General features: G+C 64.7%; 47 protein-coding genes, 1 other RNA gene and 2 pseudogenes (2 of these 50 running past the window's edge). 42 read left to right on the forward strand and 8 right to left on the reverse strand.

The features are described from left to right. The 9 genes and pseudogenes from OSH05_RS20435 to OSH05_RS20475 all read left to right on the forward strand — a co-directional run. Nucleotides 1-413: the 3' portion of a catalase gene (locus tag OSH05_RS20435; RefSeq protein WP_104217825.1), read on the forward strand. The gene continues 1,051 nt to the left of window position 1, outside the view; the window shows 413 of its 1,464 coding nt (coding positions 1,052-1,464); its start codon lies off the left edge, out of view; it ends in the stop codon at nt 411-413. A gap of 59 nt (nt 414-472) precedes the next feature. Continuing rightward, nucleotides 473-1,195 (forward strand): B3/B4 domain-containing protein, encoded by a 723-nt coding sequence (locus OSH05_RS20440; protein WP_104217824.1) that lies wholly within the window; start codon nt 473-475, stop codon nt 1,193-1,195. Nucleotides 1,196-1,281: 86 nt separating this feature from the next. Then, nucleotides 1,282-2,292 carry an ArsR/SmtB family transcription factor gene (locus tag OSH05_RS20445; RefSeq protein WP_104217823.1) on the forward strand — a complete coding sequence of 337 codons (1,011 nt, stop codon included), beginning with the start codon at nt 1,282-1,284 and terminating at the stop codon, nt 2,290-2,292. Then, entirely contained in the window at nt 2,292-3,242 is a 951-nt protein-coding gene (metF, locus tag OSH05_RS20450; protein ID WP_104217822.1) for a methylenetetrahydrofolate reductase [NAD(P)H], read from the forward strand. Before OSH05_RS20445 ends, metF begins: the two co-directional genes overlap by 1 nt. Beyond that, nucleotides 3,239-3,658, forward strand: a complete 420-nt coding sequence (locus OSH05_RS20455) for an endonuclease domain-containing protein (protein ID WP_104217821.1) — start codon at nt 3,239-3,241, stop codon at nt 3,656-3,658. Before metF ends, OSH05_RS20455 begins: the two co-directional genes overlap by 4 nt. Next, nucleotides 3,655-7,444 (forward strand): annotated as a pseudogene (gene metH, locus OSH05_RS20460) (methionine synthase). Before OSH05_RS20455 ends, metH begins: the two are co-directional and overlap by 4 nt. 10 nt (nt 7,445-7,454) lie before the next feature. Further along, nucleotides 7,455-8,150 (forward strand): AzlC family ABC transporter permease, encoded by a 696-nt coding sequence (locus OSH05_RS20465; protein WP_165801488.1) that lies wholly within the window; start codon nt 7,455-7,457, stop codon nt 8,148-8,150. Further along, complete coding sequence (locus OSH05_RS20470; RefSeq protein WP_207778707.1) at nt 8,147-8,467, forward strand: AzlD family protein; 321 nt, start codon at nt 8,147-8,149, stop codon at nt 8,465-8,467. Before OSH05_RS20465 ends, OSH05_RS20470 begins: the two co-directional genes overlap by 4 nt. Nucleotides 8,468-8,864: 397 nt before the next feature. Further along, complete coding sequence (locus OSH05_RS20475) at nt 8,865-9,872, forward strand: DUF2336 domain-containing protein (RefSeq protein WP_104217819.1); 1,008 nt, start codon at nt 8,865-8,867, stop codon at nt 9,870-9,872. 98 nt (nt 9,873-9,970) lie between these two features. On the opposite strand, the gene OSH05_RS20480 is transcribed toward OSH05_RS20475, so the two are convergent. From OSH05_RS20480 to OSH05_RS20490, 3 genes are all read right to left on the reverse strand, one after another. Next, complete coding sequence (locus tag OSH05_RS20480; protein ID WP_104218202.1) at nt 9,971-11,080, reverse strand: BMP family ABC transporter substrate-binding protein; 1,110 nt, start codon at nt 11,078-11,080, stop codon at nt 9,971-9,973. Between the two features lie 109 nt (nt 11,081-11,189). Then, complete coding sequence (locus OSH05_RS20485) at nt 11,190-11,846, reverse strand: flavin reductase family protein (RefSeq protein ID WP_104217818.1); 657 nt, start codon at nt 11,844-11,846, stop codon at nt 11,190-11,192. Further along, entirely contained in the window at nt 11,843-12,589 is a 747-nt protein-coding gene (locus OSH05_RS20490) for a GntR family transcriptional regulator (protein WP_104217817.1), read from the reverse strand. The genes OSH05_RS20485 and OSH05_RS20490 overlap by 4 nt, the downstream gene beginning before the upstream one ends. Before the next feature lie 223 nt (nt 12,590-12,812). On the opposite strand from OSH05_RS20490, the gene OSH05_RS20495 reads away from it, so the two are divergent. From OSH05_RS20495 to OSH05_RS20515, 5 genes are all read left to right on the forward strand, one after another. Beyond that, on the forward strand, nt 12,813-12,962 hold the full coding sequence (locus OSH05_RS20495) for a ribbon-helix-helix protein, CopG family (protein WP_165801487.1): 150 nt from the start codon (nt 12,813-12,815) through the stop codon (nt 12,960-12,962). A 3-nt stretch (nt 12,963-12,965) separates the two neighbouring features. Next, nucleotides 12,966-13,865, forward strand: coding sequence for a DUF1989 domain-containing protein (locus OSH05_RS20500; protein WP_104217816.1), 900 nt, complete (start codon nt 12,966-12,968; stop codon nt 13,863-13,865). A gap of 65 nt (nt 13,866-13,930) precedes the next feature. Further along, nucleotides 13,931-14,884, forward strand: a complete 954-nt coding sequence (locus OSH05_RS20505) for an extensin-like domain-containing protein (protein ID WP_104217815.1) — start codon at nt 13,931-13,933, stop codon at nt 14,882-14,884. 98 nt (nt 14,885-14,982) lie between these two features. Further along, nucleotides 14,983-15,654 (forward strand): site-2 protease family protein, encoded by a 672-nt coding sequence (locus tag OSH05_RS20510; protein ID WP_104217814.1) that lies wholly within the window; start codon nt 14,983-14,985, stop codon nt 15,652-15,654. Nucleotides 15,655-15,759: 105 nt separating this feature from the next. After that, entirely contained in the window at nt 15,760-16,461 is a 702-nt protein-coding gene (locus OSH05_RS20515) for a hemerythrin domain-containing protein (protein WP_104217813.1), read from the forward strand. A gap of 16 nt (nt 16,462-16,477) precedes the next feature. Here the strand turns inward: OSH05_RS20515 and OSH05_RS20520 are convergent, their stop codons facing one another. After that, the gene (locus tag OSH05_RS20520) at nt 16,478-20,116 is read right to left on the reverse strand and encodes a hydantoinase B/oxoprolinase family protein (RefSeq protein WP_104217812.1); all 3,639 of its coding nucleotides are present in this window, start codon (nt 20,114-20,116) and stop codon (nt 16,478-16,480) included. A gap of 173 nt (nt 20,117-20,289) precedes the next feature. On the opposite strand from OSH05_RS20520, the gene OSH05_RS20525 reads away from it, so the two are divergent. The 5 genes from OSH05_RS20525 to rnpB all read left to right on the forward strand — a co-directional run bounded on the left by OSH05_RS20525 (nt 20,290) and on the right by rnpB (nt 24,422). Further along, on the forward strand, nt 20,290-21,690 hold the full coding sequence (locus tag OSH05_RS20525) for a hypothetical protein (protein WP_266352874.1): 1,401 nt from the start codon (nt 20,290-20,292) through the stop codon (nt 21,688-21,690). Nucleotides 21,691-21,784: 94 nt separating this feature from the next. After that, nucleotides 21,785-22,489 (forward strand): J domain-containing protein, encoded by a 705-nt coding sequence (locus OSH05_RS20530; protein WP_104217810.1) that lies wholly within the window; start codon nt 21,785-21,787, stop codon nt 22,487-22,489. Further along, the gene (locus OSH05_RS20535; RefSeq protein ID WP_104217809.1) at nt 22,486-23,271 is read left to right on the forward strand and encodes an N-acetylmuramoyl-L-alanine amidase; all 786 of its coding nucleotides are present in this window, start codon (nt 22,486-22,488) and stop codon (nt 23,269-23,271) included. The genes OSH05_RS20530 and OSH05_RS20535 overlap by 4 nt, the downstream gene beginning before the upstream one ends. A 120-nt stretch (nt 23,272-23,391) precedes the next feature. Continuing rightward, on the forward strand, nt 23,392-23,907 hold the full coding sequence (locus OSH05_RS20540; RefSeq protein WP_104217808.1) for a lytic transglycosylase domain-containing protein: 516 nt from the start codon (nt 23,392-23,394) through the stop codon (nt 23,905-23,907). Between the two features lie 124 nt (nt 23,908-24,031). Beyond that, nucleotides 24,032-24,422, forward strand: an RNA gene (gene rnpB / locus OSH05_RS20545) — RNase P RNA component class A. 19 nt (nt 24,423-24,441) lie between these two features. On the opposite strand, the gene OSH05_RS20550 is transcribed toward rnpB, so the two are convergent. Beyond that, nucleotides 24,442-24,912 carry an MAPEG family protein gene (locus OSH05_RS20550; protein WP_104217807.1) on the reverse strand — a complete coding sequence of 157 codons (471 nt, stop codon included), beginning with the start codon at nt 24,910-24,912 and terminating at the stop codon, nt 24,442-24,444. Nucleotides 24,913-25,046: 134 nt separating this feature from the next. Here OSH05_RS20550 and OSH05_RS20555 point away from each other — a divergent pair, with 134 nt between their 5' ends. The 3 genes from OSH05_RS20555 (at nt 25,047) to OSH05_RS20565 (ending at nt 28,015) form a co-directional block, all read left to right on the forward strand. Further along, nucleotides 25,047-25,742, forward strand: coding sequence for a TetR/AcrR family transcriptional regulator (locus OSH05_RS20555; RefSeq protein ID WP_266352876.1), 696 nt, complete (start codon nt 25,047-25,049; stop codon nt 25,740-25,742). Nucleotides 25,743-25,799: 57 nt separating this feature from the next. Beyond that, nucleotides 25,800-26,282 (forward strand): cupin domain-containing protein, encoded by a 483-nt coding sequence (locus tag OSH05_RS20560; RefSeq protein ID WP_207778706.1) that lies wholly within the window; start codon nt 25,800-25,802, stop codon nt 26,280-26,282. Nucleotides 26,283-26,416: 134 nt separating this feature from the next. Next, nucleotides 26,417-28,015: an FAD-dependent monooxygenase gene (locus OSH05_RS20565; protein WP_104217804.1), complete on the forward strand. Its 1,599-nt coding sequence runs from the start codon at nt 26,417-26,419 to the stop codon at nt 28,013-28,015. Here OSH05_RS20565 and OSH05_RS20570 read toward each other — a convergent pair. Beyond that, nucleotides 28,012-28,509 (reverse strand): annotated as a pseudogene (locus OSH05_RS20570) (IS5 family transposase); the annotation flags it as partial. The gene OSH05_RS20565 and the pseudogene OSH05_RS20570 sit on opposite strands and share 4 nt — an antisense overlap. A 363-nt stretch (nt 28,510-28,872) precedes the next feature. Further along, nucleotides 28,873-29,043: a hypothetical protein gene (locus OSH05_RS20575; protein ID WP_165801485.1), complete on the reverse strand. Its 171-nt coding sequence runs from the start codon at nt 29,041-29,043 to the stop codon at nt 28,873-28,875. A 743-nt stretch (nt 29,044-29,786) separates the two neighbouring features. Here OSH05_RS20575 and mraZ point away from each other — a divergent pair. The 20 genes from mraZ to recN all read left to right on the forward strand — a co-directional run bounded on the left by mraZ (nt 29,787) and on the right by recN (nt 57,367). Then, nucleotides 29,787-30,272, forward strand: coding sequence for a division/cell wall cluster transcriptional repressor MraZ (mraZ, locus tag OSH05_RS20580; RefSeq protein WP_104217800.1), 486 nt, complete (start codon nt 29,787-29,789; stop codon nt 30,270-30,272). Beyond that, the gene (gene rsmH, locus OSH05_RS20585) at nt 30,269-31,306 is read left to right on the forward strand and encodes a 16S rRNA (cytosine(1402)-N(4))-methyltransferase RsmH (protein WP_104217799.1); all 1,038 of its coding nucleotides are present in this window, start codon (nt 30,269-30,271) and stop codon (nt 31,304-31,306) included. The genes mraZ and rsmH overlap by 4 nt, the downstream gene beginning before the upstream one ends. Then, nucleotides 31,303-31,731, forward strand: a complete 429-nt coding sequence (ftsL, locus tag OSH05_RS20590) for a cell division protein FtsL (protein ID WP_104217798.1) — start codon at nt 31,303-31,305, stop codon at nt 31,729-31,731. The genes rsmH and ftsL overlap by 4 nt, the downstream gene beginning before the upstream one ends. Then, entirely contained in the window at nt 31,728-33,452 is a 1,725-nt protein-coding gene (locus tag OSH05_RS20595) for a peptidoglycan D,D-transpeptidase FtsI family protein (protein WP_104217797.1), read from the forward strand. The genes ftsL and OSH05_RS20595 overlap by 4 nt, the downstream gene beginning before the upstream one ends. A gap of 54 nt (nt 33,453-33,506) precedes the next feature. Beyond that, nucleotides 33,507-34,955 (forward strand): UDP-N-acetylmuramoyl-L-alanyl-D-glutamate--2,6-diaminopimelate ligase, encoded by a 1,449-nt coding sequence (locus OSH05_RS20600; RefSeq protein WP_104217796.1) that lies wholly within the window; start codon nt 33,507-33,509, stop codon nt 34,953-34,955. Further along, nucleotides 34,952-36,403, forward strand: a complete 1,452-nt coding sequence (locus OSH05_RS20605) for a UDP-N-acetylmuramoylalanyl-D-glutamyl-2,6-diaminopimelate--D-alanyl-D-alanine ligase (RefSeq protein ID WP_104217795.1) — start codon at nt 34,952-34,954, stop codon at nt 36,401-36,403. Before OSH05_RS20600 ends, OSH05_RS20605 begins: the two co-directional genes overlap by 4 nt. Beyond that, on the forward strand, nt 36,403-37,485 hold the full coding sequence (gene mraY / locus OSH05_RS20610) for a phospho-N-acetylmuramoyl-pentapeptide-transferase (RefSeq protein ID WP_104217794.1): 1,083 nt from the start codon (nt 36,403-36,405) through the stop codon (nt 37,483-37,485). Before OSH05_RS20605 ends, mraY begins: the two co-directional genes overlap by 1 nt. Before the next feature lie 171 nt (nt 37,486-37,656). Next, nucleotides 37,657-39,057, forward strand: coding sequence for a UDP-N-acetylmuramoyl-L-alanine--D-glutamate ligase (gene murD / locus OSH05_RS20615; RefSeq protein ID WP_104217793.1), 1,401 nt, complete (start codon nt 37,657-37,659; stop codon nt 39,055-39,057). Next, nucleotides 39,057-40,232, forward strand: a complete 1,176-nt coding sequence (gene ftsW, locus OSH05_RS20620) for a putative lipid II flippase FtsW (RefSeq protein ID WP_104217792.1) — start codon at nt 39,057-39,059, stop codon at nt 40,230-40,232. Before murD ends, ftsW begins: the two co-directional genes overlap by 1 nt. Nucleotide 40,233: 1 nt before the next feature. Then, a complete protein-coding gene (gene murG, locus OSH05_RS20625) occupies nt 40,234-41,355 on the forward strand; it encodes an undecaprenyldiphospho-muramoylpentapeptide beta-N-acetylglucosaminyltransferase (protein WP_104217791.1) in 1,122 nt (373 codons plus the stop codon). Continuing rightward, a complete protein-coding gene (gene murC / locus OSH05_RS20630) occupies nt 41,352-42,764 on the forward strand; it encodes a UDP-N-acetylmuramate--L-alanine ligase (protein WP_104217790.1) in 1,413 nt (470 codons plus the stop codon). Before murG ends, murC begins: the two co-directional genes overlap by 4 nt. Then, entirely contained in the window at nt 42,761-43,705 is a 945-nt protein-coding gene (gene murB / locus OSH05_RS20635) for a UDP-N-acetylmuramate dehydrogenase (RefSeq protein WP_104217789.1), read from the forward strand. Before murC ends, murB begins: the two co-directional genes overlap by 4 nt. A 228-nt stretch (nt 43,706-43,933) precedes the next feature. Next, the gene (locus tag OSH05_RS20640; protein ID WP_104217788.1) at nt 43,934-48,103 is read left to right on the forward strand and encodes an autotransporter outer membrane beta-barrel domain-containing protein; all 4,170 of its coding nucleotides are present in this window, start codon (nt 43,934-43,936) and stop codon (nt 48,101-48,103) included. Nucleotides 48,104-48,373: 270 nt separating this feature from the next. Then, nucleotides 48,374-49,300 carry a D-alanine--D-alanine ligase gene (locus tag OSH05_RS20645; protein WP_104217787.1) on the forward strand — a complete coding sequence of 309 codons (927 nt, stop codon included), beginning with the start codon at nt 48,374-48,376 and terminating at the stop codon, nt 49,298-49,300. Next, nucleotides 49,288-50,202 (forward strand): cell division protein FtsQ/DivIB, encoded by a 915-nt coding sequence (locus OSH05_RS20650; protein ID WP_104217786.1) that lies wholly within the window; start codon nt 49,288-49,290, stop codon nt 50,200-50,202. The genes OSH05_RS20645 and OSH05_RS20650 overlap by 13 nt, the downstream gene beginning before the upstream one ends. Next, complete coding sequence (gene ftsA / locus OSH05_RS20655) at nt 50,202-51,524, forward strand: cell division protein FtsA (protein WP_104217785.1); 1,323 nt, start codon at nt 50,202-50,204, stop codon at nt 51,522-51,524. The genes OSH05_RS20650 and ftsA overlap by 1 nt, the downstream gene beginning before the upstream one ends. Nucleotides 51,525-51,625: 101 nt before the next feature. Continuing rightward, on the forward strand, nt 51,626-53,359 hold the full coding sequence (gene ftsZ, locus OSH05_RS20660; protein ID WP_104217784.1) for a cell division protein FtsZ: 1,734 nt from the start codon (nt 51,626-51,628) through the stop codon (nt 53,357-53,359). A gap of 269 nt (nt 53,360-53,628) precedes the next feature. Next, entirely contained in the window at nt 53,629-54,585 is a 957-nt protein-coding gene (gene lpxC, locus OSH05_RS20665; RefSeq protein ID WP_104217783.1) for a UDP-3-O-acyl-N-acetylglucosamine deacetylase, read from the forward strand. 227 nt (nt 54,586-54,812) lie between these two features. Beyond that, on the forward strand, nt 54,813-55,685 hold the full coding sequence (locus OSH05_RS20670; protein ID WP_104217782.1) for an outer membrane protein assembly factor BamD: 873 nt from the start codon (nt 54,813-54,815) through the stop codon (nt 55,683-55,685). A 14-nt stretch (nt 55,686-55,699) separates the two neighbouring features. After that, on the forward strand, nt 55,700-57,367 hold the full coding sequence (recN, locus tag OSH05_RS20675) for a DNA repair protein RecN (RefSeq protein WP_104217781.1): 1,668 nt from the start codon (nt 55,700-55,702) through the stop codon (nt 57,365-57,367). An 11-nt stretch (nt 57,368-57,378) separates the two neighbouring features. On the opposite strand, the gene OSH05_RS20680 is transcribed toward recN, so the two are convergent. Continuing rightward, nucleotides 57,379-57,671, reverse strand: partial view of a class I SAM-dependent methyltransferase gene (locus tag OSH05_RS20680; protein WP_104217780.1) — the end only. Its footprint extends 460 nt past the window's final position; the window shows 293 of its 753 coding nt (coding positions 461-753); its start codon lies off the right edge, out of view — the gene reads right to left on this strand; its stop codon occupies nt 57,379-57,381.

The following is a 57,671-nucleotide window of genomic DNA, read 5'->3' on the forward strand; positions in this document are numbered from 1 at the left end:
TGCCCGTCAATGCGCCGAAGGTGCCGGTTCACAATTACCACAAGGACGGGTCGATGCGCTTCTTCCCGCCCGCAACCCCCAATGACGCCTATTACGAGCCGAACTCCTTCTCTGGCCCGAAGGAAGATCCGCGCTTCAGCGAGCCGCCGCTGAAGATCTCGGGCGATGCCGACCGCTACAATCATCGCGTCGGCAATGACGACTATAGCCAAGTCGGCAATCTCTTCCGCCTGATGTCGGCCGACCAGAAGAAGCAGCTCTTCGGCAATATCGCCGCGGCGATGCAGGGCGTTCCGGTTGAAATCATCAACCGGCAGATCGTTCATTTCTACCGCGCCGATCCCGAATATGGCATTGGCGTCGCAGCGACGCTCGGCCTGCCGACGGAAGGCCTCGCCGCGGCGGCGGAGTAGGCTTCCCACAGAACTCGACACTTGCTAGGACGCGGTCTTCCGAGAGGGAGGCCGCGTCTTTGCACATAGACATTTCCGAACTCGCCGAGACTTTCCCCGATTTCCGTGTCGCAGTGGTCCTTTTCGAGGATCTAGACATCCGGGACGTGCGGTCAGATGCCCTCGCAGCCGAGATGGCGACGCGCGAAGCGGAGGTTCGGGCACGCTTCGGCGGTATCGAGCTCTCCGAGATCCCCGGCATCGCCGCGTGGCGGCGGGCCTACCGTGCCTTTGGCATCAAGAAGACCAGCTATCGCTCCTCGGTGGAGCGGCTGGTGAAAAATGTGCTCGCCGATCGGCCGCTCCCGGCGATCAACGGCTTCGTCGACGCCTATAATGCCGTGTCGCTCGCTCATGTGTTGCCGATCGGCGCTGACGACCTGGACAAGCTCGTCGGCGATATCGCTTTTCGATATTCGCGCCCCGGCGACAGCTTCCTCGACATGGCGGGCGGCGAGGAAGGCGAGGGCGGCGCGCCGGCCGACGATCCGCCGAAGCAAGGCGAAATCGTCTATGCCGATGGCGAGAAGGTGCTCTGCCGGCGCTGGAACTGGCGTCAGGATGCTCGCTCGCTGGTCGGTCCGGCGACGCGGCAGGCGGTCGTGACCATCCAATCCAACGGGGTGGGCGATGTCGAGGCTGCGGCCCGCGATCTGGTCGCCTGGATCACGCGCGAATGCGGGGGAAGCGGCCGTATCGTCCTTGCCGAACGGGGCCGGCCGATCGCCGATCTCGATCCATAGGCCAGTTGGTCCTTTACACATATAAAGATATCTTTATATCTATTCCGTGACGCATCGGCATTGGGTCGACGTCCCGCGGAAGCACCATGCCGATCAGCCGGTCCCAGCCCTCCCTCGCAACCGAAGCGGTCATCGCCGCGCTCAAGGCGGCGGGTGAGACGACGCGCTATCGTATCCTCGTGCTGCTCGCCCAGAGCGAACTCACGGTGAAAGACCTGACCGCGATTCTGGGCCAGTCGCAGCCGCGCATCTCGCGTCATCTGAAATTGCTGGCCGACGCCAATCTGATCGCCCGCTATCCCGAAGGCGCCTGGGTCTATTATCGGATCGCCGAGGCGGGGGCCGAGCGGCGGCTGGTGCTGGACCTCGCCGCGCTTGCCGATCCCGCCGATCCGACGCTGATCCGCGATCGCGAGTGGCTGGCGGCGGTGAAGCGCGAGCATGCCGCGCAGGCCTCGCGTTATTTCGCCGAGAACGCGGCTGACTGGGACACCATCCGCTCGTTGCATGTTCCGGACGCGGCGGTCGAGGCGGCGATGATGAGCATTCTTGGCGTTCGCCCGGTCGATTCGCTGCTCGATATCGGCACGGGCACCGGCCGGCTGCTGGAACTATTCGCGCCCATCTACCGCAAGGCCGTCGGCATCGATGCCTCGACCGCGATGCTGGCCGTCGCGCGCGCCAATCTCGACGAGGCTGGCATTCATAACGCGCAAATACGCCACGGCGACATCATGAAGCTGCCGATGCCGCGCGATTCGTTCGATGTGGTGACGATCCATCAGGTGCTGCATTTTCTTGATGATCCGGCCGAGGCCCTATCCGAAGCGGCACGTGTACTGCGGCCGGGCGGGCGACTGCTCGTCGTCGACTTCGCGCCTCATGCGCTTGAATTTCTGCGCGAGCGCCACGCGCATCGACGCCTCGGTTTCGCGCGCGAGGCGATGGCCGGCTGGATCGAGAAAGCCGGGCTCTCGCTGGCCGAGACGGTCGATCTCGGCGGCAGCAACAAAGAACAATTGACGGTGACGATCTGGCTGGCGCGCGACCCGCGCATCCTCGTCGCCGACAGGATCTCGGGGATGGAGACGGCTTGATGAGCGGATCGGCGATACGGGCGAGCCGGAACGGTGGCGGCGCGGAGGGCCTTCGCGTTTCCTTCGAGTTCTTCCCGCCCAAGACCGAGGCGATGGAGGCGACGCTGTGGCATTCGATCGAAAGGCTGGCGCCGTTGTCGCCTTCTTTCGTTTCGGTGACGTATGGCGCCGGCGGTTCGACGCGTGAGCGGACGCACGCGACGCTGTCGCGCATTCTCGCCGAGACGCCGCTGAAGCCGGCGGCGCATCTGACCTGCGTCGGGGCGACATGCGCCGAGGTCGATGCCGTCGTCGATTCCTATGCCGAGGCCGGTGTGCGCCACATCGTGGCCCTGCGCGGCGATCCGGTCGAGGGCATCGGCGCGACCTATCGGCCGCATCCCGGCGGGTACGCCTATTCCGCCGATCTCGTCGCCGCGATCCGCAAGCAGCATCCCGAAATCGAGGTCTCGGTTTCGGCCTATGTCGAGCGCCATCCGGAGAGTCCCGACTGGCAGACCGAACTCGACAATCTGAAGCGTAAGGTCGATGCCGGCGCCAGCCGCGCGATCACGCAGTTCTTCTTCGACAATGACCTCTATTCCGCCTTCCTCGACCGTGTCGCGGCAGCAGGCATTTCGATCCCGATTGTGCCGGGGATCGTACCGGTGCTGAACTTCACCCAGACGTCGAAATTCGCGCAGAAGGCCGGCGCGACCGTGCCGCCCTGGTTCGCCGCGCGCTTCGAGGGGCTCGAGGAAGACCCGTCGACGCGCCAGCTGGTCGCGGCGGCCGTCTGCGCCGAGCAGGTGCTCGATCTCGTCGATCGCGGCGTGACGGATTTTCATTTCTACACGATGAACCGCGCCGATCTGGTCTATGCGGTGTGCCATCTGTTGGGAATGCGGGCGGCAAAGCCAGCGGGGGATGAGCCGCTCGAAGCCCTCTCCCTCAGGGAGAGGGTGGGGTGAGGGCCTTCCGGCTCAAGACCAGCTTGGCAAAGACACTTCGCCGCAATCAGACGGATGTTGAACGACGATTGTGGTCTCACCTTCGCGACAGGCGTTTGGAGGGACTGAAATTCCGGCGACAGGTGCCGATCGGGCCGTATGTCGTGGATTTCGCGTGCGTGGAGGCGCTACTGGTCATTGAGTTGGACGGTAGCCAGCACGTGGAAGAGCAGGCGGCTTACGACGGGCGAAGGACAACCTATCTGAAGGGTCTTGGCTATCAGGTTCTGCGTTTCTGGAATTCGGACATACTGACGAATATAGAAGGCGTGGCGATCGAGATCGTTCGGATGGCAAGGCAAGGCCCTCACCCCGTCCCTCTCCCAGAGGGAGAGGGGGCGCTAATCCCATCGGCCGGTTTGGAGTTTGGATCATGAGCAATTCGACGCGAGCTACCGAACTCTCCCAACTCGCATCCTCGCGCATTCTCGTGCTCGACGGCGCCATGGGCACGATGATCCAGCGGCTGAAGCTCACCGAGGCGGATTTCCGCGGCGAGCGGTTCAAGGATTGGCCTCGGGATCTGAAGGGCAACAACGATCTGCTGATCCTGACGATGCCGGATGCCGTCGAGGCGATCCATCGGCAATATTTCGAGGCCGGCGCCGACATCGTCGAGACCAACACCTTTTCCTCGACCACGATCGCCCAGGCCGACTACGGCATGGAGGCGCTCGCCTATGAGCTGAATTTCGAAGGCGCGCGGATCGCCCGGCGTGCAGCCGATGCTGTCGCGAAGGAGTCCGGCCGACCGCGTTTCGTCGCCGGCGCCATCGGCCCCACCAACCGCACCGCCTCGATCTCACCGGACGTCAACAATCCGGGCTTTCGCGCTGTGACTTTCGAGGAGCTTCGCACCGCCTATGCCGAGGCCGCACGCGGTCTCGTCGATGGTGGCGCCGATCTGATCCTGATCGAGACAATCTTCGACACGCTGAACGCCAAGGCCGCGGTCGCCGCCGTCGAGGACGTGTTCGAGGAGAAGGGCGTCGAACTGCCGATCATGATCTCGGGCACCATCACCGATCTTTCGGGCCGCACCCTCTCCGGCCAGACGCCGACGGCGTTCTGGTATTCGCTGCGCCATGCGAAGCCGTTCTCGATCGGGCTCAACTGCGCGCTCGGCGCGAAGGAGATGCGTGGCCATATCGACGAGATCGGCCGCGTCGCCGACACATTGGTTTGCGCCTATCCCAATGCCGGCCTGCCGAACGAGTTTGGCGAATATGACGAGAGCCCGGCGGCGATGGCGAGCCTCGTTGGAGAATTTGCCCGCTCCCATCTCGTCAACATCGTCGGCGGCTGCTGTGGTACGACGCCGGATCATATCCATGCCATTGCCGAAGCCGTAAAGGGCATCGAGCCGAGGCCCATTCCGGAAGTCGAGCCACGGCTGCGGCTGTCCGGGCTGGAACCCTTTGTGGGTGCGGCGTAGAAACCAAGCCTGCCATGATGCTCCTGCACCACCAGTCCCGATCGGATCGTTGATGACGACCCCCACCGCCTCCTTCGTCAATATCGGCGAGCGCACCAACGTCACCGGCTCGGCGAAGTTCCGCAAGCTGATCACGGCGGGCGATTATTCGGCCGCGCTGGATGTGGCGCGCGAGCAGGTTGCGAACGGGGCGCAGATCCTTGACGTCAACATGGACGAGGGCCTGCTCGATTCCGAAGCCGCGATGGTCACCTTCCTGAACCTCGTCGCTGCCGAGCCGGACATCGCCCGCGTCCCGATCATGATCGACTCGTCGAAATGGTCGGTGATCGAGGCGGGGCTGCAATGCGTGCAGGGTAAGCCGATCGTCAATTCGATTTCGATGAAGGAAGGCGAGGGGCCGTTCCGCGAGCAGGCGAAAAAGCTGCGCCGCTACGGTGCCGCTGTGGTCGTTATGGCCTTCGATGAGCAGGGCCAGGCTGATACGTTCCAGCGCAAGACCGAGATCTGCGCCCGGGCCTATCGCATTCTCGTCGACGAGATCGGCTATCCGCCGGAAGACATCATCTTCGATCCGAACGTCTTCGCGATTGCGACCGGCATCGAGGAGCACAATAATTACGGCGTCGATTTCATCGAGGCGACGCGCTGGATCCGCTCGCACCTGCCGCATGCGCATGTCTCGGGCGGCGTTTCCAACCTTTCCTTCTCGTTCCGCGGCAATGAGAGCGTCCGCGCGGCGATGCACTCTGTCTTTCTCTATCACGCCATCGCCGCCGGCATGGACATGGGCATCGTCAATGCCGGCGCGCTGCCGGTCTATGACGAGATAGACCCGGAGCTGCGCGAGCTTTGCGAAGACGTCGTCCTCAACCGCCGGGCCGATGGCACGGAGCGGCTGCTGGAGATCGCCGACCGCTTCAAGGGGGGCGCGAGCAGCAAGAAGGAGGCCGACCTTACCTGGCGCGAATGGCCTGTGGAGAAGCGGCTGGAACATGCGCTCGTCGCTGGCATCACCGATTTCATCGAGACCGATACGGAAGAGGCACGGCAGCGCTCGACACGTCCGCTCGACGTGATCGAGGGGCCGCTGATGGCCGGCATGAACGTCGTCGGCGACCTCTTCGGCGCTGGCAAGATGTTCCTGCCGCAGGTGGTGAAATCAGCCCGCGTCATGAAGCAGGCCGTCGCCTATCTGATGCCGTTCATGGAGGAGGAGAAAGCCCGGCTCGGCACGACGGGTTCGTCGTCGGCCGGCAAGATCCTGCTCGCCACGGTCAAGGGCGATGTCCACGACATCGGCAAGAACATCGTCGGCGTTGTCCTCCAGTGCAATAATTTCGAGGTGATCGACCTCGGCGTCATGGTGCCGGCGACGAAGATCCTTGCCGTGGCCCGCGAACAGAACGTCGACGCCATCGGCCTGTCGGGGCTGATCACGCCTTCGCTCGACGAGATGTGCTACGTCGCGGCCGAGATGGAGCGCGAGGGCTTCGACGTGCCGCTTTTGATCGGCGGCGCGACGACCTCGAAAGTGCATACCGCCGTCAAGATCCATCCGAATTATGCGCGTGGACAGGCCGTCTACGTGCTCGACGCCAGCCGCGCGGTCGGCGTCGCTTCCAGCCTGCTCGGCCGCGACAAGGCGAGCTATGCTGCCGATGTGCAGGCCGACTATGTGCGGATCGCCGATGCCCATGCCCGCGGTCAGGAGGCGAAGCGGCGGCTGTCGCTGGCGGATGCCCGCGCCGACGCCTTGAAGCTTGACTGGAGCGGCTTCCGGCCAACCCGCCCGAGCTTCCTCGGCACCCGCGTCTTCACTGACTATCCGATCGCCGAGCTTGTTCCCTATATCGACTGGACGCCGTTCTTCGCGACCTGGGAGATCAAGGGCACCTATCCCGTCCTGTTCGAGGACGAGAAGGTCGGCGCCGCCGCTCGCTCGCTTTTCGACGATGCTCAGGCGATGCTGGCGAAAATGGTCGAGGAGAAGTGGATTTCGGCCAATGCCGTGATCGGCTTCTGGCCGGCCAATGCCGTTGGCGATGACATCTCGCTCTATGATGATGATGAACGGAAGGGCGAGGTGGGGCGCCTTCATACACTGCGCCAGCAGATCGCCCGCTCGACCGAGAAGCGCCGCCATGTCGCGCTGTCGGATTTCATCGCCCCGGCGGGGACCGGCGTTGCCGACTATGTCGGCGGGTTTGCCGTCACGGCCGGCATCGGCGAAGCGGCCGTCGCCGAGCGCTTCGCCCGCGCCAATGACGATTATTCCAAGATCCTCTCCCAGGCGCTCGCGGACCGTCTTGCCGAGGCACTGGCCGAGCGGATGCATGAGCGGGTAAGGCGTGAGTTCTGGGGCTATGAGACCGGCCCGGCCGCCGCGCCGCATGAACTGATCCGCGAGACCTATGCCGGCATCCGTCCGGCGCCCGGCTATCCGGCACAGCCCGACCATACCGAGAAGCGGACCTTGTTCGACTTGCTCGACGCGGAGAAGCAGGCCGGCATCGAACTGACCGAGAGCTACGCCATGCTGCCGGGCTCCTCGGTGTCGGGGCTCTATCTCGCGCATCCGGAGAGCTTTTATTTCGGTGTCGGCAAGGTCGAGGCCGATCAGGTGGAGGATTATGCGGCGCGCAAGGGCTGGACGATCCGCGAGGCGGAGCGCTGGCTGGCGCCGGTGCTCAATTATGATCCGGTTCGCGCCGTGGCGGCGGAATAGTCCAGAGATCATGTCGAGACGCTTCACGCGAGATGGCTTCAGCCGCGGTTTCATGGAGGGCATGGCGCTGCTGCCGGGCATGGTCGGCTTTGGCGTCGTGTTCGGCGTACTCGCCGGCAGCGTCGGTCTGACCGTCGCCGGGGCGAGCGCGATGAGCGTCTTCGTCTTTGCCGGGACGGCTCAATTGCTGGCGCTGCATTCCTGGGGCGGCAGTGACACTCTGATCGCCGCGGTCGTTGCCGTCGTCGCGATGAACTCGCGCTATGTGCTCTTCGGCGCCGCCATGCAGCCCTGGATGCGCGGCGCGCCGCCGTTGCTCTCCTATGCCTCGCTCTTTCTGCTGGTCGATCCCAATTGGGCGACGGCGATGCGCGAGCGCGACATGGGCCGGCACGATATCGCCGTCTTCGCCGGCATGGGGCTCGCCTGCATGCTGGGCTGGGTAGCCGGAACCATTGCCGGCTCCGCCTTCGGCCAGTTGCTCGGCGATACGCGCCGGCTCGGGCTCGATTTCTTCCTGCCGGCGTTCTTCCTGTCGCTTGCCTGCGGCTTCTGGAAGGGCAGGGGGGACCTGTTGCCCTTTGTCGTCGGCGGAGCGGTGGCGATCTTCTTTGATCGCTTCGTCGGTGGGTCCTGGCATGTGCTTGGCGGCGGACTCGCCGGCAGCCTTACGGCGGCCTTCTGGCCGAAGGGGAGGGCGGCATGAGCGTCGATCCCGGCACGACGGCGGGATTTGCGGTCATCGTCGCGGCGATGGCGCTTGCCGCTTATCTGACGCGGATCGCCGGCTTCTTCCTGATGAGCTTCGTTGCGGTGACGCCGCGCGTCGAGGCCTGGCTGAAGGCGCTGCCGCTCGCCATCATGGGGTCGATCCTGGCGCCCATCGCGCTCCATGGTGGGCCGGCAGAATATGCTGGATTTGCGGCGACGATCGCCGTCTTCCTGTGGCGGCGGAACGACATCCTGGCGGCCGTCGCCGGCATGGCAGCAGTCGCGTTGATGCGCGCGCTGCTCGGCAGCTGACGCCTCTATAGAAGCCCGACAACGATCGCGGCGACGAAGAGGAAGGCGGCGCCGACGACGAGCATCTGGAACGGTCTGGCGAGGCTCATGGACATCTCCCGGGTCTCTCTTTCCGCGTCGCGATTCTGACACAATCATGAACGCGATCGCCTCTTCCGGCAAGGATGTAAATCGAGGCGGATCGGCATTCGGTAGTTATTTGTTCCTCAGATCGACGGTGACCAGGAACGGCATCCTCCGGGGGTCACGTTGCGGTGCACCCTGACGCCCGATTCGTTCCACCGCCATGGTGTCGCAATTCCTAATGCGCATGCGTGTAAGTCGAGCATCGCTCAATCGTTTTTTATCGGTTGGCTGCCATTCTCCCCCTCGTCGCAACGGCGTGTAACGAGGTGCCATGTTTGATCAACTGACCCGGCTGGCCCAGGACCGTTCGCCGCTTGGACGCGCGGAACTCCTGTCGACGATCACCGACCTCTTCGTGAGCGCCGGCTGCCGCGTGGATGAAGGTATCTGCCGGCTCTACAGCGATATCGTCGGGCATTTGCTGCCGACGATCCCCTATCACGAGCAATCGGAATTCGCCGCCCGCATCGCCGATCTGCCGACTGCGCCGCATGACGTCGTCATGGGCCTGGCGCGGAACGAAATAGCCTTGGCGGAGCCGGTGCTGCGCTATTCGCCGGTTCTTTCGGAGGCGGATCTTTCCGAGCTCGCCTCCGAACTGGCGCGCGAGCATCTTTTCTGCCTCGCCTCACGCCAGCCGCTCGGCGAGGCAGTCACCGATATCCTCGTCGCGCGCGGAGATTCGCTGCTGTCCCGCGTCGTCACCAGCAATACCATGGCCCGCCTTTCGACCGCCGGGCTCGCCCGTCTGGTTCGAGATGCGTCCGGCGATGCTGCGCTTGGCGAGACGCTGGCCCGGCGTTGCCGCGATGGCGGCGGCTCAGACAATGTTGTGCCGTTCCAGTTGCGTCCCGAAGGCGAGACGCGGCGTGAGCCGGCGCCCGATGGCGGCGCGGTGGTTTTGTCTTTCGCCGAGCGCTGGCCGTCCACGCCGGCGCCGGTGCCCGCGGTCGCGAGCGTCATCGATGCGGTCGTCTCGGACGAGCGCATGCTGGAAGTCGCGATGCTGCTCGCCGATCATGCGAGCTTGCCGGTTGACCTCGTCTCCCGCCTTATCGCCCGCGCCGATCCGACCTTGCTCGCGGTTCTGTGCAAGTCGGCCGGCGTCTCGCGGGAGACATTCGCCCGCCTTGTGACGATCCGAACTGAACGGTGCGGCCGACCTCCGGCACAGAATGCGGAACTGGCGCGGCTCTATGAGCGCCTGTCGGCCGCCGAGGCGCTGCGGGCGCTCGACCTTGTGCGCGACCGCCATGTCCAGGGCGCGAGGCCGGCCTGACCGGCTGAAGCCATCCCATCGCGGAATGAAATGTCTCCGCGCTGTACAGCGCGGAGACAGGTCTCTGTGTTTGAGCGCCTGATTTCGGAGCGCCGCGTTCAGGTGATGGAGCCGACGATGCCTTCCACCAGGTAATCGGTGCTCCAGATGCTGGGATCATAGAGCGAAACCGTCGTCTCGCTGATCACCCGGCCATCATTGGTCTTCACCGGCCCAATCAGATACGGCTTGCCGGCTTTCAGATCTTCGATCGCTGCCAAAGCCGCCACCTTGGCCTGATCGCTGGCGCCGGCGCCGAAGGGCGTGCTCTGCACCATTCCCTTGTCATAGCCGCCATAATTCTCGTTGGGCAGCTTTTCGCCCTTGGTCAGCAGGTCGGCATAGGCGGTATAGACCGTGCCCCAGTTCAACTCGGCGCCCGTGATGAAACCGTTGGGCGCCAGGTTCGCCTGGTTGGCGTTGTGGCCGCAGGACTTGATGCCGCGCTTTTCCGCCGTCTCGATGATCACCTTCGGGCTGTCGACATTGCAGGCGATGACGTCGCAACCTGCATCGGCCAGCGCATTCGCCGCCTCCGCTTCGCGCACGGGCAGCGACCATTCGCCGGTAACGATCAGGCGCACTTCCGCCTTGGGATTGACCTTGCGAACGCCGGTCGCGAAGGCGTTCAGATTGCGCAGAACGACCGCGATCGGCTTGGCGGCGATGAAGCCGATCTTGTTCGTCTGGGTTGAAAGGCCCGCAGCGATGCCGTTCACATAATGGGCCTGGTCGAGATAGCCATAATAGCCGCCAAGATTGGCCGGGTGCTTGTCGGCGCTCCAGAGCGATGTGGGATGGCGGAACTGGACATCGGGGTGCTGCTTCGCCGCTTCGATCATGAAGGGATCGAAATAGCCGAAGGAGGTGCCGAAGATCAGCTTGGCGTTGTCGAGCTCGATCATGGAATCGATCGTCTTAGAGACGGCTGCGGTCTCGGGGACGTTTTCTTCCTCGACCAGCGTGACGCCCGGTATCGTCTTGAGCGCCTGCGCGCCGACCGCGTGCGCCTGGTTCCAGCCGAAATCGTCGCGCGAGCCAACATAGATGAGGCCGATGGTTAGTCCTTCGGCTGCCCTCGCCGCAAGCGGCAATCCGGTTGCGGCGGCGACGGCACCGAAGGCGGCGCCTTTCATCAGCGTTCGTCTTGAAATTCCATTCATGCTCATTCCCCTCTGGTTCTTGTCGAAAATGCGCAAACCGCTCCGCCGGGCGACGAGCGGGGAGGCGCTCATCGCCGATGGGGATCGCGCGCGAACGGACGGTCCGTTGTGGCCGTCAGGTCGTCTGGAGGTCGTCTTGCCGTGCCCGCCATTCGGCGTGGGTCATCGTCGGCAAGTCGAAAAGGTCGCGTGTAAACGCATAGCCATGGCCGCCCATGCGGCCGATGGCGTCGATGCGGTCGGGGTCGACATGGTTACGCTCGTCCACGGCGTCGGCTCGCACATGGATGCCGACGATGCGGCCCAGGATGATCTGCCGGGCGCGGCCGATCTCGAGCGTCGTGTGGCGCTCGCATTCGAAGGCGGCCGGCGCCTCCGCGATGCGCGGAACGGGGATGTGAACGCCGGGCAGCGGCGTCAACCCGGCCTCAGCGAGTTCATCGATTTCCGGCGAAAACGGTACGGCGCAGACATTCATCGCGGCGATAATCTCGGCCGAGACGATGTTCACCGTGAACACTTCCGTCATACGGATATTGTGCGCGGTGTCCTTGAGCGACATGTCGGCGTGATTCTCGACGCCCAGCGCCAGGATGGGCGGATCGTCGGAGAGGACGTTGAAGAACGAGAACGGCGCCGCGTTGACCTGTCCTGTTTCGTTCACCGTGGTGACGAGCGCGATCGGACGCGGAATGACTGTGCCGATCAGGAGCTTGTAGCAATCACGCCGCGACAGGGCGGCTACGTCGAAGAAGCGATGCTCGGTGGTCATGACGCCGCCCTGCCGGTCCGCCGGCGGGAGGGCAGGGGAACCACGTCGGGCGAGGCGGCCGATGGCAGGTAACGGCCAATGATCGCGCCGAGATCGGGCGTCTCGCCGTCCTCGGCGATCAGGGCACGGGATTCGACCAGCGCGACGTGATGATCCATCACCTCGACGGCCCGCCCGATATCGCCCGAGCGCAGCGCCGCGATCACGTCGCGATGTTCGTTGATGCCGCATTCGGAGGAGTGCGGCCGTCCGAAGACGGCGAGGATCAGCGAACAGCGCGACACGACCTCGGAGACGTAGCGCAGCAGCAATTCATTGCCGGTCATCTGTGCGAGGCGGATATGGAATTCGCCGGCAAGGCGGATCGAGAGCGCCTTGTCCTGGCGCTTGGCCGCCTCCTCCTCGTCGCGGACATGCCCCTCCAAATCGGCGCCGAACTCGGGGCGCCAGCGCTCGGCCAGCAGGCGGATGGCCTCGCGCTCCAGGCAGCGGCGAACCTCGAAGATCGCCCGCGCCTCCTCCAGACTTGGCCGTGCCACCGTCGCGGTGCGCTTGGCCTTCATTTCGACCAATCCGTCGCTGGCGAGCTTCTGCAAGGCGGCGCGCACGACAGTGCGGCTTACGCCAAAATGCGCGCCGATCTCGTCTTCGAGCAGTTTGGCACCCGGACTAAGGGCCTGCTCGATCACGGCGCGGCGAAGCACCGTGTAGACGACGTCGCTGCGAGTGGAGGGACTGCGCATGTCGGTCCTTGGACTGGATATGCCGATGACCCATTTTTAGTATACGAGATTATCGCCAACAAGTATGCGATATGCACAAAATCGGCGCAGGGATGCTCACAGTTTGAGCGGGACGGCTTCCGATAATCTGCCATATTTCGCGCAATGCCAACGATGCGCGGACTTCGTCGTAAAGTCCGGCGACGTATCGCGGCTTCAATCATGTATACGAGACGGAGATCCGATGGCCGACACCAGCGTGACTATCCACCTCAACCAGCAGCAAAAGGACTTGCTCGACAGGACAGTCGCGGCAGGCCTCGCCCCCGATCGGGCCGCTCTGATCCGCCTGGCGCTGCGCCAATATTCCGAACTTCATGCCGAGAAGAGCTGAGCCATGCGCCGTTTGATCGACGAATTCATCCTGGAGCCCGGCACCGGCAAGGCGCTTGAGGTCCGGAAAGGCTGGATCGTCCGGATGGAGCAGATCGAGGGCGGCCAGTGCCTCGACTTCAACTGCTTCAACCTCGACGACTACAAGGAATATTTCCATTGCGGACGGACGCGGACGCTGCATGGCATCCATCCTACCAAGGGCAGTTTCCTCTGGTCCGCGCCACCGCGCGAGCGGGCGATGATGTATATTCTGGACGACACGGCCGGCTGCAACGACGTGATGTTTCCGCGCTGCAGCGCCAATGTCTATGAATCGGTCTATGGCTTTGACGCCCACACCAATTGCCAGGACATCCAGGCCGAAGCGCAGCGCGAATACGGGCTGACGCCGGACGATGTGCATGACTCGTTCAACCTGTTCATGTGCACCGGCGTCGACGAAAATGGCCGCACCTTCATCACGCGGCAGGCGTCGAAGCCGGGCGACTATGTCGAACTGCTTGCGCTGATGGACGTGCTCGCCGTGCCGAACATCTGCGGCGCCGACGTCATGCGGACCTCGAATTTCTCCATCAAGCCGGCGAAGATCCAGATCTTCGAGGCGAGTGCGGAGGATCTGGCCGCCGTCCCGCCGCTACGTTCGTGGCGGACCCAGCGAACCGTCGCCGATTTCAAAGTCCAGGCGATCCGCACGGAGCGCAAGCTGTCGCGCGATCCGCAGTACCAGCCTGAATTCGTCAATACGCCCATCGAATATGAGGCCATCGACATTTCGCTCGATGCCGAAGAGCTTGCCATGCTCGGGCGGTTGGCCCGGCGTGAGCAATATGGTCCGCGCGACGGTGAGGCGCTGCGCGACATCGTCTTCTCCTGGTGGGAAGAGACGCGGCCGCTCGGCTGAGGCGGGGAGCGAACTGCCGGCAGGCTTGACGTTTCCTTAAACCGTTCGGTCGCATTCTAGCGATCATGTTGCGTTGCGTTGCGTTGCGTATCCTGTCGGTGTTCGCGCTCCTCGCTCTCTCCGGGTGCGGCCTGAGCTTCTTTGAAGAACGGGAGACCTGGCGGGACGCGAGCGAGCGCGCATGCTTTCAGGAAAAGCTCGTGGTACCGAGCTATTTCCAGAAGCCGGCCAAGGAAATCGACGGGCGCGGCGCCTGCGGCATCGAAATTCCCCTTAAGGTGAACGCCTTCGAAGGTGGCGTCGTCGCGGTTACCGGCGGCGATGTCGTGCTCGGCTGCATGATGACCTGGTCGATGGAGAACTGGGTCAAGAAATCGGTCCAGCCGGCGGCGATGCGCCGCTTCGGCATGCCCGTGACCGAGATCCTGACCATGGGCACCTATTCCTGCCGGTCCCGCAACAATATCCATGGCGAGAAGCTGTCGGAGCACGCCTTCGCCAACGCCTTCGACGTCGCCGGTTTCCGCCTCGCCAACGGTACCACGATCCGCGTGAAGGGCGACTGGTGGGGCGGCGACCCGGCGGAGCAGGCCTTCCTGCGCGAGACGCTGATCTCGGCCTGCCAGTATTTCACCACCGTCCTCGGCCCCGGCTCGAACCGGTTGCACGAGGACCACATCCATATCGACCTCGCCCATCACAACGCGGCGGGGACATCCCGCTATTGCCGGCCGAAGCTAGATTTGCCGCCAGCGACGCTCGATCCCAATGTGCCGATGGTGAGCCTGCCGCCGGGCGGGGCGACGCCGGTGACCATGGAGCAGCGCGCCTTCACCTATCGCTGGGACGACAATCTTGGGACGCCCGACGCCACGGTGCCAAGCCCGGAACAGCAGGTTCTGAGCGCCCAGCCGGCTGCCCCCACCTTTCCGCAGCCGGTCTATCCGCAGGCGAACGCCCCGTCGGCGCAAGGACGCTATACGCCGCCGGCCTCGATCCCGCTTTCTTACGCGGAGTAACGCGGGCCGGCGCGGGGCGCCGATCTTGCACGCGTCATGCAATCTTGACTTGCACGGGCACGAATTTCCGGTCGAGATCAGTCGATCGGAGCCAGAACATGCGATTCCCCCAGCCCAAACTGAAGATCGAGGCCGGCTTCCCCCTGACGCTGTTCCTGCTTTCGATGCCGTTCTGGATCGCTGGCACCACGACGACGCTGATCATGGGCGCGGTGGTTGCCGCGACACTCGGCCTGTCCATCCTCCTGCATGAATATGGCCATGCGTTCGCGGCGTTCCGCTGCGGGATTATGCCCAAGACGATCGTGCTGCAATGGCTGGGTGGCATCACGACGCTAAATCGGGAGCCCTATACCCGGCGTGATCGCATTCTGGTCACCATTGCCGGGCCGGCCGTCAATCTGGGCCTCGCGCTTCTCGGATATGCGCTTGCGCCCCTGGCGTCGTCTTGGCTGCTAGGCTGGTCACTGAATACGCTGGCGTTCATCAATTTGGCCCTTGGCCTCTTCAACCTGCTGCCCGCGATTCCGCTCGATGGCGGGCGCGTGCTCTATCAGTTGGTCGGCTGGCGCTGGGGCGAGGCCGCGGCCATGAAGGTGGTCGGCCTGCTGGGCACCGTCGTCGGCGCGCTGGCACTCGTCGTCACCGTAGTTGGCCTGTGGCGCGGCTTCTTCATCTTCCTGCCGATCGATCCACGGCGGAATTGGCGGCTCTATCGCGCGAGCCGCAGCGCGCCACCGCCGCAACCTTCTGCTGCGACCGCGGATTGAGGACCCGGCCGGGCCTCAAAGCGCTTTGAACGTCCAGTGACCCGCTTCACAGACGGCATTTGCGCATTTCACTAGATCGACGGTCCTCAACGTAAGGAGGACGCCATGACGATCCACAACACGATCTACGTCGATGAGACGCGCTACAATCTCTACACCATGCCGCACAAGGCGCTGCGCCGGGCGCAGATGCTGCTGCTTGGACGGCTGGGGTCCGTCGATCCGGAAGATGCGGTCGCCGTGGCTTCGATCGCCGCCGACATGCGCAAGCTGATCGCGGTCGGTCGCGGTCATCTGGAACACGAGAACATCCACATCCATGAAGTCATCGAGGCGCACCGTTCCGGCGCGACGGAACGCCTCGCCGACGATCACGAGGAACATGAGCGCGATTTCGACGAACTCAGCGCCATGCTCGACGACATCGAAATGGCGACGGCGGCGCATCTGCCCGCGCTGCTTCGGGCGCTCTATCTGCGCTACTCGCTGTTCATCGCGGCGGATTTCGAGCACATGGTTGAGGAGGAGACGGAGACGCTGTCGCTGCTCCACCAGCTCTTCAGCGATGACGAACTACGTCTGATCGAGCAGCGCATCGTCGCCTCCATCGATCCGCAGATGATGATGGATCATCTCACCATGATGATGCCTGCGATGAACCATGGCGAACGCATCGAGATGCTGGGCGGCATGAAGTCGGCGATGCCGGCGACGATCTTCGAAGTCGTATGCGCGACGAGCGTGCGGCCGTTCCTGGAGCCGGCCGAATGGCAGAAGCTCAAGGGCGCGCTGGCAATCGCTGCTTGATGCGAGCCGCGGCGGGTCAGCCGCGCCCATATCCCCCGCCGGTCGGCGTCGTGACGATCACGGCTTCGCCCGGCTTCAGCACGGTCTGGTCGCAGCCGTCGAGCGTTTCGGTTCGGCCATCCTGGCGGCGGACCTCCGTCTTGCCAAGCGCGCCTTCTGCGCCCCCGAGTAGACCGTGCGGATGGATCGTGCGATGCGAGGCGAGGATGGCGAGGTCCATCTCCTCCAGGAAGCGGAGCGTGCGCGTCGTGCCGCCGCCGGCCGACCATTTTCCCTTGCCGCCGGAACCCTCGCGGATACGGAAATCCTCGAGCAGCACCGGGAAGCGGAATTCCAGAACTTCCGGGTCGGTGAGGCGGGAATTGGTCATGTGCGTGTGGACGCCGTCCGTGCCGTCGAAGCCGGTGCCGTCGTTGAACACGCCCGCCGACGAGCCGGAGCAGATCGTCTCGTAATACTGGTACTTCGCATTGCCGAAGGTGAGGTTGTTCATCGAGCCCTGCGCCGAGGAGAGCGCCCCCAGAGCGCCGAACAGGGCGTTGGTGACGTGCTGGCTGGTCTCGACATTGCCGGCGACGACGGCGGCCGGATAGCGCGGTGCCAGCATCGAGCCTTCCGGGATGATGATGTGGATCGGCCGGAGGCAGCCGGCATTCATCGGTATGTCGCCCTCGACCATGACGCGGAAGGCATAGAGCACGGCGGCGCGCGTCACCGGCTCGGGCGCGTTGAAATTGGTCTCCTGCTGCGGGCTGGTGCCGGTGAAATCGACCGTCGCCTCGCGCTTCTCCTTGTCGACCGTGATCTTGACGCGGATCGTGGCGCCCTGGTCGGTCTCTACCGCGAATTCCGAATCCTTCAGCGCCTCCAGCACGCGGCGGACGCTCTCGGCCGCGTTGTCCTGCACATGGCCCATATAGGCGGTGACGGTCGGAAGCCCGAAATGGGCGACCATCTTGGCGAGTTCCTGCACGCCCTTTTCGTTGGCGGCGATCTGCGCCTTCAGATCGGCGACGTTCTGGACGACGTTGCGCACGGGCCAGGCATGGTGGGTCAGGACCTCGACCAGTTCCGCCTCGCGAAAATGGCCGCGATCGACGAGCTTCAGATTGTCGATCAGCACGCCTTCCTCATCGACCGTCGTAGCGCGCGGTGTCATCGAGCCGGGGGCCGAGCCGCCGACATCGGCATGATGGCCACGGCTGGCGACGAAGAAGAGGATCTTGTCGCCCGCCTCGTCGAAGACCGGCGAGACCACGGTGATGTCAGGCAGATGCGTGCCGCCATTATAGGGCGCGTTCAGCGCATAGACGTCGCCAGGGCACATCGTGCCGCGGTTCAGTTCGATAATCGTCTCGACCGATCGGTCCATCGAGCCGAGATGCACCGGCATATGCGGGGCGTTGGCGACAAGGTGGCCCTTTGCATCGAAGACCGCGCAGGAGAAATCGAGCCGCTCCTTGATGTTGACCGAATAGGCGGTGTTCTGCAGCGTCACGCCCATCTGCTCGGCGATCGACATGAAGAGGTTGTTGAACACTTCCAGCATGACCGGATCGGCGTCGGTGCCGACTGCGCGGTGGCGCTCCAACACACTGACGCGCGTCAGCAGCACATGGTCGCGGGCCGTGATCTCGGCCCGCCAGCCGGGTTCGATGACGATGGTCTGGTGCGGCTCGACGATGAGGGCCGGCCCGGCGATGACCGCACCACGATCGAGCCGGCCACGGCGGAATATCCCGGCCTGATGATGCGCGCCGCCGGAGAAGATCATCGCCTCGGCTTCCGGCCGCGCCCGGCTTGGCGCCGTCGCCTCGGTCGGCTCGACGATCGCCGCGCCGCCGCCGACGGCTTCGACCTCCAGGCTCTCGGCGACGATCGCCTTGCCCTCGAAGACGAAGCCGAACTGCTTGCGGTGCGCCGCCTCGAACGCCTCGATCATGGCGGGGAGGGGGAGCCACTTGCCGTCCGTCAGGATCTCGATCGGGATCGGCGTATCGGTGCCGTCATAGCGCAGATGGGCACGGGCAAAGATCGAGATGTCGGAATCGCTTACGCCCTGTTGCTGAAGTTCGCCGGCAAGGTCGACTTCAAGTTTTGATTCAAGCCGCTGGAGTTCCTCCACCACTGGCTCTTCCAGGCGCTTGACCACGGCGACCGTGCGATGGGCGCGGATATCGGCGAGGCCCATACCATAGGCGGAGAGGATGCCCGAATAGGGATGGATCAGCACCTTGGTCATGCCGAGGCTGTCGGCGACATCGCATGCATGCTGCCCGCCCGCGCCGCCGAAGCAGTTCAGCACATATTCGGTGACGTCGTAGCCACGCTGGACGGAGATCTTCTTGATCGCGTTCGCCATGTTCTGGGTGGCGATCTTGAGGAAGCCATCGGCGATGGCCTCCGCCGGGCGGCCGTCGCCGATCGCGCGCGCCAGCGCCTCGAAGCGTTCACGAACGACCTCGCCGTCGAGCTTCTGGTCGCGGCGGGGTCCGAAGATCGCGGGGAAATAGTCCGGCCGGAGCTTACCGGTCATGACATTGGCGTCGGTGACGGTCAGCGGTCCGCCGCGGCGATAGGCAGCGGGGCCGGGATCGGCGCCAGCCGAATCCGGGCCGACGCGGAAGCGGGCGCCGTCATAATGCAGGATCGAGCCGCCGCCGGCCGCGACCGTGTGGATGCGCATCATCGGTGCGCGCATGCGAACGCCAGCCACTTCCGTCTCGAAGGAGCGCTCATAGGCGCCGTCATAGTGCGAGACATCGGTCGACGTGCCGCCCATGTCGAAGCCGATGACTTCGCCGAATCCCGCCTGCCGCGCCGTCTCCGCCGCCGCCACCACGCCGCCGGCCGGACCGGAGAGGATCGCGTCCTTGCCCTGGAACAGATCCGCCGCCGTCAGCCCGCCGGAGGACATCATGAACATGAGTTTGGGCGCGTCTTCGGATGTTGTCCCGGCGACGCCGAGATCGCTCGCCACCTCGCCGACATAGCGGCGCAGGATCGGCGAGAGATAGGCATCGACGACCGTCGTGTCGCCGCGGCCGACCAGCTTCATCAGCGGCGAGACCTCGTGCGAGACCGAGACCTGCGGGAAGCCCATCCGGCGGACGATTTCTGCGGCAATCTGCTCATGTGCCGGGTATTTCCAGGCATGCATGAACACGATGGCAACCGAGCGGATGCCGTCGGCGAGTGCCTCCGTGAGCGCGGCCTCGATCTCGGCGGGATCGGGCGAGGCCTCGACCGTGCCGTCGACGCGCACGCGCTCGCCGATTTCGGCGACGCGCTCATAGAGCAGCTCGGGCTTGACGATCTTCTTGGCGAAGATGTCGGGCCGCGCCTGATAGCCGATCTTGAGCGCATCGCGGAAGCCACGCGTGATGAGCAGCAGCGTGCGGTCTCCCTTGCGCTCCAGCAGGGCGTTGGTCGCGACGGTGGTGCCCATCTTGACGGTGCGGATCGTGCCAGGCGGGATCGGCGCGCCGGGGGCCAGGCCCAGGATTTCGCGGATGCCCTGCACAGCGGCATCGCGATAGGCGCCCGGATTGACCGACAGCAGCTTATGGGCGCGAAGCCCGCCGGCGGGATCGCGCGCGACGATGTCTGTAAACGTGCCGCCGCGATCGATCCAGAAATCCCAGGCGCTGCTCATTTTGGAAGCCGATCCCTGCTTGTTCCATTGATGATCACCAACCACAGGCGTCCCATAGATCGCAAGGAGTAGAAAATACACTAATAAGATGTATAAACGAGCTCATCGTCTTATGGTGGTGGGGCGCGATGAGCATGCAACAGGACGAAGACCCGGCGAACGAAGATAGCAAATTGACGGGTGACGACAGCGCGGCAGCGACCCGTTCGCTCGGCAAGTCGGCGTCGGTCGAAGAGCAGCGCAACTTGCTGACGGCCATGTGGATATCGTTGTCCCCGGTCGGTCCAGACGTGGCGTCGGTCCTGCCTGCAGCTGTCGATGCCGAGATCAAGAGGCGGCTTGCGCCAGGATCGGGACTGGCCGACCTCAACGTCGCCGAGCAGTTGCTTATCAACGGCGTGTCGGGACCGGCCCTCGACGAGGCGATCGCCCGAAAATTGGTCGAGGCCAAGCGGCGCGGCATACCGGATGCGGCTGAGAGCGCCGCTCGCTACACGAACCTTATGGCGCAAGCCGGGCTCGACGATACGCGGAAGCGGGCATTCCTGCTCGGCATCGTCACCGACCTGCAGCATTTCGGGCTTCGCAGTGCCCAGGTGCGTTTCCGCCGGTCACAGGCGATCGCCTTCGTCAGCCGGCTGACACGTTGGGCCGTGGGCTTCGCGATGTTACCGTTTTTGATCTTCCTGCTGCATCGCGCCAGCCTCGTCTATCCGGTCGCGCCGCTGAAGCAGGTCGGCGGCGGGATCGCGTGGATCGTGACGACCTTTCCCAATTACGGGCTCTATACGGCGGTGACGTTCGGGGCGGTGGGTGCCTTGTTCAGCCGCTACACCCGGTTCCAGGAGGCGACGATCACGGCGGTACCCCTGGACGATGCCGACGCCTATTACAGCAGCGCAAACGTGTTGCTGCATCTTCTGATTGGCACGGTCGGCGCTATGTTCATCTACTTCTTTGCCGCCTCCGGATTGCTGACCGGGCCGCTCGTCCCGGATCTCAGGGCGTTGACCTATGTCGCCGCGAAATCGCCGGATGCCACGGGGCCGTTCTGCAACCTGCTGGCCGACCCCGTCGACTGCCGGGTCGAAGCCGAAAAACAGCCCGCGCCCTGCGACAAGGCGGACAATCCCTGCCCGGATGCCGTGGGAACAGCGACGTCCGGGTCCGGCGATGGCACTGCTGGTGGGGGCGGCACTGAGAACACGGAAGCCTCCAAGGAGGGGAGGGGGATCACCACGGTTCTCGGGATATTGACGCCGAACGCTCTCGTCCCATCGCGCGATCTCGCCCTTCTGATCATATGGGCGATTCTGGCCGGCTTCTCCGAGCGCCTGGTCCCGAACCTTTTGACGTCGACAACCCGCCAGATCGAGGCTCGGGCCGCCGAGACCGAGGCGAAAACGGTTGTCGTCCAGACCTCGCCAGTTTCTCCAAATCCGGTTCAGAATGATCCGGATGCAGAAGAGAGAGACATCCCAAGGGCGGCCAATAGGCCTGGAGACGCAGTCGTCCAAGATCCCGCAGTGCCGGATCCGCAGCCGAAGCCGGGAGGCGACGCTAGTCAGGGGTAATCGAGCGACCGAGGAACTACCCCTGGAAGAACCGGTGGGCTGCGGCGCTCTGCAGTCTCGCCGCCGCCGCGATCGTTCCTTATGATGCGGCGTCATGAGCTTCTGGAACCGACTCGGGGACATGATTTGCCGCATCCCCGGCGGCTGCGCTGTGGTCGACCATGTGGTCGAGGCCATACGCTCGACCTTCGGCACGGCGGCCGAACGGCGCCATGCGGCGTTTTCGATCGCCATGATCGCGCTTTCGGCCAAGATGGCGAAGGCGGACGGTGTCGTTACCAGCGACGAGATCGCCGCGTTCAAGGAACTCTTCGAGATCCCGGAGGCCGAACGCGGCAATGTCGCGCGACTGTTCAATTTAGCCAAGCAGGACGTCGCCGGCTTCGAATCCTATGCGAAGCGGATGGCGGGACTGTTCGACGAGGGCTCGGAGGTGTTCGAGGACATCGTCGACGGACTGTTCCACATCGCGACGGCCGATGGCGCGCTGCATGAGGACGAACTCGCCTTCATCTCGCGGGTCGCGTCGATCTTCGGCATCAGCGAGACGGCCTATCTCAGGATCGAGAGCCGGCATCTCGTGCCGGCCGATGGCGACCCATACCGTATCCTCGGCATCGAGCGCTCGGCGTCGAATGATGATGTGAAGCGCCATTATCGCCGCATCGTCTCCGAGACCCATCCCGACAAGCTGATCGCGCGCGGCGTGCCGGCCGAATTCATCGCGATCGCGACCGCCAAGGTTGCGGCGCTCAATGTAGCCTACGACCGCATCCGCCGGGAGCGCGCCTTCGCATGATCGGCGACAGCCCGCTTGTGAACGCCCTGCGGCCGTCTGCGAATTTCGGAGGCCGCGCCGAGGGCATCGCAACCGACATCCTGCTCCTGCACTATACCGACATGCCGACGGCGGACGCCGCCATCGCCTGGCTCGCCGATCCGCGTTCGCAGGTCTCGTGCCATTATGTCGTCGCCGAGGACGGCACGATCACGCAGCTCGTCAGCGAGCGCGACCGGGCCTGGCATGCCGGCGTCTCGACATGGAAAGGGCAGGGCGACATCAATTCGCGCTCGATCGGGATCGAGATCGCCAATTGCGGCCATGATCACGGCTATCCGGATTTTCCGGACGTGCAGATCGAAGCGGTGATCGCGCTCGGCTGCGACATTTGCGCCCGGAACCCTATTCCTGCGGCGCGCGTTCTGGCGCATTCGGATGTCGCTCCGGGGCGCAAGCGCGATCCCGGCGAGAAGTTTCCCTGGGCGCGGCTCGCGGGCGCTGGATTGGGCCATTTCGTCGAGCCGGAGCCGATCCGTGGCGGACGGTTTTTCCAGATCGGCGATCACGGAGCCCCGGTCGAGGCGCTGCAGGGGCTGCTGGCCTGGTATGGCTACGGCCTTGATATCGATGGCGACTTCGGAACCGACACCCAGCAGGTCGTCGCCGCCTTCCAGCGTCACTTCCGGCCCGAACGGGTCGATGGCGTCGCCGACGCCTCGACGATCGCAACGCTGCACCGTCTGGCCCGCGCGCTGACCCCGCCAGCCGGGCAGGGGGCCGCCGAGATGGCGCGCGACTGACATCTCGTTGTTCACGAAGTATTTCAGAAATACATTTGATTTGAGTTTTCCTGCCCCATTTCGGGACGGTTGACCGGCGAAAGGGTGCGCCGTCGTCAACAATGCGAGTGCGTCCACGGAATGAAGAAGTTCTGCGTAACGGGTCTGTCCGCCTCTCTGGCCGCTATGGTTCTCCTGAGCGGATTTTCGATCTCTTTTGCCGAAGCTGGTTCGGCCCGCCTTTTGAAGAACAATACGAGCCGCATCGCCGCCGCCAGCCGGACGGATGATTTTGACGGCCTGATCGCGAGCTATGCGAGCGCCAACAACGTTCCGATCTCGCTGGCTCATGCGGTTGTCCGTGTCGAGAGCAACTATAATCCGAAGATGCGCGGCTCCGCCGGCGAGATCGGCCTTATGCAGGTCAAGCTGCAGACGGCTCGCGGCATGGGTTATCGCGGCAGTGCCAAGGGGCTCTATGAGCCGGCGACGAACATCCGGTACGGCATGATGTATCTGGGCCAGGCGCGGCAGATTGCCGGCGGCGATCTCTGCGGCACGATCCTTCGCTACAATGCTGGTCATGGCGCCAAGCGCATGTCCAGCGGCCCGCTGCGTTACTGCGGCAAGGTCAAGCAGTTGATCGCCTCGAACTGAGGTGCATCGGCGGTGCGGCGCGCGCTGGTTTTACGTCCGCGCCGCACCGGTTTTTCCTGTTTCGCCGGAACCGGTTTGCCGCGCGGGCTTGACCCGCTCCCGCCCGCCCCATAAGTCGGGCGGGCCAGTCGGCCGGACGACCGCTGCTGCAGAACCGAAAGGTTGCAGGGGAGGAAAGTCCGGGCTCCATGGAAACACGGTGCCGGGTAACGCCCGGCGAGGGCGACCTCAGGGAAAGTGCCACAGAGAGCAAACCGCCCGGCGTTCGCGCCGGGTAAGGGTGAAAGGGTGGGGTAAGAGCCCACCGCGCTTCCAGCAATGGCGGCGGCACGGCAAACCCCACCGGGAGCAAGACCGAATAGGGGCGGCACGGACCTTCGGGTCCAGGCAGTTTCCAAGCCCGCCGCCCGGGTAGGTCGCGCGAGGCGTCCGGCAACGGACGTCCAAGATGAATGGTCGTCACGCGGCGGGAAACCGCCGCCCTACAGAACCCGGCTTATAGGCCGGCTGGCAAATTAATCGTCGTCGATGGTCTCAGAGCCATCCGATGCCGTAGAGCAGCACGCGGCCGCTGATGAAGATCAGGATCAGCGAGCCGGGCGTCCAGATCAGCGAGCGCACATCGTGGGTCTGCGCCGTCGCATAGGCGACGAAATGGAGCAGCCGCGTCACGACGAAGCCGTAGAGCAGCCATTGCGCCAGCACGAGCGACGGGCTCGTCAGGACGAAGAGCAATCCGGCGACGAGGAAATAGGGCAGGCTTTCCAGATCGTTGAGCTGGATGCGGCGGAAGCGCTCGACGCGCGGGTTCAGATCGAGCTGATGCGGGTTCGGCTTCGGGTTGAATGGTGTCTTCTTCGCATCCTCGGGATTTCGAAAGCCGCCATTCTCGCGGATCATGGCGATGACCGTCAGCCATGACAGGCTCACGGCCTTCAGGATCATGATCGAAGCAGCTACCGCATAGGTCGCGAAGACCGGGTCGGCGAAGTTCAGCCTGTCCATTTCCGTCTCCCATGCACCGGCCGTCGCCCAAGGCAACGCATCCATCCGACTGCATTCGGATTTTTAGACCATTGGTCGAATTTGTCAATCTATAGACATGTTACCAATCGTTCGGTATAAGATTGGATGCATCGATGGCAGGGATACCGATGAACGAAGACCGTACCGACACCACCGACCGCAGTTTGAGTTCCGCCCGGCAGGCGCGGCAGGAACGGCGGCGCGATCGTTCCCGCGAGGAGATCCTCGGCGCGGCGCGCGCGGTGCTGCTTCGGAGTGGGGCGGCCGCGATGACGCTGGACGCGGTCGCCAAGGAAGCCGGCATGTCGAAGACGGGGCTCTATTATTATTTCCCCTCCAAGGATGCGCTGGTCTTCGAGCTCGTCTTCGGCGCGCTCGAGGGGCATGCCCAGGCCGTCGACGTCGCGGTGGAAGGGGCGGACACCGGCGGCCAGATGCTGGGTGCAATCATCCGCGAGACGGTCCACGCCTTCGCGCCGAAGCTGGACGATTTCCGGCTGGCTTTCCTGTTCGGCCAGGTGGCCGGTGCCGGTGCCATCCATTGGACCGACGAGCAACTGGCGCGGATGCGCCCTCTGAACGAGCAATTGCTGGCCCGAACGACGGCAAAGCTTGCGGGGGAGGGCGGCGAAACGCGGTCCCGTGCCGCCGTCGAGCCGCGGCTTCTGGCCTTCCTGGCCTATCTCGCCGCCATCGGCCTGCTGACCATGAAAGGCATGGTCGAGCATGTCGAGGATCCGCTTGTCTATTCCGACGAGGAACTCGTCGAGGGGTTCGCGCGGGTCTTCGCGGCGGCGGCATCGCCGTGAGGGGAAAAATAGACAGATTTTCAGTGCGCCAAGGCGGCGCCAATCGGGAGGAAGCAGATGGCAATCCACACACCGATGTCGATAGAGGGCGAATCCATTCCGGTCTGCGAGCGGCGGTTTCTCGGCTTGCCGACCTGGATCCGGGCGGGACGCGAGGAAACCGGCGGCGCCCTCAGCCTCGTCGAGCAGGTCATTCCGCCGGGCTTCGAATCGCCCTGGCACATGCATCGCGATGAAGACGAGTCGTTCTATGTCATCGAGGGCGCGATCCAGGTGGTCGTCGAGGATCGCAGCGTCACGCTCGGCGTCGGCGATTATGCCTTCGGGCCCAGGGGCGTCGCCCATGGTTTCCGCGTGGTCGGCGATGCGCCGGTGCGGCTTCTGCTGATGACGACGGGCGGGGCTTTCGCCGACTTCATGCGCGAGGCGAGCGATCCGGCCGATGGCGGCGCGCAAGGTGCAGGCGAACCCGATATGGCGCGTCTGATGGCTGCCGCCGAACGGAACGGCCTCGCTATCCTTGGGCCGATGCCGAGCTGAAGGCGAACGCGACGATCCGGCCCGCGTCAGAGGGTTTTCCCAGCAAAGCTGCGGATAATCCGGGCATGTAATTTCATGCTAGAGCATAGGTGCGGCGTCTCGGCTGTGGCGGGCTGTTTCTTGTGGGGAAGACAATGGCAGGCGGCGAGAAATCTTCGATCCTGGTGGTCGGCGCGGGCCCGGTCGGGCTGACGCTGGCGCTCGCATTGGCGCGCCACGGCGTACCGGTGCGCATCATCGAAAAACTGGCTCAGATCCTGCCTTACTGCCGGGCCATCGGCGTTACGCCGCGGACGCTGGAAGTCTGGAGCGATCTGGGTGTCGCGCGCGATATCATCGATGCCGGCCTGTGGCTCACCGGTGCCCGGATCTATAATCCGGACGGCTCGTTCCGCGATCTGACGCGCGACTATCCCGATCTGCCATTTTCGCCGCTCGGTATCCCCCAATACAGTACGGAGTCGGTCCTGCAGCAGCATTTGGCGCGCCTCGGCGTGCGGGTGGAGCGCGAAGCCTCGCTCGGATCGCTGGCGCAGCAGGGCGACGAGGTCGCCGTCGAGATCGACACAGCCCAGGGCCGCGAGAGTGCGACCTTCCGCTACGTCATCGGTTGCGACGGCGCCCACAGCATGGTGCGCAAGGCGCTCGACATAGCTTTCGAGGGCGATGCGATGCCCGCGGAATTCATGCTGGGCGACGTCCATATCGACTGGGACGTTCCGCGCGGTTTCGCCGTGCGCGCCGTCCGACCGATCGAGAATTCAGTGCCGGACCTGCTGGTCGCCGTGCCGTTGCCAGAGCCGGGCCGCTACCGCGTGTCGACCGTGCTGCCGGAGCGGCTGCGCGCGCCCAGGACGGGAACCGACCATGGGATTCAGGCCGACAGGCCCGGCGCCACGCTCGAGGATATCCAGCAAATCGCGGCGCGGCTGTTGCCCGGAACGCCCACGCTGTCGGACCTGCGCTGGTCGTCGATCTTCCGCATCAGCATGCGCCTCGCGGCACGCTATGGTTCCGGCAATGTCTTCATTGCCGGCGATGCCTGCCATATCCACCCGCCGACCGGCGGCCAAGGCATGAATACAGGCGTCCAGGATGCCTACAACCTCGCCTGGAAACTCGCGCTGGTCGTGAAGGGATCGGCGTCGCCGGCCCTGCTCGACAGCTATGAGGCGGAGCGCCGTCCGGTCGCCGCCGATGTGGTGGCGCGTACCACCGAGCAGAGCTTCAATTTTGGACGCGACGGCCGGGTGCCGGACCGATTGGAGGACACCCAGGTTCTGGTGTCCTATCGCTCTGGTCCGCTGGCTCGCGGCGAGGGACCGGGCAATGTCGCGGCGGGGGATCGCGTTCCCGATGCGAGCGGATTTCAGCGCGCCGGTATCGGTTTCCCCTTGCGCCTCCATGAACTGCTGGGCGACGCCCGGTTCGTCCTGCTGGCCGCCATCGGGGCGTCGGATCTGCCACGCATTGAGGCCTGTTCAGCAGACCTCGCCCGGCGCTGGCCGGGCCTGGTGCGGGTCATCGCCATTCTCGCCGGTAACGAAACAGCGCCGGAGCCGGCCGGCGTGGAACTGATCCGCGATCCCGATGGCGCCTTCGGAAAAGCCTTCGGAACGCAAGAGCCGGGTGCGTGGCTGGTTCGACCCGATCTCCATATCGGGCTCGCGGCAAATGGCGTGAGCTTGAGTGGGATCGAGGCCTATATCGAAACCAATGTGCGGATCGCCTAGGCGGCGTGGACAAATTTGAGCCAGTATCTCGTGGTGGCCAGAAGCAGGATGTCGAGGAAGCTATTGGCTAGTTGATCGTGGCGGGTAGCGATGCCGCGATTGACCTTCAGATACCCGAACATACGCTTGACCCGGTTGCGCTGCTTGCAGAGCAGGTGGTTGTGTTTGATTTTCACGCGACGGTTCGACCTGGGTATGACGGCTTCGATCTTCCGTTTGGCGAGGTCGGCGCGGATGGCGTCTCTGTCGTAGCCATTGTCAGCAAGCAGCGCGACCGGTACGCGTTCGGGCAGGCCGACCAGGGCTTTATATGCTTTGCAGTTTGCAGCCTCATCGCCTGTCAGGTGGAACGCGATGGGTCGTCCGAGGGCATCAGCCAAGCAGTGAAGCTTGCTTGTGAACCCGCCCCGCGAGCGGCCAAGAGCGCGTCGATGAGTCCCCCTTTTCCGCCCGCTGCTGAAACATGGTGCGGACTGTGGTGCTGTCGATGCTGTAGTGGCCGCTGTCCGCCATGACCTCGGTGAGCGTCACCGCCACGGTCTATCAAATCCCAGCTTCACTCCAGCGCCTGAACCGCCGATGGATGGTGTGCCAACTGCCATATTGGGTGGCACGTCGCGCCATGGAGCGCCGCAGCGGAGGCGCCAGAGAATGCCGTTGATGATCGAACGGTTCTACTCGGGACGTCTGCCTCTGCCACGGTTCTCTGGCTTGATCGGCAACAAGCCCTTGAGAACACGCCATTCTGCTTCGGTGAGATCGCCTCTGCTCAAACCTGCCTTCAAAAAGCAGCCTTCAATCAATCCTTGGGGGCTACGTCAATCGCATCGACGTCCAAATGGCAGAACGCTCATATGCTATTCCGCCAAGGTGACCGACAGTTCGAGAGGGCTGTCGCTATCCGCAAAAAATCGGCTGCCGTCCTTAAACTCGATCACGACCTCTCCATCGCGGTGGCGCAAGATACGCCGAACAACCTTGCCGCGCAGCATCGACGTCGTTCGTTCGCTCTCTTCTTCTAGTGTCATTCCCAATGCTAACAACCCGATCGCAGGAAAGCGATCCCTGCGCTAACGATGTATTTGTCCACGCCGCCTAGCTTCTGATGATCCGGGCCGGCTCGGGTCCTGCCTCTTCCAGCTGCCGCCGACGTTCCCGGGGCCAGTCGTTGCGGGAGCGAACCGGATCGCGTCGCGTCGAGACCCGAGACGACGCGGGTGGCTACGGGTGATTTTCGGCCCCCTTCCGGCTACCGGTCGAGCACCGGCCAGACCGGGCTCCTTGAGCCGATCAACGGCTTTCCGCAGCGACATAAACGCAATCCCACTGCGCCGCACCGGGCATCCGTCGATCCTTGCTCGCCATGTGGAAACCGGCCGCCGGCATGGTGCGACGGCTGTAGCGCCCCATCCCAGCCGTGACTGCCGCCTTTGCCACCAGCCCATGTCGCAGAGGGCGGAAACCCAGCAAAATGCTGGCGGCGAAGGGTCGATAGCCTCGCCTCTTCAACGCAAAATTAAGCCTAACCAATTCATGCTTGTCTATCGGCAACTGGTCAAAGGTGGGGCCCGATTCCATTGACGCCCATATGCTCCCATGCTATCCCAAATTTACTCCGGAGCGTTGGAGCTGGGTCCGAACTTTTCGTGTCGTTCCAGCGTGTGCATCCCGGAGCTGTGTTCCCTGTCCGCGTCTGTGAGTTCTTGTCTGTGCTCGCTTGTCGCGCCCGGAACGAGAGGTCGTTTGCGTCACGAGGCTGGGCCGAGAGGCGATGGAAGAGTTCGTATCCACCTTCACCAATCGGCTCGATTCCAAGGGGCGCGTCTCCGTGCCCGCTTCATTTCGCCAGGTGCTGATGCGCGACGGTTTCGAGGGGCTCTATTGTTGTCCGACGCTGGATCAAAATGCGGTCGATGCCGGGGGGAACCGCCTCCTGCAGCAGATCCGCGCCAGCCTCGGACGCTTCGAGCCGTTCTCCGAGGATCACGAATTCCTCTCGACGACGCTGATCGGCGAAAGCGAAATCCTGAGGCTGGACGGGGAGGGGCGCGTCGGCCTGACGGAGACCCTCAAATCCTATGCCGGCATCGCCGATCAGGTAACCTTTGTCGGCCAGGGCTACAAGTTCCAGATCTGGGAGCCCGAGCGCTTCGCCGCTTACCGTTCCGAAGCCAGGAACCGGCTTCGCGATCTGCGCCAGCGTCTCGTTCCCGGAAGTCGTGGACCCGCGTCGGCGGATCCGGGAGGCTTGGAATGACCGCGGCAGGCGATGCCCGGGCGGGCGACGTCGGCGGACCGCCGCGGCATGTTTCCGTTCTTCTGCGCGAGGTACTGGAGCATCTCGCTCCTGCCCTGGACGGCGTCTATATCGACGGCACCTTCGGTCTTGGCGGCTATACACGCGCAATCCTCGCGAGCGGCGCCCGCGTCGTCGCGATCGACCGCGATCCGACCGCGATTGCCGGCGGGGCCGGGCTGGTCGCCGACGCGGCAGGGCGCCTCACCCTCAGCGAGGGTCGCTTCGGCGAACTGGACGAAATCGCCGAGATGGTCGGCTTCGATGCCGTCGATGGCGTCGTGCTCGATATCGGCGTCTCCTCCATGCAGCTCGACGAAGCGGAGCGAGGCTTCTCCTTCCGCTTCGACGGGCCGCTCGACATGCGCATGGGCGGCGATGGGCCGAGCGCCGCCGATATCGTCAACGCCATGGAGCCGCGCGACCTCGCCCGCATCTTCTCCGTATTGGGCGAAGAGAAGCGGGCGGCGGCGCTCGCCCGTGCCATTGCCGAGGACCGCAAGAAGACGCCATTCCTGCGGACGCTCGAGTTCGCCGGCCTGTGCGAACGCGTGGTCGGCAAGCGCCAGAGCGATCCGATCCATCCGGCGACGCGCGCCTTCCAGGCGCTGCGCATCTATGTCAACCGCGAACTCGACGAGCTCGGCGATGCGCTCGCCGCCGCGGAGCGGATCCTGAAGCCGGGCGGCCGGCTCGTCGTCGTCTCCTTCCATTCGCTGGAGGACCGCATCGTCAAGCGCTTCCTCGCCGAACGCAGCGAGGCGCGCGCCGGCGGCTCGCGCCATCTGCCGGAACAGTCGATTGCGCCGCCGACTTTCAGCCTCGTCGGCAAGGGCCCCGTGCTGCCCGGCGTCGACGAGATTCGCACCAATCCGCGTGCCCGCTCGGCCAAGCTTCGCGCCGCCATTCGCACAGAGGCGCCGGCGCGGCCGTTCGATCCAGCGGCTGCCGGCGTGCCCAGCCTGCCGAATTTCGACCAGGAGAGATCGCGATGAACCGTGGCGTCAGCGTGATGTGGGTCGGACTGATGGTCATGGGCGCCGTCGTCACCTATGCGATGAAGGACAGCGCCGGCCGGGCCGCCGACCGCGTGCACAAGCTCCGCGCCGACATTGCCGCCGAGAAGGATACGATCAACGTCCTGAAGGCCGAGTGGAGCGTGCTCGACCAGCCGGCTCGGCTGCAGGATCTCGTTGCGCGCTACGGCAACTATCTGAAACTGCAGCCGCTCGATGTGCGCCAGCTCGCCAGCATCGCCGACGTTCCCGACAAGCCACCCGTGCCGCTGACCAGCGCCGTCGATCCGCTGCGGACCAGCTCGATCAAGCCGGTTGCGGCGCCGGCCGGCGCCGCGGTGCGCGCCGATGCGCCGGGCTCCATGGGAGCGCAGCCCCTACCTGCGACGGGAGAGAAGCCATGACGCTGACCTTGACCGATCATCCCGACATGTTTGCCAAGGCTGGACGCTCCAAGCAGAAGATCGCTCCGAGGGCGCGCCAGGACCAGACGCGCGGCCGCATCCTGCTGACCATCTCTGCGTTCCTTCTTGTCTACGGCGTTATCGCCGGACGCCTCGTCATGCTCGGTACGAGCGACCCGGCGGCAGCTGCAGCCCGTGGCAGCGCCGCTTCCGCCATCGCGACCGCACGCCCGGATATCGTCGACCGCAATGGCGAAATTCTCGCCACCGACATCAAGACCGCATCGCTTTTCGCGGAGCCGAACAAGATCGTCGATCCGGACGAGGCGACCGAGCTCATCACCTCGGTGCTGCCGGATCTGGACGCCGGCCAGTTGCGCAAGAAGCTCTCGACCCAGGCAGGATTTGTCTGGATCAAGCGCGAGATCACGCCGACCCAGCAGGCGCAGATCCACGACCTCGGCATTCCGGGCGTCGGCTTCCTGACCGAGAACAAGCGCTTCTATCCGGGCGGGCCGGCCGCCGCGCATATTGTCGGCCTCGTCAATGTCGACAATCAGGGCATCGCCGGCATCGAGCGCGCCATCGACGAGCGCGGCCTCGGCGATCTGCACCAGGCCGGCTTCGCCATGAAGGCCAGCGGCCAGGAGCCGGTCCGGCTGTCGATCGACCTCCGCGTCCAGCATATCCTGCGCGACGAACTGGTCGGCGCGATGCAGAAATACCAGGCGCTCGCGGCGATGGGCGTCATCGTCAACGCCAAGACCGGCGAAGTCGTCGCCCTGGCGTCGCTGCCCGATTTCAATCCGAACGATCCGGTCGATGCCAATAAGCCTGACCGGCTGAACCGCCTGACCGCCGGCTCCTACGAGCTCGGATCGGTGTTCAAGAGCTTCACTTTCGCCATGGCGCTCGAATCCGGCAAGGTGAAGATGACCGACAGCTTCGACGCCCGCGCGCCGCTGCATATCGGGCGCTTCACCATCCATGATTCCCACAGCCTCGGCCGCGTCCTCAGCGTGCCGGAGATCTTCCAGTATTCGTCGAACATCGGCACGGCGCGCATGGCGCTGACGCTGGGCGCGACGCTGCAGCAGCAATATCTCAAGCAGTTCGGGCTCGCGACCAAGCTGAAGACCGACCTGCCGGAAGTCGCCATGCCGCAATTGCCGAAGCGCTGGAGCGACGTCACCACGATGACCGTCGCCTTCGGCCACGGCATCGCCATCACGCCGATGCAGGCGGCGATGGGCGACGTTGCGCTGGTGAATGGCGGGCATTTGCTGTCGCCGACCTTCTTCCCGCGCACGCAGGAACAGGCCTTCGCCGACTCCACCATCATGGTGTCGAAGAAGACCAGCGACGAGATGCGCTGGCTGTTCCGCTTCAACGCGGTCAACGGATCCGGCCGTCACGCCGACGTTCCGGGCTATGTGATCGGCGGCAAGACCGGCACGGCCGAGAAGATCGTCAACGGGCGCTATGTGAACGGCCATTATCTCAATTCCTTCCTGGCGAGCTTCCCGATGGACGACCCGCAATATGTCCTGCTGGTTTCGGTCGACGATCCGAAGCCGGAAAAGCCGAACCTGCCGGCGCTCGCCGCCTGGAATGCTGCCTTCGTCGCCGGCAACGTGATCCGCCGTTCGGCCGCGCTGCTCGGCGTGCAGCCGCGCAGCGAGAACGAAAGCCACCCCGATGCCATGCTTGTGTCGTATTGAGCGTCGATGGAGCGCCCGCGCGCGCTACGTCAACCGATAGGATATGATCTGCCCATGCGACTCGGCGATCTTGCCTCGAATGATTTCAAGCTACCCGACGGGGCGGCGGAGATCGGGATCGAAGGCCTAACATCCGACAGCCGGTCCGTCCGGCCCGGATTTCTTTTCGCCGCGTTGAAGGGCGTTGCCGCCGACGGTTCGCGTTTCGTCGAGGATGCCGTGAAGCGCGGCGCCGCGGCTGTCCTGGCCGCACCGGGAACGCAGGCCGGCGTTCCCGTGCTGACCGCCGGCGATCCGCGCCATGCGTTGGCCATCCTGGCGTCGCGCTTCTATCCGCTGCAGCCGGCGACGCTGGTTGCGGTGACGGGCACAAGCGGCAAGACATCGGTTGCAGTGTTCCTGCGACAGATCTTCGCCGCCGCGGGCCATGCCAGCGCCTCGATCGGCACGATCGGCGTGGTTTCGCCCAAGGGATCGCACTATGGCAGCCTGACGACGCCCGATCCGGTCGAGTTGCACCGCATCCTCGACGGTCTCGCCCGCGACGGCGTCACCTATGCCGCGCTGGAGGCGTCCAGCCACGGCCTCGACCAGCATCGGCTCGACGGTGTCCGTCTCAAAGCCGCCGGGTTCACCAATCTCGGCCGCGACCACATGGATTATCATCCGACGGTCGAGGACTACTTCGCAGCCAAGCTACGATTGTTCACGGAAATTCTGCCGGCAGACGGCGTCGTCGTCACCGATGTCGACAGTTCCTATGGCGCGCGCGTTTCCGAGGTGGCGAGGCTTCACGGGCAGCGTCTCCTCGATGTCGGACGTTCCGGTCAGGCGATCCGCCTCCTGGCGAATGCGCCCCATGCGGGCGGGCAAAAGCTCGGCCTTGAGGTGCTCGGGACGCCGATGACGGTGGATTTGCCGCTGCTCGGCGCCTTCCAGGTCCAGAACGCGCTCGTCGCTGCCGGCCTTGCCATAGGAGCAGGCATGCCGGCGGGCCAGGCCATCGCCGCGCTCGCCACGCTGACCGGCGCGCCCGGACGCCTGGAGCGGGTTGGTACCTCGCCGACCGGCGCGCCGATCTTCATCGACTATGCCCACAAGCCCGATGCGCTGGACCAGGCGCTTGCGGCGCTCCGCGATGTCGCCACACGCCGGGTCATCGTCGTCTTCGGCGCCGGCGGCGACCGTGACGCTGGCAAGCGCCCGCTGATGGGCGAGGCGGCGACGCGGCGCGCCGATGTTGTCATCGTCACCGACGACAATCCACGCTCCGAGGCACCCGCCACGATCCGTGCCGCGATTCTGGCGGCCGCACCGGGAGCGATCGAGATTGGCGACCGCGAGCGCGCCATTCGCGAGGCCATCGCCATGCTCCAGGCGGGCGATGTGCTCTGCATCGCCGGCAAGGGCCACGAGACCGGGCAGATCGTCGCCGGCGTGGTCCATCCTTTCTCCGACCATGAGGTGGTCGCTGCAGCGCTCGCCGAGGAGCGCGCCGCATGAAAACACTCTGGACCTTCGAAGAACTCGTCAGCGCGATGCGCGGGCGTCCGACCTCGCAGGGGCCGGCCGCGATCACCGGCATCTCGATCGACAGCCGGACGGTGGTTCCCGGCGATGCCTTCTTCGCCATCCGGGGCGATCGCTTCGACGGACATGACTATGTCGGCAGCGCCGCCGGGCATGGTGCCGCGGTCGCGGTCGTCGCCGAGGAGCGGCTCGCCGGCCTCGGACGCATGACGGTCCCGCTCGTCGTCGTCTCCGACGTGCTGAAGGCGCTAGAGGGGCTCGGCCGGGCGGCGCGGGCTCGCTCATCGGCCAGGATCGCGGCCGTCACGGGCAGCGTCGGTAAGACGACGACCAAGGAAATGCTGGCGCTGGCGCTGGCCGAGAGCGGCCGCACGCATTTCTCGCCGGCTTCCTTCAACAATCACTGGGGCGTGCCGCTGACGCTGGCTCGGATGCCGGCCGATGCGCGCTACGCCGTCTTCGAGATCGGCATGAACCATGCCGGCGAGATCACGCCGCTTACGGCGCAGGTTCGTCCCCATGTGGCGATCGTGACCACGGTCGAGCCGGTGCATCTGGAATATTTCCCCGACGGGATAGCCGGGATTGCGGCCGCAAAGGCCGAGATCTTCACCGGCGTCGAGCCGGGCGGCGTCGCGATCCTCAACCGCGACAACCCGCTTTATGAGACGCTGGCCCTGAAGGCGATCGAGGCCGGCATCGACCGGATCCTCGGCTTCGGCGAAGCGGCGGATGCGGAAGGACGGCTGATCTCGGCCGACCTCCAGGCCGACCAGTCGCTGGTCGTGGCATCGCTGCTTGGCCGCGAGGTCGCTTTCACGATCGGTGCGCCGGGCCGCCACATCGTCCAGGACGCACTGGCCGTGCTGCTGGCGGTCGCCGAACTCGGCGGCGATGTCGACAAGGCCGCCGCCTCGTTCGCCGGCCTCGCCGCGCCGAAGGGCAGGGGATCGCGCCACCGTCTCCATATCGGCGATGGCGAGGGTTTGCTGATCGACGAGAGCTACAACGCCAATCCGACCTCGATGCGCGCGGCCATATCCGTGCTGGGCAATGTCGAGCGGGCGGATGGCGGCCGACGCATCGCCGTTCTCGGCGACATGCTGGAACTGGGGCCCGAGTCGCCGCAACTCCATGCCGGTCTGGCCGAACCGCTCGTTGCCGCCGGCATCGAAAGGGTCTTCCTGGCAGGGCCGAATATGGCGGCGCTCTGGCAGGTCTTGCCGCCGGCCATGCAAGGCTATTATGCGGAGAAGGCGAGTGATCTCGATCCGATTCTCGGTGCAGAGATCACAGCCGGCGATGTCGTGATGGTCAAGGGCTCCAATGGCAGCCGTATGGCCGGTGTCGTCGATGCGCTCAAATTGCGTTTCGCGCCGCCGGAACCCGCGGCTCACTCCGACGCTGAAGGACCCGCCTGATGCTTTACTTCCTCGGGGATCTTTCCGGGCAAGTCTCCGCGCTCAACGTCTTCCGCTACATTACCTTCCGCGTCGGAGGCGCGACGATCACGGCATTGATCTTCGTCTTCCTGTTCGGCCCCACCATCATCCGGGCGCTGCGGGTCAAGCAGGGAAAAGGCCAGCCGATCCGCACCGACGGCCCGCAGAGCCACCTGATGAAGAAGGGCACGCCGACCATGGGCGGGCTGATGATCCTGTCCGGGCTCATCGTCTCGACCCTGTTATGGGCGAACCTTTCCAGTCTCTATGTCTGGACGGTGCTCGGGGTCACCGTCGGCTTCGGGGCGATCGGATTTTACGACGACTATCTCAAGGTCACCAAGCAGAGCCATAAGGGCTTCTCCGGGCGGGCCCGCCTCCTTGCCGAGTTCGCCATCGCGGCGATTGCGTGCCTTGTGATTTCGCGCACCTCCGGCGGCCCGCTGGCTGATGCGCTGACCTTTCCGTTCATCAAGTCCTGGGTTCTGGATCTCGGCTGGTTCTTTATTCCCTTCGGCGCCTTCGTGATCGTCGGTGCCGGTAATGCGGTCAATCTCACCGATGGTCTCGACGGGCTGGCGATCGTGCCGGTTATGGTCGCGGCGACGAGCTTCGGCATCATGGCCTATCTCTCGGGTAACGCCGTCTTCGCCGAGTATCTGCAGATCCATTTCGTGCCGGGGACCGGCGAGCTCGCGGTGCTTTGCGGTGCCATGTTCGGCGCCGGCCTTGGGTTTCTCTGGTTCAATGCACCGCCGGCTGCGATCTTCATGGGCGACACCGGTTCGCTGGCGCTGGGCGGCATGCTCGGCGCCATTGCGGTGGCGACCAAGCATGAGATCGTCCTCGCCATCGTCGGCGGCCTCTTCGTCCTGGAGGCGGTCTCGGTGATCATCCAGGTCGCTTCGTTCAAGCTTACCGGCAAGCGCGTCTTCAAGATGGCGCCGATCCACCATCATTTCGAGCAGCTCGGCTGGACAGAGCCCCAGGTCGTGATCCGCTTCTGGATCATCGCCGTGGTGCTGGCCATGATCGGGCTTTCCAGCCTGAAGCTCAGATGAGGGCCGGATGACGAAGCGGGGCGCTCTTTCTCCACCTCTTCCTGAGCGAAAGGACGGCCCGTGGGGACGGGAGAGGGTTTACGCCCTCTCCAGAAACGCCGTAAACCCTCTCCCGCCGCGCGCCGCGCGGCGACCTCTCCCTCTGGGCGGGGTGAAAGGAAGGGTCTGGACATGATTCCCGTCACCACATTCGCCGGCAAGAAGGTCGCCGTGTTCGGCCTCGGCGGCAGCGGCATCGCGACGGCCAAGGCGCTTGCCGCGGGCGGAGCGCTCGTCTCCGCCTTCGACGACAATGCGGCGTCGGTGGTCAATGCGGCGGCTTCCGGCGTGCCGACGAGCGATCTTCATACGGCCGATTTCAGCGAGTTCGCCGCTCTGGTGCTGGCGCCGGGCGTGCCGCTTACCCATCCGGTGCCCCATTGGACCGTCGAGAAGGCGAAGGCTGCCGGCGTTGCGATCATCGGCGACGTTGAGCTCTTCTGCCGAGAGCGCCGCGCGCTGGCACCCAAGACCCCGTTCGTCGCCATCACGGGCACCAATGGCAAGTCGACCACCACGGCTCTGATCGCGCATATGCTGCGCGTCGCCGGCCGCCAGGTCGAGATCGGCGGCAATTTCGGTCCGGCTATCCTGTCGCTGGCGCCTCTCGACGACAACATCACCTATGTCATCGAGTGCTCGTCGTTCCAGATCGATCTCGCGCCGACGATCGACCCGACGGTCGGCATCTTGCTCAACGTCACCGAGGACCATCTCGACCGGCACGGCACGATGGAGCGCTATGCTGCGATCAAGGCACGAGTGGTCCGCCGCTCCGAGACGGCCATCGTCGGAATTGACGACAGCTGGTCGGCGGCGATCGCGGCTGAGCTCGATCGCGCCGGAAAGACCCTCGAGCGGATTTCCGTGCGTCGGCCGGTAGCCGACGGATATTACGCCGACCGCGGCACGATCTTCGAGGCGGATGACGCTTCGTCGCGACGCATTGCGGATATCCGCAGCATCGGTTCGCTCCGCGGCGCGCATAATGCGCAGAACGCCGCCGCCGCCATCGCCGCTGCGCGGGCGCTCGGCGTCGCAGAGGCGACGATCGCCAAGGGGCTGAAGAGCTTTCCGGGCCTCGCGCACCGGATGGAAGAAGTCGCGACGTTCGGCAAAGTGCTGTTTGTCAACGATTCCAAGGCAACCAATGCCGACGCGGCCGGCAAGGCGCTGGCCAGCTTCGATCGGATCTACTGGATTGCCGGCGGCAAGCCGAAGACCGGCGGCATTGCCAGCCTCTCGCCCTATTTCCCCAGGATCGCCAAGGCCTATCTGATCGGGGTCGCGGCGGAGGAGTTTTCCGAGACCCTCGCCGGCGAGGTGCCGTTCGAGATCGTCGGCACCATGGAGGCTGCCGTCCTTGCGGCAGCCCGCGACGCGGCCGAGGACGCGGCGCCCATGCCCGTGGTGCTGCTCTCGCCAGCCTGCGCCTCGTTCGACCAGTATCGCAATTTCGAGAAGCGCGGCGACCATTTCCGCTCGCTGGTGCGTGCGTTGCATCCGAACCCATCGATTGAGGAGGTCAGGTGATGGTCAGCAGGGCCGATCGCGGTGTCTTCGCCGAATGGTGGTGGACGGTCGACAAATATCTCCTGTCGGGGGTCATCGCGTTGATGTTGATCGGCGTGGTGCTGTCGCTGGCCGGCAGTCCGCCGGTCGCGGAGCGTATCGGCCTCGACAGCTTCCATTTCGTCGAACGCCATGTCGCCTTCCTGATTCCGGCCCTCGCGATCCTGATCTCCACGTCGCTGCTGTCGCCGCGCGATGTGCGGCGCGTGGCCCTCATTGTCTTCGTGGTCGCGATCGCCCTCATGTTTGCGACGCTCTTCATCGGGCAGGAGGTGAAGGGCGCACGGCGTTGGATCAACGTCATCGGCTTCTCGCTGCAGCCTTCGGAATTCATGAAGCCGGCCTTCGTGGTGCTGTGCGCCTGGCTTTTCACCGAGAACACGCGGCGCAGCGACATTCCGGGCAATATTTTCGGCGTTCTCCTGCTTGGCATCGTCGTGGCCTTGCTGGTCGCCCAGCCCGATCTCGGCCAGACCATGCTCGTCGTGGCGTCCTGGTCGGTCGTGTTCTTTATGGCTGGCCTTTCCTGGATCTGGATCGTGGCGCTCGCCATTCTCGCCGCCGGTGGCGCGGTCGCAGCCTATACCGTGTTTCCGCACGTCGCGGGCCGCGTGAACCGCTTCCTCGATCCCGGCACGGGCGATACGTTCCAGGTGGACACCGCTCTCGAGTCGATCCGCAATGGCGGCCTGTTCGGCCGCGGGCCGGGCGAAGGGCTGGTGAAGCGCATTCTCCCGGACAGCCATACGGACTTCATCTTCGCCGTCGGTGCGGAAGAGTTCGGCGTGATTTTCTGCATCCTGCTGGTGATGGTCTTCGCGTTCGTCGTTATTCGCGGCCTGTCGCACAGCCTGAAGAACGAGGATGCCTTTGTCCGCATCGCCTCGGCCGGGCTCATCGTGCTGTTTGGCATCCAATCCTGCATCAACATGGCCGTTAATCTGAACCTGATGCCGGCCAAGGGCATGACGCTGCCCTTCGTCTCGTACGGTGGCTCGTCCATGCTCGCGCTCGCCTTCCAGATGGGGCTGGTGCTGGCGTTGACGCGCCGCCGGTTCGAGCCGATCCGCCTGACGGCCGGCTTCCAGGCGCTCCAGGCGCCGGCGTTCCCGCAGCCAAAGGCAGGGGCTGCCTGAGTTGAACCGGGGCACGATCCTTCTTTGCGCGGGCGGCACGGGTGGGCATCTCTTCCCGGCCGAGGCGCTCGCCCATGTCCTGATCGCTAGAGGCTGGCGGATCGATCTGGCCACCGACCACCGCGTCGAAGCCTATGGCCAGAGCTTTCCGGCGGAGAAGACCCACATCCTCCGCTCGGCGACGCCTTCGGTGAAATCGCCGCTGGTGATGGCCAGGGCCGGATGGAGCCTCTGGCAGGGCTACTGGCAGGCGAGGGCGCTGATGACGACGCTGCGGCCGAAGGTCGTCGTCGGCTTCGGCGGCTACCCGACGGTGCCGCCGATGCTGGCCGCAGCCCATCTCGGCGTGCCGACCATCGTCCATGATGCCAACGCCGTCCTTGGGCGCGCCAATCGCATGCTGGCCAAGAGGGCTCTCGTGCTTGCGACGTCGTTCCCTGGTGTCGCCCACGGAGGCGGCATGGCGAAGATCGTGCAGACAGGCAATCCGGTGCGCCATGCCGTGGTCGAGGCGAGTCGTGTGCCGTTCGATCCGATCGCTCCGGGCGGTCCGCTTCGCCTCGTCGTCTTCGGCGGCAGTCAGGGTGCGCGCTTCTTCTCCGATCTGCTACCGGAAGCGCTGAAGCGCCTTGATCCACCGCTCCGGCGACGGCTGCAACTCGTTCAGCAATGTCGGCCCGAGGACATGGCCCGCGTCACGCAGGTCTATGCCGAACTCCAGATCTCCGCCGAGCTGGCGCCGTTCTTCCGGGATTTGCCGGCCCGGATCGCGCAGAGCCATCTGGTGATCTCGCGCTCCGGCGCCTCGACGGTTTGCGAACTCGCCGTGATCGGCCGTCCGGCCATCATGGTGCCGCTGCCACATGCGATTGACCAGGATCAGAGCGCCAATGCCCGCATCCTGGCTTCCGCCGGCGGTGGCTGGATCGTGCCGCAGGCCGAACTGACTGCCGAGCGCCTCGTGGCGGAACTCACGAATTTCCTCGCCGATCCCTCCCGCCTCGAAATGGCGGCGACGGCGGCAAAATCGGTTGGCCGTCCGGATGCGGACGAGCGCCTCGCCGATCTGGTCGAGCGCGTCGCCGCCGGATCGTCGCTCGATCTTTCTGGAGAATCCTCATGAAGATGCCCACGGACATCGGGCCCGTTCATTTCGTCGGCATTGGCGGTATCGGCATGAGCGGCATTGCCGAGGTGCTGGTCAATCTCGGCTATCGCGTGCAGGGTTCCGATGCGGCGGAAAACGCCAATGTCCAGCGCCTCCGCGCCAAGGGCGTCCGGATCGCCATCGGCCATGACGCTGCCAATCTCGGCGAGGCGCGGCTGGTCGTCGTTTCCTCTGCGATCAAGCCGGGCAACCCCGAGCTGAAAGCCGCGCGCGCCCGCCTGCTGCCCGTCGTTCGCCGCGCCGAGATGCTGGCCGAATTGATGCGCCTGAAGAGCGCCATCGCCATTGCCGGCACCCATGGCAAGACGACGACGACCTCGATGGTCGCGGCGCTGCTCGACGCTGGCGGCTTCGACCCGACCGTGATCAATGGCGGCATCATCAACGCCTATGGCACCAATGCCCGCATGGGCGCCTCTGACTGGATGGTGGTCGAGGCCGACGAGAGCGACGGTACCTTCGTCAAGCTGCCGGCCGATGTCGCGCTCGTCACCAATATCGACCCCGAGCATCTCGACCATTACGGCTCGTTCGAGAAGGTGCGCGAGGCCTACAAGCAGTTCATCGAGAACATCCCCTTCTACGGCTTCGCCGTGATGTGCCTCGATCATCCGGAGGTGCAGTCGCTGATCGGCCGGATCGAGGATCGTCGCATTGTCACCTATGGCGCCAACCCACAGGCCGATGTGCGCTACACGGATCTTCGGACCGAGGGCCCCAACTCGCGCTTCACCGTCCATATTCGCGACCGGATCACCGGTGTGACGACCGAAATCGCCGGCCTCAACTTGCCGATGCCGGGCGAGCACAATGTCCAGAACGCGACCGGAGCGGTCGCCATCGCCCATCAGCTCGGGATATCCGACGAGGCGATCCGCAAGGGGCTGGCGTCGTTTGGCGGTGTGAAGCGGCGTTTCACCCATACGGGAAGCTGGAATGGCGTCGAGATCTTTGACGATTACGGCCACCACCCGGTCGAGATCGCGGCGGTGTTGCGGGCCGCGCGGTCCGCGTCGCGTGGCAGCGTCGTCGCGGTGGTCCAGCCGCACCGCTATTCGCGCCTGCATGATCTCTTCGATGGCTTCTGCTCGTGCTTCAATGATGCCGAAACGGTGATCGTCGCCCCGGTCTATGCCGCCGGCGAGGCGCCGATCGAGGGCATCGACCGCGACCATCTTGTCGACGGACTCAAGGCGCGCGGCCATCGCGACGTCTGGGCGCTGGAAGCGCCCGCCAAGCTTGCCGGCATGATCGCCGACCTGGCGAAGCCGGGCGACTATGTCGTCTGCCTTGGCGCCGGCTCGATCACGAACTGGGCCTATGCGCTGCCCGGCGAACTCGAAAAGATCGGCCCCGCGCCGTGAGCTTCCCACCGCTCGACCTTGATCTCGACGGCATACGCGGCCGCGTGACTCCAAATTTCGGTCTCGACGCCGTGACCTGGTTCCGCGTCGGCGGTCCGGCGCAGGCGCTGTTCCAGCCGGCAGATGCCGAGGATCTGGGGCTCTTCCTGTCGCGCCTGTCCGAGAGCGTCTCCGTGCTCGTCATCGGCGTCGGGTCCAATCTTCTGGTGCGCGACGGCGGTATCGAGGGCGTGGTCATCCGTCTCTCCGCTAAGGGGTTCGGTTCGGCGACCCGGCTGGACGGCAACCGCATCCGCGTCGGCGCAGCACTGCCCGACAAGCGCGTCGCCGCTTTCGCGCTGGAGGAGGGGCTCTCCGGCTTTGCCTTCTATCACGGCATCCCAGGCGGCATTGGCGGGGCGCTACGCATGAACGCCGGTGCCAATGGGGGCGAGACGCGCCAGCGGCTGGTCGAGGTCACGGCGCTCGACCGCAAGGGACGGCGTCTCACGCTGACGAACGATGAGATGGGCTTCACCTATCGCCATACCGCCGCGTCGGAAGATCTCATCTTCATCGATGCCGTCTATCAGGGCGAACCGGCCGATCGGGCGGCGATCCGGGCGGCGATGGACGAGGTGGAGGCGCATCGGGAACGTGCCCAGCCGATCCGCGAGAAGACGGGCGGCTCGACCTTCAAGAATCCGCCGGAAAATTCGGCCTGGAAGCTTATCGACGCCGCCGGTTGCCGCGGCCTGCAAATCGGTGGGGCTCAGGTGTCGCCGATGCACTGCAACTTCCTGATCAACACGGGCGACGCGACGGCCCACGACCTCGAGCTTCTGGGCGAGACCGTTCGGGCGCGCGTGTTGGAATCGAGCGGGATCCGGCTCGATTGGGAGATCAAGCGGCTCGGAAATCCATTGCCTGGCGGCGAGGTCCGGCCGTTTCTGGGTCACTAAGCAGCACGTGTGATGGTTGAGCAACGGCCGCGTGTCATCGTTGGCTTGGGTCCATTGAAACGGTATGCATGCGCGAGGTGCGGGTGTTCTGGAAGTTGTTTTAATTCAATGAGTTGATCGGCGGATGGCGGCTTTCGCTACCGTTGAGGCCTGCGTTTGAGCCGTGTCGTCCGGCTGTCACAACCTGTGCTTAAGCCTTGAGGGAGTTTCGAGGACTGGGGCACGAGCATGTACGCAATTTCCGATCGGGCGCGCCGTCGTGCGCTGCTCGCGGCGACCGCCATCGCCATTTCGCCGGTGGCATTCGCGGCCGACACGACGATTCCGAACGGAACCACGCGCACGACGCAGTTGACGATTTCCGGGATCGACAAGCTGACAGTCGATGCGGGCGGTGCGATCACGACGACGTCGAACCCGTCCGTGGTCCTCTCCGGCTCTGGCTCCAACCTCACGGTCGACAATTCCGGGACGATTTCGTCGACTGTTGGCCGGGCCATCCGCACGAGCGGCTCCTCGGGTTCGTTCTCGCTGACGCTGACCAATCAGTCGGGCGCGCTGATCGAGGGTGTCGATGACGCGATCGGCATCAACCGCGCGCTCGCCGGCGGCACGGTCACAATCACCAATGACGGCACGATTCGCTCGACGACAAGCGGTCAGGCGCTGGACCTCAACCCCGCGACGGGCGGAACCGTCATCCTCAACAATAACGGCCTGATCGAGGCCAATGGCACATCGGACGTGGTTCGTCCCGGCGGCAATGCGACGATCACCAATTACGGCACGATCCAGTCGATGAATGACGGCGTCTGGAACGGCACCGAGTGGGACCGCGGCGACGGCATCGACTTCCAGAGCAATGGCAGTGGCATTGTCAACAATTACGGTACGATCGAAGCGGCGAAGCACGGCATCACCGGCGATACCGGAACGACGGCGTTCCAGATCACCAATTACGCCGACGGCCTTATCCTCGGTCGCAATGGCTCCGGTATCAATTTCGATATCCCGGACGGCGCGACGCCCGACCAGATTGCGGCGCTTTCGACGGCCAAGATCGTCAACTATGGCATCATCGCCGGCGCAGCGATCCACGACTCGGAGCACGCGAATGCGGATGGCGACGGCGTCGATATCGACTATCTCGCCAATATCGAGAACCACGGTGCAATCCTGGCGCTGGGCGCTGTCGGCGACAAGGATGGCAATCCCGACGACCCGAACATAGCCGACGCCATCTCGATCGGCGGCGGAACCATCACCAACACCGCCGGCGCGCTGATCTACAGCGTCGGCCGCGGCATTCTCGTCGACGACAGCGAGGGCGGTGCCGCCTATGCCGGCGTGACCATCAACAATGCCGGCTGGATCGTCAGCGAGACCGGCGAGGCAATTACGGTTCGCGGCAATAATCTCAACCAGATCGGAAACTCTGGGGTTATCTTCGGCGATATCAAGACGGGTGGCGGTGTCGACTGGTTGACGAATTCGGGACTCGTTTTTGGTTCGATCGACCTTGGAAACGGCCTCAGTCAGGTCAACAATTCGGGCGCGATCACAGGCTCCCTTTCGATGGGGTCCGGAGCGAGCTTTATTCTCAATTCCGGGCTGGTGGGCGGCAGCGTGTCGCTGGGCCTCGGTAGCGATCAAATGACCAATGAGGGGCTTATCCTTGGCGGTGTCGATCTCGGCGCTGACGGCGGCGATTCGCTGAACAATCGTGGTGTTATCGTTGGTTCGGTCATCGGCGACGGCTGGGGGACGTCGGTCGGCAATTCTGGCGGTATTGGCGGCGACGTGGCGATCGGCTCGGGAACGCTCGCCAACACAGGGTGGATCGGCGGCAGCGTTGGATTGACTGGCATTCTGACCAACAGCGGCTGGATAGGCGGAAATGCCAATGTCGTTGCAGGAACGATCGACAATTCGGGCAGCATCGGTGGCGACGTCGGGATCCAATCCGGTGATGGCGATCTGACCAATTCAGGTTGGATCGGCGGCAATGTTGGTTTCGGCTCGGGCAACAACGATATCGACAACAGCGGATCGATCGTCGGGAATATCATCGCTGGCAGCGGCAATGATTGGTTCTCCAATTCTGGCTTTATCGGCGGCAGCGTCGATCTCGGCAGCGGCAGCGACTATGTCGACAATGACGGCTCGATTGGTGGCGGCGTCGCGATGGGCTTTGGCGCGCTGGACAATGCCGGTTCGATCGGCGGCAGCGTCTCCGGCAGCAGCTATTTGACGAACTACGGCTTGATCGGCGGCGGCGTTGCGATGCTCGCCGATACCTACACGCGTATGGACAATTTCGGGACGATCGGCGGAAGTGTCGATCTCGGCAATAGCGGGGCCTGGCTCAATAATTTCGGTTCGATCGGTGGCGATCTCTCCGTGTCTGGCTCTGACGCGATCCTCTACAATATCGGCTGGATCGGCGGGAGCGTGGCTACGGGCGTCGGCAACGATTTCCTGTTCAGCCTGGGGATCGGCGGCAATGTGACGATGGGCGACGGCGCCGATGCTCTCCTCGCTGCCGGGACCATCGGCGGCAACGTCTCAATGGGCGACGGCGATGATATTGTCGACCTACCCGACGGCCCCTCGGTCGCCGGGACTCTGGATGGCGGAACGGGCTTTGACAGCCTATCCATCTGGTCCTCGCTTTCGGGTGTCTCGACCCTGAAGGGCGTGACGAATTTCGAGACGCTCGGTGTCTATTCGGGCGATTGGACCTTTGGCGACAACGAGGCCTATTCGGCCGGCGTCACCGTCTATTCCAGTGCCTCGCTGGCCGTGAATACGGCCCTCTCCGCCGTGACGACGGTAGAGGGCGGCGCGACGCTTTCCGGCGGCGGCAGCGTTTCCGGGCTGGTGACGGCAGGCGTCGGTGCGGTGATCGTGCCCGGCACCGGGACCAGCGGCCAACTCACCGTTAATGGCAGTGCCAGCCTCACCGATGCCACGTTGAAGGTCGGCATGGCTGGCAATGGCGCGTCGAACCGCCTCGCCGTGACGGGCTCGGCCGCCATCAATGGCGGCACGGTGGTGCTCAACCTCGCCCCCGGACCCTATGTCGTCGGCGCCAAGGCGACGGTCGTGTCAGCGGCTGGCGGTATCACGGGAGCCGGCTTCTCGTCGCTTCAGGCGCCGAGCCTTCTGTTCATCACGCCGACGCTGGACATGGACGCCAACACTGTGACGATCTCGCTGGACCGCAACGGCATCCCCTTTGCGAGTTTCGCGCAGACGGCCAATGAGAGAGCCGTCGCCAACGCGCTCGACCAGAGCCATGGCGGCAGCCAGCTCTACAACTACGTCGCCAGCAGCCAGACGAGCGTTGGGCTCGCGGAAGGCTATGACTCGCTGTCGGGCGAGATTCATGCCGACCTCGCCGGCACGCTGTTCGATCAGTCGATGCAGACCGAACTGACGCTGCTCGAGCGGCTGCGCCAGATCGGTGTTCCCCACAAGACCGCCCAGCCGAGCCAGAAGCTCGGCTATGGCGAGGAGGCCAAGCCGAACAGCGCGGCCTTCGACGCACTGGAGGCGTCCGGGCCGCGCTATTCGGGCTGGACCCAGGCCTTCGGCTCCTGGCTCAACCGTGATGGCAGCGACAACGGCAATACGGCGGCGACGGATTCTTCCGTCGGCGGCGCGCTGGTCGGTGCGGACTTCTCAAACGACAACTATACTTTCGGCCTCGCCGGTGGTTACAGCTGGGGCTCGGCGGATACGTCGAAATGGTCGAGTTCTGCCGATATCGACACGGCGCTCATCGCGCTCTATGGCGGCGTTGCCTTCGATGCCGTGAAGCTGCGCGGGGGCGCATCGATGGGCTGGAGTTCGATCGACACGATGCGGGTCGCCAGCATTGCCGGCATCCTCGAACGGCCGCAGGCGAACTACAATGCGACAACGGGTAATGTCTTCGGCGAGGTCGCCTATGACGCCAAGGTCGGCAGCGCGACCCTCTCGCCCTATGTCGGCCTTGGCTGGGTCAGCGTGAACGCCGACGACTTCACGGAAACGAACGCCCCCCTGACCGGTCTCAGCTCGTCGGGCGCCTCCTATGAGACGACCTATTCGACGCTCGGTGCCCGCTTCTCGAGCGATATCTTCCTGAATGGGGTGCGGGTGACGCCGCGCGGGATGCTCGGCTGGCGCCACGCCTTCGACGATGTCTCGCCGGAGGCGGCGATGCTGTTCGTCAATACCGGCACTGGCTTCACGGTCGCCGGCACGCCGATCGCGCAGGACTCCGCGCTTGTCGAGGCTGGCGCCGACCTCGCCTTCAACGAGCGGGTGAGCCTCGGCTTCACCTATTCGGGGTCTTTCGCCGACAATGCGAATTCCAATACGGTGAAGCTTACTGGCGAAGTGCGCTTCTGATCCATTTCGCTTCCGCGATCGATACGGCCCGCTTTGGCGGGCCGTATTCATTTCCGCCTCTGTTTCGCGCGCCCGCCCATGCACGACAAGGCCGAAGGCGAGCTCGCCCATCGTTAACGGCGGTCCGGACGTCATGGCCCCGAAACCGGCGGAACGCCTGAGTCGATTTGTCCCGCCTCCCGGCCGATCTGGTTAACGCTTCCTTACGTCTTCCCTGACATATTTCGCGAAGTCCGATTCGGCCCGCGCGGAACACTTGGTGGAGACAGCATTTTGGCGAAGCACGTCGCCGTCCTGATGGGCGGCTGGTCGAGCGAGCGACCCGTTTCGCTCAATTCCGGCAAGGGGTGTGCCGACGCGCTGGAAACGGCCGGCTATCGCGTCACGCGGGTCGACGTCCAGCGCGATATCGCGGAAGTGTTGGCGAAGCTGAAGCCGGACGTCGCCTTCAATGCCCTGCATGGGCCCTATGGCGAGGATGGCAGCATCCAGGGCGTTCTGGAAATCCTGGGCATTCCTTATACCCATTCCGGCGTACTCGCTTCAGCGCTGGCGATGAACAAAGCGCGCGCCAAGGACGTCATGAAGGCGGCGGGAATTCCCGTCGCGGAATCGATCCTGATGCACCGGCTCGACGTCGCCAAGGCCCATCCGATGGAGCCGCCCTATGTCGTGAAGCCCGTCGCGGAGGGGTCGAGCTTCGGCGTCCTGATCGTCCGCGAGGGCGCGCTGCATCCGCCCCAGCAACTCTTTGCCGAGGACTGGCGCTATGGCGACACGGTAATGGTCGAGCGTTATATCGCCGGCCGCGAGCTGACTTGCGGCGTCAAAGGCGACGAAGCCTTTGATATCATTGAGCTCGTGACGGAAGATGGCGGCTGGTACGACTACGACGCCAAATATTCCGACAACGGTGCAAGACACGTAATTCCTGCTCCGCTTTTACCAGATATTTACCAAAGTATACGGAATCTGTCTGTGCGGGCTCATCGGGCTCTCGGGTGTCGCGGCATCAGCCGGGCGGACTTCCGATTTGACGACAGGCCGGGTGGCACGGGGGAACTCGTCTGCCTCGAAGTGAATACCCAGCCGGGCATGACGGCAACGTCACTGGTCCCGGACATGGCGAGATATGCCGGGATGGATTTCCCGGCGCTGGTGAGCTGGATGGTGGAGGACGCGTCGTGCGGCAGATAAGCCGGCGTAAAACGGGACAGACGGTTGAGGGCCTCGCGGCTTCGGCCGGCGCGGTGCCGACCAAGTTTGCCTCGTGGTTCCGCCGCCGCATGAAGGTCGTGGAGCGCATGGATTGGCGTCTTCCCGCCCATGTCGGCGTGAAGGGCCTGGCCGTGCTCTTCGCCGCCACCGCGATCGCTGGAATTGTCTCCGCGGGTCGGGTCGACGAGGTCGTCGGCGAGGTCAGCCATGCCGCCGGTCTCGTTGTCGATAATGTGCGCATCTCGGGCCAGATGGAGACATCCGAGGTTGCGGTGCTCGACAAGCTCGAACTCAACCCCGACGCCTCGCTCCCCTTCATCAATGTCGAGGCGGCCAAGGCCCGCATCGAGACTCTCCCCTGGGTGCAGCAAGCGACGCTGCGCAAGATCTATCCCTCGACGCTCAAGATCACGATCGACGAGCGCGTTCCGTTCGCGCTGTGGCAGCATGACCAGTCGGTATCCGTCATCGACCAGACGGGCCGCGTCATCGGCGATGCCGGCGAAGTGCATAACGGCCTGCTTCGTCTGATCGGCAAGGGCGCGGAGACGCGCGTCGACGAGGCGCTCTCGCTGGTGGACCCGTTCCCGGCGCTCCGCGATCGCCTCAAGGCCGCGGTTCTGGTTGGTGAGCGGCGCTGGGATCTCGTGCTCGACAATGGCGTGACCCTGATGCTGCCGGAGGAGCAGCCGGCGACGGCGCTCGCTCAGGTCGCCGCCTTCGATGCAAGCAACGGCCTGCTCTCCAAGGATATCGTCAGCCTCGACCTCCGGCTCGGCGACCGCATGTTTGTGCGCCTGTCGCCGGATGCTGCGGCCAAGCGCCTCGCCGCGATCAAGGAGCAGGAAAAGCTCGCCAAGCGCAGGGGAGCCAGCACCTGATGCCGCTCTTCGTCGCCTCCGATAGCCGCGTACGTCCCTTGCCGACGCGCAAGTCGAGCATCGTCTCGATCCTCGATGTCGGATCCTCCAAGGTCTGCTGCCTGATCGCCCGTCTCAAGCCGCGCGAACTCGGTGACGTTCTGCCGGGCCGCACCCATGCCGTCGAGGTGATTGGCATCGGTCATCAGCGCTCGCGCGGCATCAAGTCCGGCGTCGTCGTCGATCTCGATCAGGCCGAGCAGGCGATCCGCCTTGCCGTCGATGCGGCCGAACGGATGGCCGGCGTCACGGTCGAATCGATCATCGTCAATATTTCCTGCGGCCGTCTGGCAAGCGAGGCCTTTTCAGCGAGCGTGGCGCTGGCCGGCCACGAGATCGTCGAGGCCGATATCCGCCGGGTCCTCTCGGCCGGCCGCGAGCATTCGGTGACGCCGGAGCGCTCCGTGTTGCACTCGCTGCCGATCGGCTATTCGATCGACGGCAATGGCGGCATTCGCGATCCGCGTGGCATGCTCGGCGAGCGCCTCGGCGTCGACATGCACATGGTGACCGGCGAATCCGCGCCGCTGCGCAATCTCGAGCTTTGCATTGCCCGCTGCCATCTCTCGGTCGAGGCGATGGTCGCGACGCCCTATGCAGCGGGGCTTGCCGCCCTGGTCGAGGACGAAACGGAACTGGGTGTTGCCTGCGTCGACATGGGCGGCGGCACCACGACGATCTCCGTGTTCATGGATGGCCAGTTTGTCCATGCCGACGCCCTCGCCATCGGCGGCCAGCATGTCACCACCGACATTGCACGCGGCCTTTCGACCCGGATCGAGGATGCGGAACGGCTGAAGACGATGCATGGCAGCGCGCTGCCCAGCGTGTCCGACGAGCGCGACATCCTTTCTGTCCTGCCGATCGGCGACGACGATCGCGATATTCCCAACCAGCTCCCCCGCTCGGCGCTGACGCGGATCATCCGTGCGCGTACGGAGGAGATGCTGGAACTGGTGCGCGACCGGCTGAACGCTTCTGGCTTCCAGACCATGGTCGGGCGCCGCATCGTTCTCACGGGTGGCGCAAGCCAGCTAACCGGGCTCACCGAGGCGGCGCGCCGCATCCTGGCGCGCAGCGTTCGTCTCGGCCGGCCGCTCGGCGTGACGGGATTGCCGGAGGCGGCCAAGGGGCCGGCTTTCTCGGCGGCCGTCGGCCTTCTGATCTATCCGCAGGTTGCCCAGATCGAACAGGTCTCGGCGGTCCGCGGCCATCGTCTCGCAATGACCGGCACCGGGGGGGTCTTCTCCCGATTCGGGCACTGGTTCCGAGAGAGTTTCTAAGTCGCCGAAAGGCGGGGCGCCGACGGCGAAGCGCCCCAATGCAAATGAAGCGATGCCGGTTAAGCGCCACCGGCAGTAGGGGTCTAGACGACGAGGACACCATGACCATCAACCTGAAGATGCCGGACATTACTGAGCTGAAGCCCAAGATCACGGTCTTCGGGGTTGGCGGCGCTGGTGGCAACGCCGTCAACAATATGATCAGATCGGGCCTTGAAGGCGTCGAGTTCGTTTGCGCGAACACCGACAGCCAGGCCCTTATGTCGTCTCGAGCCGAGCGACTGATCCAGATGGGCGTTGCCGTTACCGAGGGTCTCGGTGCCGGTTCCATGCCTGAAATCGGCCGCGCCGCCGCCGAGGAAGTCATTGACGAGATCAATGATCACCTTGCCGGCTCGCACATGGTGTTCGTGACCGCCGGCATGGGCGGCGGCACCGGCACGGGCGCAGCCCCGGTCATCGCCCGCACGGCCCGTTCGCACGGGATCCTGACCGTCGGCGTGGTGACGAAGCCGTTCCAGTTCGAGGGCGCGCGCCGCATGCGCGTTGCCGAGGCTGGTATCAAGGAACTGCAGGAGAGCGTCGATACGCTCATCGTCATTCCGAACCAGAATCTGTTCCGCATTGCCAACGACAAGACGACCTTCGCGGACGCCTTCTCGATGGCCGACCAGGTTCTCTATTCGGGCGTCGCCTGCATCACCGATCTGATGGTCAAGGAAGGCCTGATCAATCTCGACTTCGCCGACGTTCGCTCGGTGATGCGCGAGATGGGCAAGGCGATGATGGGCACCGGCGAAGCCTCCGGCGACCGTCGCGCGATCATGGCGGCTGAAGCTGCGATCGCCAATCCGCTGCTCGACGAGACGTCGATGCACGGCGCCCGCGGCTTGCTGATCTCGATCACGGGCGGCCGCGATCTGACGCTGTTCGAGGTCGACGAGGCGGCAACCCGCATCCGCGAGGAAGTGGATCCGGACGCCAACATCATCCTCGGCGCCACGTTCGAGGAGAGCCTCGAGGGCGTGATCCGCGTCTCGGTCGTCGCGACCGGCATCGATAGCGATGTCATCGAGGAGCACAATCCGAACGACCAGCGTATCGCCGAGCTGAACCAGCGTATGAAGGCCGCCGCGCAGGCAGCGGTCCAGCAGCCGGCGCCCCGCGCGCCGTCGATCAACACCGAAGTCCGCGCCGCGGCCCCGGCCCAGCAGCTCCGCCAGGCCGTCCAGAGCCAGCCGTCGGCTCGTGATCCTGGCGTCACCATCGCCCCGATGGCGCCGCAGGCCCCGGTCTCCTATGCCGAGGCCGAGCTGGATCACGAGTTCGACATGGTGCCGCATCAGGCTCCGGTCGACGATCACGCTCCGGCACAGCACTTCATCCCGCCGGCAGCCGAGGCGCCTGCATCCACCCGGATGCCGCGCGTCGAGGACTTCCCCGCCGTCGCTCAGCGCGAGATCCATGCCGCTCGCGCCGAGGAGACGCATGAGGAAGATCGCGGTCCGATGAGCCTCCTGCGCCGTCTCGCCCATGTTGGCCTCGGCCGTCGCGAGGAGGAGGCGACCCAGCCGGCCCAGCCGCCGCTCGTTCGCGGCAATCCGCAGCCGCAGGGCGGCGCGCCGCGGACCCAGGTCCGTCCGCCGCAGGCCCCGGCCCAGGCCCCGCGTCAGCAGGGACAGGTTCGGCCGCAGGCTCCGATTCCGCAGCAGGAAGCGGCCTATCGCTCCCGGCAGCAGGAACTCGACCAGCATGGCCGCGTGATGCCGCGCGATGCGCGTCACGAGGATGATCAGCTCGAAATCCCGGCGTTTCTCCGCCGGCAGGCCAACTGAGCTGTCTTAGAAACTGCGAAGACCCGGTGCCGCTTGCGGCGCCGGGTCTCGTGCTATTTGGAGATATGCCGTTCGGGGATCCGGTTACACACGGTTAGAAAGCGTGATTTGTTGACCGTGCTGCACCGCCGTATTCTCCAACTCAAGATGCTGTTGAATATGACGATTCGAGCGGTTGAGGGGGCACTCAGCTGGTCGTGTGTAAAGTCGGGGCATCGGTTCGGAGGCAATCAGGCCTTCGAGTTCTGTGTCTCAGGCGGGGCGAATTGATGGCAAAGCAGCAGGGCACGGCTCAGACGACGTTGCGCGATGCTCTCGTCGTTTCGGGTATCGGCGTGCATAGCGGCAAGCCGGCCACGATGACCCTTAACCCCGCCGACGCCGATACGGGCATCGTGTTTCAGCGCGTCGACGCTTCGGGCGTCTCCACCGTTTCCATCCGCGCCACGATCGAACATCTTCACGCAACGGAATCCTGCACCACCATCGGGAAGATGGGATTGTCGGTAGCGACGATCGAGCATCTTCTGGCGACCTTCAGCGGTCTCGGCGTGGATAATGTGATCGTCGAGATCGACGGTTCGGAAGTGCCGATGATGGATGGTAGCGCCGCCGCATTCGTGTCGCTGCTGGATGGCACCGAAATCGTTTCGGTCGGTGCGCCGCGTCGTTTCATCAAGGTGCTGAAGCCGGTTCGCGTCGATCAGGGCTCTTCCTTCGCCGAGTTGCTGCCTTTTGACGGTCGCCGCTTCGAGATCGACATCGAGTTCGATTCGACGCTCATCGGCCGGCAGGGGTTCGTCGTCGACCTGACACCGCATAATTTCCGCCGTGACCTCGCCCGTGCCCGTACCTTCGGCTTCCTCAAGGATGTCGAATTCTACATGTCGCGCGGATTGGCGCTGGGCTCGTCGCTGGAGAACACCGTCGTTCTGGGCGATGATCGCGTGCTCAATCCCGAGGGCCTGCGCTTCACGGACGAGTTCGTTCGCCACAAGACGCTCGATGCCGTCGGCGATCTCGCTTTGGCCGGCGCGCCTATCCTGGGCGCCTATCGTTCCTATCGCGGCGGTCACCGGCTCAATGCTCGGATGGTCGAGGCGCTGCTTGCCGATTCGGATGCTTGGACCTTCGTTGGTGACTTTGCCGAGTCGCGGCGTCAGCCGGTTCGTGCCGAGATTCCGGTTCGCCTGTCGGCTGCCGCCTTCGGTCCCGACAAGTCCTGACCCGCATCATCGGGCGCTGTCCGCTTGATCGTCAGCCGTTTTTCAACAGCTTTCCTTACTTTCGCCCGATCCCTGCGGCCTGCGCTGTTGGGATCGTACTGTCGCCATGAAAATGCGCCAATGCGCTGCCACGGCTGGTGACAGGATGATGCCGTTTGGTTACAGAGACGGCATTGCTTTGACCCGTCGAGAGAGGCGAGGCCGGCTCTGCTGGCTCGAAGCTGCTGATGATTGATGCCCGTGTCCTCCTGTCCGCGAAGCGCACTTCCCTCGGGCGGGCAGGTTCGGTCGCGCTTCGTGCGGCAATGATCGCGTCGTTCATTGCGCTGGCCGGCTGCAGCCTGTTTGGGAAAAAAGAGGTCGCCGACGAGCCGGATGTTCCGGCCGGCGAGCTCTATAATCAGGCGCTCTTCCTGATGGAGGAGGGCAAGATGAGGCAGGCCGTCACCCGCTTCGACGAGGTCGACAAGCAGCATCCCTATACGGAATGGGCGCGCAAGGCGCTCATCATGAGCGCGTTCACGAATTACCGTCTCGGCCGCTATGACGACAGCGTCGAGTCGGCGAAACGTTATTTGTCGCTCTACCCCTCCAGCCCGGACGCCGGCTATGCGCAGTACATGATCGGGCAGGCCTACTTCAAGCAGATCCCGGACGTGACGCGCGACCAGGAATCGACCCAGCGCGCGCTCGACGCGATGCAGCAGGTGATCGATCGCTATCCGAATTCCGAATATGTCGACGACGCGCAGAAGGCGATCCTCGTCGCCCGCGACCAGCTCGCCGGCAAGGAAATGCAGATCGGGCGCTATTATCTCGAGCGCAAGGAATATCCGGCGGCGATCAATCGCTTCAAGGTCGTGGTCCAGGAATATGCCAATACGCGCCAGGTCGAGGAAGCGCTCTATCGGTTGACCACCGCCTATTACGCGATGGGCATCACGCAGGAAGCGCAGACCGCCGCCGCTGTGCTCGGGCATAATTTCCCGGATTCGCAGTGGTACAAGGACGCCTACAAGCTGCTCCAGTCCGGTGGCCTCGAGCCGCAGGAGAACAAGAGCTCCTGGATCAGCAAGGCGTTCAGCTTCGTTACCGGCTGACGGATCGGAGCGCGATGCTCGCCGCGCTTTCCATACGCGATATCGTCCTCATCGACCGGCTGGAGATCGAGTTCTCCGGCGGGATGACGGCGCTCACCGGTGAGACTGGAGCGGGCAAGTCGATCCTGCTCGATGCGCTTTCGCTGGCGCTGGGCGGGCGAGGGGACGGGTCGCTGGTTCGTCATGGCGCCAGCCAGGGCCAGGTGACGGCGGTCTTTGATGTCGCCGCCGATCATGTCGTGCGCGGCATTCTCGAAGCGAATTCCATCGATAGCGACAACGAACTGATCCTGCGCCGCGTTCAGACAGGCGACGGACGGACGCGTGCCTTCGTCAACGATCAGCCTGTCGGCGTGGCGCTGCTGCGCGACATCGGCGCCACGCTGGTCGAGATCCACGGCCAGCATGATGACCGAGCCCTGATCGATCCCACCGTGCACCGGCGCCTGCTCGATGCGTTCGGCCGTCTCGACGTCGAGACAACCGCGGTTGCCGCTGCCCATGCTGCCTGGCGTGCCGCGGAGAGCGAGGTCGCAAAGCTTCGGCGGCGGATCGCATCGGCGCGAACCGAGGGTGACTATCTGCGCGCCTCGGTCGAGGAATTGTCGCGACTGTCGCCCCAGACCGGGGAAGAGACCGAGCTGGCGGAGCGGCGGCATCATCTGATGCAGGTCGAGAAGATTGCCGGCGATCTCTCCGATGCGCATGAGACGATCGCCGGATCCACGTCGCCGGTGCCGTCGCTCGCCTCGCTGGCGCGCCGGCTGGAGCGCAAGCGCGACCAGGCCGGCGGGCTGCTCGACGGCGTGGTGGAGGCGATCGACCGCGCGCTGGACGGGCTGGAGGAAGCCGAAACGCTGCTGGAGAGGAGCCTGCGCGAAAGCGCCTTCGATCCCAAGGAGTTGGAGCGTACCGAGGAACGGCTTTTCGCACTACGCGGCGCAGGCCGGAAGTTCGATGTTCCGGTCGAGAACCTCGCCGCGCTGCGCGAGAAGATGGAGGCCGATCTCGCAGCGCTTGAATCCGGCGAGGAACGGCTCGCGGCCCTCGAAAGCGCGGCCGAAGCCGCAAGGCGCGCCTTCGACGCCGTCGCGGCCGCGCTGTCCGCTCGCCGCCGACATGCCGCCGAGGAACTGGAAGCCCGCGTCGCCGAGGAACTGCCAGCCCTGAAGCTTGAGCGTGCCGCCTTCATCGTCCTGGTCGAGAGCGATCCGGAGGAGCGATTGGAAAGCGGGATCGACGCCGTCTCCTTCGTCGTGCGCACCAATCCGGGCACGCGGCCGGGCCCATTGATGAAGGTCGCTTCCGGCGGCGAGCTCTCGCGTTTCCTCCTCGCGATCAAGGTGGCGCTGGCCGATCGCGGTTCGGCGCCCACGCTCGTCTTCGACGAGATCGACACGGGCGTCGGCGGCGCCGTCGCTGAGGCGATCGGCAAGCGGCTCGCCCGCCTCGCCGAGCGCGTACAGGTCCTGTCGGTGACGCATGCCCCGCAGGTCGCCGCCCGTGCCGGCCATCATTTCCTGATCGCCAAGTCGAGCCTGCCCGGCGAGGAGCGGGTCGCAACCGGCGTCAGCGTGCTCGGCGGCTCGGCCCGGCAGGAGGAGGTCGCGCGCATGCTCGCCGGTAGCGTCGTCACCGAAGAAGCGCGCGCGGCTGCTGCGCGGCTGATCGGCGGCGCATAGGCTGCCCGAAGCTACCCTCGCCGCAGAATCTCAGCGCGGACCTTCAGAGTCTCCTGGCGACTGCCTTCGGGAAAGAAGGGCACGAGTGCTGTGAGAAGCTCGGCGCGGCACGCGTCGATACGGCTGCCGAGGATAGCGGGCGACGTCGTGGAGCGCGTGAGCGCTCGCTCGCACAGGGCTTGTGGTGTGATCGGCTGCGTGAATGTCGTCTCGATTTCACCCGCCGGCAGAAACGACGATCCGACGAACCAGTTTCCATAGATACGGTTCCAGTTTGTCGCGCCCTCGGCTGCCCAGGAATGGA

It is taken from the genome of Kaistia algarum (assembly GCF_026343945.1).
GTDB lineage: Bacteria > Pseudomonadota > Alphaproteobacteria > Rhizobiales > Kaistiaceae > Kaistia > Kaistia algarum.

Coding starts and splice junctions, on each gene's coding strand:
- OSH05_RS20465 (WP_165801488.1), top strand. CDS start 7,455: ATGTCGAGACGCTTCACGCGAGATGGCTTCAGCCGCGGTTTCATGGAG.
- ftsA (WP_104217785.1), top strand. CDS start 50,202: ATGCCGCTCTTCGTCGCCTCCGATAGCCGCGTACGTCCCTTGCCGACG.
- OSH05_RS20445 (WP_104217823.1), top strand. CDS start 1,282: ATGCCGATCAGCCGGTCCCAGCCCTCCCTCGCAACCGAAGCGGTCATC.
- rsmH (WP_104217799.1), top strand. CDS start 30,269: ATGACCGCGGCAGGCGATGCCCGGGCGGGCGACGTCGGCGGACCGCCG.
- OSH05_RS20575 (WP_165801485.1), bottom strand. CDS start 29,043: ATGACACTAGAAGAAGAGAGCGAACGAACGACGTCGATGCTGCGCGGC.
- OSH05_RS20600 (WP_104217796.1), top strand. CDS start 33,507: ATGCGACTCGGCGATCTTGCCTCGAATGATTTCAAGCTACCCGACGGG.
- OSH05_RS20505 (WP_104217815.1), top strand. CDS start 13,931: ATGTTGCGTTGCGTTGCGTTGCGTATCCTGTCGGTGTTCGCGCTCCTC.
- OSH05_RS20520 (WP_104217812.1), bottom strand. CDS start 20,116: ATGAGCAGCGCCTGGGATTTCTGGATCGATCGCGGCGGCACGTTTACA.
- OSH05_RS20560 (WP_207778706.1), top strand. CDS start 25,800: ATGGCAATCCACACACCGATGTCGATAGAGGGCGAATCCATTCCGGTC.
- mraY (WP_104217794.1), top strand. CDS start 36,403: ATGCTTTACTTCCTCGGGGATCTTTCCGGGCAAGTCTCCGCGCTCAAC.
- lpxC (WP_104217783.1), top strand. CDS start 53,629: ATGGCAAAGCAGCAGGGCACGGCTCAGACGACGTTGCGCGATGCTCTC.
- murD (WP_104217793.1), top strand. CDS start 37,657: ATGATTCCCGTCACCACATTCGCCGGCAAGAAGGTCGCCGTGTTCGGC.
- OSH05_RS20475 (WP_104217819.1), top strand. CDS start 8,865: ATGTTTGATCAACTGACCCGGCTGGCCCAGGACCGTTCGCCGCTTGGA.
- murC (WP_104217790.1), top strand. CDS start 41,352: ATGAAGATGCCCACGGACATCGGGCCCGTTCATTTCGTCGGCATTGGC.
- OSH05_RS20510 (WP_104217814.1), top strand. CDS start 14,983: ATGCGATTCCCCCAGCCCAAACTGAAGATCGAGGCCGGCTTCCCCCTG.
- mraZ (WP_104217800.1), top strand. CDS start 29,787: ATGGAAGAGTTCGTATCCACCTTCACCAATCGGCTCGATTCCAAGGGG.
- ftsW (WP_104217792.1), top strand. CDS start 39,057: ATGGTCAGCAGGGCCGATCGCGGTGTCTTCGCCGAATGGTGGTGGACG.
- OSH05_RS20530 (WP_104217810.1), top strand. CDS start 21,785: ATGAGCTTCTGGAACCGACTCGGGGACATGATTTGCCGCATCCCCGGC.
- OSH05_RS20515 (WP_104217813.1), top strand. CDS start 15,760: ATGACGATCCACAACACGATCTACGTCGATGAGACGCGCTACAATCTC.
- OSH05_RS20540 (WP_104217808.1), top strand. CDS start 23,392: ATGAAGAAGTTCTGCGTAACGGGTCTGTCCGCCTCTCTGGCCGCTATG.
- metF (WP_104217822.1), top strand. CDS start 2,292: ATGAGCGGATCGGCGATACGGGCGAGCCGGAACGGTGGCGGCGCGGAG.
- OSH05_RS20565 (WP_104217804.1), top strand. CDS start 26,417: ATGGCAGGCGGCGAGAAATCTTCGATCCTGGTGGTCGGCGCGGGCCCG.
- OSH05_RS20550 (WP_104217807.1), bottom strand. CDS start 24,912: ATGGACAGGCTGAACTTCGCCGACCCGGTCTTCGCGACCTATGCGGTA.
- OSH05_RS20470 (WP_207778707.1), top strand. CDS start 8,147: ATGAGCGTCGATCCCGGCACGACGGCGGGATTTGCGGTCATCGTCGCG.
- recN (WP_104217781.1), top strand. CDS start 55,700: ATGCTCGCCGCGCTTTCCATACGCGATATCGTCCTCATCGACCGGCTG.
- OSH05_RS20595 (WP_104217797.1), top strand. CDS start 31,728: ATGACGCTGACCTTGACCGATCATCCCGACATGTTTGCCAAGGCTGGA.
- OSH05_RS20670 (WP_104217782.1), top strand. CDS start 54,813: ATGATTGATGCCCGTGTCCTCCTGTCCGCGAAGCGCACTTCCCTCGGG.
- OSH05_RS20490 (WP_104217817.1), bottom strand. CDS start 12,589: ATGCGCAGTCCCTCCACTCGCAGCGACGTCGTCTACACGGTGCTTCGC.
- ftsL (WP_104217798.1), top strand. CDS start 31,303: ATGAACCGTGGCGTCAGCGTGATGTGGGTCGGACTGATGGTCATGGGC.
- OSH05_RS20605 (WP_104217795.1), top strand. CDS start 34,952: ATGAAAACACTCTGGACCTTCGAAGAACTCGTCAGCGCGATGCGCGGG.
- OSH05_RS20500 (WP_104217816.1), top strand. CDS start 12,966: ATGCGCCGTTTGATCGACGAATTCATCCTGGAGCCCGGCACCGGCAAG.
- OSH05_RS20640 (WP_104217788.1), top strand. CDS start 43,934: ATGTACGCAATTTCCGATCGGGCGCGCCGTCGTGCGCTGCTCGCGGCG.
- OSH05_RS20485 (WP_104217818.1), bottom strand. CDS start 11,846: ATGACCACCGAGCATCGCTTCTTCGACGTAGCCGCCCTGTCGCGGCGT.
- OSH05_RS20555 (WP_266352876.1), top strand. CDS start 25,047: ATGGCAGGGATACCGATGAACGAAGACCGTACCGACACCACCGACCGC.
- OSH05_RS20535 (WP_104217809.1), top strand. CDS start 22,486: ATGATCGGCGACAGCCCGCTTGTGAACGCCCTGCGGCCGTCTGCGAAT.
- OSH05_RS20480 (WP_104218202.1), bottom strand. CDS start 11,080: ATGAGCATGAATGGAATTTCAAGACGAACGCTGATGAAAGGCGCCGCC.
- OSH05_RS20495 (WP_165801487.1), top strand. CDS start 12,813: ATGGCCGACACCAGCGTGACTATCCACCTCAACCAGCAGCAAAAGGAC.
- ftsZ (WP_104217784.1), top strand. CDS start 51,626: ATGACCATCAACCTGAAGATGCCGGACATTACTGAGCTGAAGCCCAAG.